The following is a 56,855-nucleotide window of genomic DNA, read 5'->3' on the forward strand; positions in this document are numbered from 1 at the left end:
TCCGTAATGGATATCATTTATATAAGTAAGGTTAGGTTTTACTTCAAGAGTATTGCCCTTAACTGAAGTAAAGGCCTCCGCACTTGCCGGCACATTTCCAGATTCGTAACCACTACCTGTAGCATTAACTGCAATGGCTGTGATCTCACCTGCAGTAGCCGTTGCTGTTGCAGTTGCGCCATTACCGCTGCCGCTAGAGATAACAACACGTGGGGCACCTGTGTAGCCAGTTCCACCTCTTACAATTGTGTAGCTAGTGATACCTCCTGTTGCATTTACATTAGCATAAGCAACAGCACCTTCACCAGAAACTAGTTCTACGCTTGGCGCAGAAGTATAACCTGATCCAGCGTTATCAATGTTAATACCTACTACACGGCCACCAGACATCACTGCTGTACCTGTAGCACCAGAGCCATTTCCTGAGAAAGTTCTACCAATAACTACAGTTGGTGCATAAGCATAATCAGAACCTTCGTTGAAAACATCAAAAGAAATAATAGAACCACCTGCAAGGAAAGACTGAGCAGAAGCTCCAGCGCCACCGTTAAAGTTAACTGTTGGTGGTGCTGTATAACCAGTACCAGTATTAGTTACCTGAACACCTAAAATAGTGCGGGTTGCAGGGTCAACTATCGCAACACCTTGTGCTCTGGTTCCATTACTAAAATCAGGAGCACTAAAAGTAACAGTTGGTGCATAAACATGGTTAGTACCTGCGAACAGAACGTTAACTTGCTCTACACTCTGACCCATTAAGGCTACCGCAGTAGCACCTGTTCCACCTCCACCACCAGCAATATCAACTGTAGGTGTTCCAGTATAGCCTTGACCTTGAGTCTGAACAAGAATTGCAACCAAACGACCATTTGCGATTGTCGCAGTAGCAGTAGCCTGAGTAGTTGTTCCTGTTGAAGCACCTGTAAAGGTAATAGTAGGAGCGCTTGTATAACCAGAGCCTTGAGAAGTTACTGCAACTGAGAATACACGGAAATTTGTTGGATCAAGTGTGGAAGATGCTGTACCAGTATTGCCCCCTGAAATAATACTCACAGTTGGAGGTGTAGTATACCCTGTACCTGCATTTGTAATAGTAAATCCTGTTACGCGTCCGTTATTAACTAGCGCTGTAGCCGTAGCACCAGTGCCACCACCACCAGTAAATTGAACCAGAGGAGTTCCGACATATCCAGAACCTCCGTCAGTCACATTAATTCTTTCAATAGCTCCTGTACTGCTAGAGATAACTGCATCAGCAAATGCCTGACTTCCAAAAGATTCAAAAGAAACAGTTGCTCCTGAGCTTGGAGGTAGAGCCGCTGGTGTTGCGTTGTCATCACCAGTAAATATTACACGGTTTGTTATTAAAGTCTGGTCATCACCATCTTGTTGATAAAGTGTTTGGTTAGCAGCAATATCAGAATACTGTAATGTTAGTGGTAATCCATCAACAGCTGTTGGGACTGTAATGGTGTAATCACCATTTGCTACAGTACCTACCGCACCTGTTTCATAGGTAGCTTGTAATACATTACCAACATAGATGAACTCGCATCCGCAACCACTAGTATATTTGTACTCGTCAATATCGGTAGTCAGGAATTTATCTGAGAAGTCTGAATCATTAGTCGCATCAATAGTTGCCGTTACGCGCGTTCCATCTGGAACAAGTTCGCGTTCGCGATTTGTTAAGTCTGTTTGAATAGTAGCGCGACCTGAAATAGTAGATGTGTTAGCACCTGTTATTGCAAATACAGGGATAATATTACCCACGAAACTTATTGTTCCTGTTCTGGTGGAGTCCTGTATATTAACAGCAGCGATGTAACTCACTTTTGTAAAGCCTGGAGCTTCAATAGTAATATTCACAGCACTTCTGAAGAAACCATTGAATACAGCAATACCGGAAGCATCGGTAGTGTCCTTCACGACTTTACCATATTGGCTAATAGTAACGATCGCACCTCCGAGAGCTGCTTTAGTTGCATCTGTTCTGCCATTTGCAAAAAATGAAGAAGTAGAACCATCAACGATAGTTACACCATAATTTACTATACCTGCGTTATTGGTAAGTCGTAATGAATCACTAACTCTTAGCGAATCTTCGATAAACTTAAGTCTGTCTTCGCGTAGTGATTGAAGTGACGGTCCGTCATCGTCATTACAAGACCACGTTGCGATAAAGATTGACGCCAGTGCTAAAGCAAATAGCAAGCGAGATACTCTATTGGTTTTCATAATTAATTGGTTGTTTAGTAAGAGTCTTTAGTTGACTTATAAATCGATCAGTTTTACACCTATGTTAAAACTGAGTGTTGATAGATACATTTTTTCTCCCCAGCGTTCGTGGGTACCCGATAAATTAAATCTGTTTGCATTATCTCCTTCGCTAAATGGATTCAAATTGTATTGATATCTAAATTCCATAGTTACCGGAAAACCAAATGCTTGTAGCTCTGCCACTACTGCTGCTTGCAATCCGTATTGCGTTCTATTAAAAATGGATGTAACGTTTGATTTTCCTTCGTAGGTCAATTTTTCGTAACCAGTTACTGTAACATTGTTATTAAAATGCTCTCTTGCATAAAGAGTATAACTAAAAAAGCCACCAATCAAAATTTTTGGCTGCAAGGGTTCCTCTGCTAAAGAAGGAAGTCCGAACTCAGCAAGTATAGGTACCTGAATGTTGTGAAAAGTAACCCTTGCCTTGCTGCGAAATAGTTCACCGGGTAAAACAAAGTAGTCTTCAAGATTGGCTGCTTGTTGGAAGTAAAGTAATTCTGCTCTTGCCTGTAGGAAGTCCGTTACTTTATACTTGGCAAATCCACCTATATTATAAGATGGTACTACATCATACTCTTTAACTCCCCTGATTGAACTGAAATTATAACCAGCTTTAGCTCCTGCTTGGATTTGAGACCATACCGGTAAATAGGTAGACACAACCAAAAATGTAATGAGAAGATAAGATTTAGGTTTCATAGGGGCCAACTTATTTAAAGATACAACGTAGATACGCAAAGTAAAGAATTTGGTTCTAGGAATTGTGTTCATTTTATGCAATCACCAACTTCACAACTCACCAACTATGCTACAATATTATAAAGATTTTTTTTATCATTGATTAAAGTTCTTATTAAATATTTTATTTATTAAAACTTGCTTCTCTTAGCAATTATCCTTATTATCTAACACCTTAATACTCTGCATGCATTGCATTCTCTAAAGTCAAAACCATTTGTTAATTTTAATTCAAATAAACAACCATGAAAAAAATACTAACCCTCGCAATTGTAGTATTGGCTTTTGGCGCTCAAGCGCAACAACAAGCTGGTGATTTATCAATACAATTTTCAGGAAACTACGTGTCTAACAAAACAACATTCAATGGAGTTGAGGACAAGTCATACTCTGGAAATGTCTACCTGAAAATAGGTAAGTTCTTTACGCAGAATATTGAAATGGGATTAAAACCCAACATTTTCTTCTTTGGAGAGCCTGTTCCTATCAGAGCAAGCGATCCCTCAAAAACCGAAAATAAGTTAAGAGCAAACGTTGGTCTTGGTTTATATGGAACTTACTCTTTTTTAACTGCAGATGCCAAGTTTATGCCTTATGGCGGTGCAGAAATTAACTATCTCCCTATTGGCGATTACTCTACTATGAACCTTGGACCATATGCAGGCATCAAGTACTTCATTACTGAAAGAATTAATCTTGACGCCAACATGAACTACTTAATTAACCTTGCTAACTCCTATCCCAGTTTCGATGATTATGTTGTGAGCCCAACTTTTCAACTTAACATCGGTATTGGTGTGATTATTGGCAAGACAGAATAATGCCTCATCAACATTATGTTAGAAAATTAGGTGTTTTTACTCATTCATTCTTTCAAGTATTTTTTCCATTATGACTAAGCTAAGGTTATCACTGGTATCGTTTCTGTTCTTCACCATTTGTATTACTGTAACTCAAGCGCAAGATATTTTTCTTACACCATTGAGTAAGTATGCTGCATCCCCTAAAACGGGTATTGATAAACTCGCCATCTCTAATGATGGTCGTTTAATAGCATGCAGCGACACCAAAGGAAACATAGTCATTTATGATACTGAGAGTAATACCATTGTACATACCCAGAAAGGGGTAGGGAAATGCTTATTGTTAAATTTTCTGACCAATAATAATTCTCTGATCGCTGTAAAAACAGATGGTGAACTAGTCGAGTATGCACTAAAAGATTTTGCTAAAACAACAAGAACCCAGCGCTTCAACGATCCCATGTTGGTTACAATTGATCCTAATCAACTTTTTATTACAAGCCTCAGTAAGAAGGGACTTATCGAAGTGTTTGATTTACGCGCGAACATGACGCAGGCACGTATTGCAACAGTGGGTGATGTAAAAAATTCCTTATTCATGGGGTTCGATCGGTTTGGTCAACAATTAGCGGTGATCAATAACATCGGTAATACTTTTAGCTGGGAGGTCATCAATCAACGATTCCTTCGCGAATTAAAATTACAAAGTGGAGAGTATGCCAACTCACGTTCTGTTATTCAATCTGCTGCCAGTAGTCGTGGTGCGGATTTTTTTGCTGTAGGTATGCAAGAAGTTTTTATACCTAAAGGTGGATTAAAAGCAGGACAACAACCTGAGCGCAGAAATGTGCTTATCAGCTACGACTGGACTACCGGACAAGAAAACAAAAGAATCTCATTGCAATATCGTATTGATGGCATGACAATGGGGCCAACATCATCCAGCATTACTTACTTCTGCGAAGACACGCGTAATATTTTTCTTGTCAACCTCGACAAAGGTGAAATAAGACAAGGCACATCGATAGATGAAAAACCCAGTAGCATATCACTTTCTGAAAACGGGAGTATTCTAGCTGTAGGCTCGGCAGCTGGAAATGTTTACTTATATGATGTAATCCGTAACAATCCTTCAGAAATTAGAATCACCAATCCTCCGGTGAATAGAAATTATGGTGAAGAAACGGTGAGAAGTACTTCTTTAACAGTAGAGGGTAAAATAGAGGGCCTTGATCGGATCAATGCATTGTTTATCAATGATCAGAAAATTTCATTGAATCCAGATGGAACTTTCTTAGCACCTGTAGAACTTAGTCCTGGTAAAAACAGAATAAGGGTTGCCGCGCAAAATTCATCATCGCAGGTGATTGAAAAAGATATTTATATTAACTGCGAACCACAGGTTACAACTAAATCGGCACACACTACGCAGAGTGCTAATTACAAAAAGAGAGTCGCACTGGTTATTGGCAATGCCGATTATAGCGCAGCTGGCAAATTGGTGAACACGGTAAATGACGCCAAGAGTATGTCTGCAACTTTAAAAGATTTAGGTTTTGAGGTAATACTCCTTGAAAACGCTACTTATGAAAAAATGAAAAATGCCGTCTATGCTTTTGGTGATAAAATTCAAGATGTAGATGTCTCCATTTTCTTTTACGCAGGGCATGGCATGGAAGTAGATGGTGTAAACTATTTGGTTCCTGTTGATGCTGACATTCAATCGCATTTAGATATTAAACAAAAGTGTGTGCCATTAACCGGTGTTTTGAACACCATGGAGTTTGCCAATGATGAAGGTTTAAACATGGTAATACTTGATGCTTGTCGTAACAACCCCTTCCCTGCAGGTAAAAGAGGTGGGGCAGGTCTTGCCCGAGTTAATGCTCCCAGTGGAACTCTAATTGCTTACTCCACAGATCCAGGCTCTGTTGCTTCTGATGGCACAGGAACCAACGGACTCTATACTGGCGAATTGCTAAAGCAACTTCAAACTTCACAGCGTATTGAAGATATTTTCATGAATACACGTAACAGTGTTGAACGACTTTCTGAAGGGAAACAAAGACCTTGGGAAGAAGCAAGATTGAAAGGCGTTTTCTATTTGAAGTGAGCACATAGCTTCTTCGACAATCCAACCACTGGATTTTAGATATGCAGGCAATAAAAATGTCTTGATATACAATTCGGAAATTAATAATCCGAATAGATACCAAGACACTTTGAAATAAAGAATATTTTTAGAATTTCAAACCAGGGAAGTAAGCTGTCTCACCCAATTCTTCTTCAATGCGAATTAATTGATTGTATTTAGCCATACGATCTGAACGTGAAGCAGAACCAGTCTTGATCTGACCAGTATTTAACGCCACTGCTAAATCTGCAATAGTGTTATCTTCTGTTTCGCCAGAGCGGTGCGACATTACGCTCTTGTAAGAATTATTCTTAGCCAAGTTTACAGCTGCTATTGTTTCAGTTAGTGAACCAATCTGATTTACTTTTACAAGAATTGAGTTAGCAACACCAGTATCTATACCTTGTTGTAAACGTTTCACGTTAGTCACAAACAAATCATCACCTACCAACTGCACCTTGCTTCCAACTTTGTCTGTTAGTTTCTTCCAGCCATCCCAATCATCTTCAGCCATACCATCTTCAATAGAAATGATAGGATATTTCTTCACCCACTTAGCCCAATACTCAACCATCTCATCAGACTTTAATTTCTTACCATCTGATTTATGGAATGTATATGTTTTTGATTTTGCATCATAGAACTCAGATACAGCAGCATCCATAGCGATGAAAATATCCACACCTGGCTTGTAACCCGCTTTCTCAATTGCTTTGATTACAATTTCAATTGCCTCTTCGTTTGATTTGATATTAGGTGCAAAACCACCTTCATCACCAACGTTTGTAGAAAGTCCTTTATCGTGTAATACTTTTTTCAATGTATGAAACACTTCAGTACCCATACGCAATGCATCAGAGAATGTATCAGCCTTAACAGGCATTACCATAAACTCCTGAAAGTCGATTGAGTTATCAGCATGGCTACCACCATTCAAGATATTCATCATTGGCACTGGTAAAGTGTTGGCACTTACACCACCAATGTATCTGTACAATGACAACCCGGACTCCATGGCTGCTGCTTTAGCAACTGCCATTGAAACACCTAAAATTGCATTCGCTCCTAACTTTGCTTTATTAGGCGTACCATCTAACTCAATCATGATCTTGTCGATCAGGTTTTGTTCGTAAGCTGGGAACCCAACAATAGCTTCAGAAATTTTTGAGTTTACATTGTTTACAGCCTTAAGCACACCTTTACCCATGTACTTCTTCTTATCACCATCACGAAGCTCTACCGCTTCATGCGTACCTGTAGAGGCACCTGATGGAACAGCCGCGCGACCAAACGCACCAGCTGATGTAGTTACTTCAACTTCAATTGTTGGATTTCCGCGACTATCTAAAATCTGGCGGGCATGTACACTTTCGATTAAACTCATATCGATGTTAAATTTAAGATTTGAAATTTAAAATTATCTCGTTACTGATTCATTAGCTCTAATCAATTCAATAAACTGATCGAACAGATAAACTGAATCATGTGGTCCTGGAGAAGCTTCAGGGTGATATTGTACGCTAAAAGCATCTTTATCTTTTCTTCGGATTCCCATGATGGTATTGTCATTTAGGTGAAGATGTGTCACCTCAACCTTTTCATTTTTTTTACTTTCTTTTTCACTTATAGCAAAACCATGATTTTGCGAAGTCATCTCCCCTAGTCCTGTAAATAGATTTTTTACCGGATGGTTTAAGCCACGATGACCATGGTGCATTTTATAAGTTGAAAGTCCGGAAGCAAGACCAAGTATCTGATGACCTAAACAAATTCCGAAAAGCTTTTTGTTGGCGTCTAGGATTTCTTTTACAGTTGTAATTGCGTAATCCATTACAGCAGGATCACCAGGGCCATTAGAAATAAAATAACCATCGGGATTCCACTTGGCCATTTCAGCAAATGAAGTTTTTGCAGGAAATACTTTGCAATAACAACCACGCTTTGACAAGTTGTTCAATATATTTCTTTTGATACCCAGATCTAGCACAGCAACCTTAACAGATGCATTTTCATCACCGAAGAAATAAGATTCCTTTGTAGACACTACTGAAGATAGTTCAAGGCCATCCATTGATGGCACGTGCTTAATGCGCTCCTTCATTTCTTCAGGCGTAAGCTCAGACGAGATCAAAGCATTCATAGCGCCTTTGCTGCGGATGTAACGCACTAACATGCGTGTATCTAAACCTGCAATGCCAACAACATTATTCTTTTCAAGATAGGTTTGCAGGCTGTCGTTTGCACCCTTACGACTGTGATCTTCAGAGAAATCATTAATTACTACGCCAGCTACCTGAGTGTGGTTTGATTCCTGATCTTCATCAATCGTTCCGTAGTTACCGATATGTGAGGCAGTAGTGACTACCACCTGCCCGAAGTAAGACGGGTCAGTATAAATCTCCTGATAGCCGGTCATACCCGTGTTGAAACAAATTTCACCACCACTAGTGCCCACCTTACCAACGGCTACACCTTCTATCAGTAAACCGTCTTCCAATAACAAATATGCTTTCTTATCAACTTTCATTTTAATACGCTTTAACAAAAATAAGTTTCTAATATTAATACTACTCTTTAATAGCGAATAAACTTCCGCACTCGTTTGAACCTGTCCAGTCCACTAGCAATTTTCTCCCAAACAACCATTTAAGGCTCCAAACCGTGAAAAACAAAAAAGGGATTGAGTCAGACTCAATCCCTTTTATATGTGTTTTGTGTTCCACTATTCCGCTTCGCCTTCAGTTTTATCAGCTTTCTTAGCCTTCTTTGGCTTTTCCTCTACAGCAGTAGCTTCAGTACCTTCTGCAGTTGTTTTAGCCTTAGTACGACCTCTTCTTGTTTTCGCCTTCTTCTCTCCACCTTCTTTAGTGTAAAGTGTGTTGAAGTCAACCAATTCCATCAAGCAAACCTCAGCATTGTCACCAATACGAGTATCGCTCAATTTGATAATCCGTGTGTATCCGCCTGGTCTGTCTGCAATTTTTGCAGCTACTTCACCAAACAATTCCTTCACAGACTCCTTGTTGCCAAGGTAAGAGAACACAGTTCTGCGTGAGTGTGTAGAATCAGTCTTTGCTTTAGTTAGCAAAGGCTCAACATATTTCTTTAAAGCTTTAGCCTTCGCTACTGTAGTAGTGATGCGCTTATTAATAATCAGGGAAGATGCCATGTTCGACAATAATGCCGCGCGGTGGCTGTGCTTTCTTCCTAAGTGGTTTATTTTCTTACCGTGTCTCATGATCGCAAAATTCTCTTAATCTTCGTCCAACTTATATTTGGAAAGGTCCATACCAAAGGTCAAACCTTTGTCTGCTACTAGTTGCTCCAATTCAGCTAATGATTTCTTACCGAAGTTTCTAAACTTCATCATGTCTGAAATCTCTAATTGAACAAGTTCGCCTAATGTTTTTACATCAGCTGCTTTCAAGCAGTTGTATGCACGTACTGAAAGATCAAGGTCATGTAAACCAGTCTTCAATAACTTGCGCATGTGAAGCATAGCTTCATCAACAACTTCCTCTTCTGCATTCTTGCCTGTTTCTTGCTCTATAGGTTTATCAGAGAATAAACGGAAATGCTGAATCAAAATATGAGCTGCTCCTTCTAATGCTTTTTCAGGATGGATAGAACCATCTGTTTGTATTTCGATTACTAGTTTTTCGTAGTCAGTCTTCTGCTCAACGCGAGTGTTCTCTACGCTGAACTTTACATTTTTCACAGGAGTGAAAATTGCATCGATAGGAATGAAACCAAAAACTTGTTCGTTAGGCTTATTTTCTTCTGCAGGCAGGTATCCTCTGCCTTTTTCAACTGTCAGTTCAATTTCGATATTGGCTGATTCGTCAATGTTACAGATAACATGCTCAGGGTTTAATACTTCAAAAGCTGAAGTAAACTTAGCGATATCGCCAGCCTTCAATTGCTTTTGTTTCTTAACACTAACCGTAATCTTAGTATCGTTGTTGTCATTGATCTTGCGGAAACGAACCATTTTCAGGTTCAAAATAATTTCAGCTACATCCTCAACTACACCTTCTACAGTAGAAAACTCGTGCAATACACCAGGAATCTTAACACCTGTTATGGCATAACCCTCTAGTGAAGAAAGCAAAATTCTTCTGAGAGCGTTACCCATTGTAACACCATATCCTTTTTCCAGAGGCTTGAAGGTAAAAGTACCGTGAAAATCATCGGCCTTTTCCATTACAACCTTCTCCGGCATTTGAAACGCAAGTATTGACATAGTCAGGTTCTTTTTCGTTAAGAATTACTTAGAGTACAATTCAACGATCAACTGTTCGTTGATATTTTCAGGTATATCAGAGCGCAAAGGAATGTGCAACAGTTTTCCGATCATTTCAGAATTGTTCCACTCTAACCAAGCGTACTTCTTAGCTGACTGAACAGACAAGCTGTTCGAAATAGTTTCTAGAGACTTAGAGCGTTCACGAACACCGATCTCATCACCAGACTTTAAGCTGAAAGAAGGGATGTTTACGATCTCTCCGTTTACAGTAACGTGCTTGTGAATAACCAGCTGACGTGCAGCTCTGCGTGTAGGTGCAATACCTAAACGGTACACAGTGTTATCAAGTCTTGCTTCCAATAACTGAAGCAATACTTCACCGGTAACACCTTTCTTACGAGAGGCTTTATCGAACATCTTTGCAAACTGACGTTCTAACAAACCGTAGATATATTTTGCTTTTTGCTTTTCAGCCAACTGCGTAGCATATTCAGAAACCTTACGTTTCTTGGTTTTGCCATGCATGCCTGGAGGATAGTTCTTCTTCTGCAACGCTTTGTTCTCGCCCATTACAGGCTCATTGAAGCGTCTTGATATTCTCACTTTTGGCCCGGTATATCTTGCCATGTTTTTATTATTTCAGATTCAAAATTTCAAATTCAAAATTTCTCTACTTACGTGTAGATTATACTCTGCGCGCCTTAGGAGGACGGCAACCGTTGTGCGGTAGTGGTGTCATGTCCTTAATCGTGGTAATTTCAATACCAGCGATCTGAATAGTACGAATCGCTGACTCGCGACCTGCACCAGGACCTTTCACAAATACTTCAACCTTGCGCAAGCCCAACTCAAAAGCTTTAGTTGCACAATCCTGAGCTGCCATCTGTGCAGCATAAGGAGTGTTTTTCTTAGAGCCTTTGAAACCCATCTTACCAGCAGATGACCATGTGATCACCTGACCTGTAGAATTGGTCATTGCTACAATAATATTGTTGAACGTAGCGCGGATGTGAGCCTGACCAACAGCCTCTACATTTACTACACGCTTTTTCGATTTATCTTTTTTCTTATCAGCAGTCGCCATTATTGAAAAGTGTTTATATCAATTAACCTTTCGTTGCCTTCTTCTTATTCGCTACCGTCTTACGCTTACCCTTACGAGTACGTGCGTTGTTCTTGGTAGTTTGTCCGCGCACAGGCAAGCCTTTACGATGACGTAAGCCACGGTAGCAACCGATGTCCATCAAACGTTTAATGCTCATCTGAACTTCTGAACGCAGCATACCTTCAACCTTGAATTGTTCAGAAATGATACCACGAATTGCGTTCGCTTCATCATCATTCCAATCCTTCGCTTTTTTGTCGTAGGTAATGCCCGCTTGTGTTAGGATGCTTTGCGCTCTTCTTCTGCCTATACCATAGATATAGGTAAGGGCTATCTCGCCACGCTTGTTATCCGGAATATCGACACCTTGTATCCTTGCCATGTCTTTATATTAATTCGTTGTTCGTTCTTAGTTGTTAGTTCACAGTTTAACCTTGTCTCTGCTTAAAACGAGGATTCTTCTTGTTGATTACATACAACTTACCTTTTCGTCTGATAATCTTGCAATCAGCGCTGCGCTTTTTAATGGATGCTTTTACTTTCATCTCTATAACAGTTACTTGTATCTAAATACAATTCTTCCTTTTGTTAAATCATAAGGAGACATTTCAAGTCTTACCTTATCACCCGGTAAAATACGTATGTAATTCATGCGCATCTTGCCAGAAATATGGGCCAATACTTCGTGCCCGTTTTCTAATTGTACCCTGAACATTGCGTTTGATAACGCTTCTGTAATGGTACCGTCTTGTTCTATTGACTTTTGCTTCGCCACTTATAGCTATAATTTTCTTCTATATACTGGTGTGTTGTCAATACATCCGTTTTTCCTTCCCAAACCGCAACCATGTGCTCAAAATGCGCAGAGGGTTTTCTATCCGATGTACGAATTGTCCAACCATCTTTCTCCTGTACCACATTACGGGTACCCATGTTAATCATCGGCTCAATTGCGAAGACCATTCCCGGTACCAACTTCACTCCTTTACCACGTTTTCCGTAGTTCGGTACTTCAGGATCTTCATGCAGTTGTTTTCCAACACCATGACCAACCAGTTCTCTTACTACTCCGTACCCAAAGCTTTCTACATAACTTTGAATTGCATAACCCACATCTCCCATTCTGTTTCCAGCTTTTGCCTGAGCAATTGCCAACCAGAGTGATTCAAGTGTTCTTTCCAACAGAAGCAACTTCTCTTGAGAAGCACCTTCCAAAGGATAAGTGTATGCAGAGTCACTGTGGAATCCTTTAAAATAGACCCCACAATCAACTGATATTACATCTCCATCTCTCAGTTCGTAACTACCCGGAAAACCGTGTACTACGACTTCGTTTACTGAAATGCAAAGAGAAGCTGGAAAACTGCCGTTGTAATTCTTAAATGATGGAATCCCACCATTATCACGAATATACTCTTCAGCAATTCTGTCGAGTTCACTGGTTTTAACACCAGCCTTCACTCGTCTAGCTACTTCACCGTGCGCTTTCCCAAGTATTTGGGCGCTTTCGCGGATGATTGCTACTTCCTCTTCAGTCTTTAAGTGAACCATTCAGCACTTAAGCTGCAGCAAATTGAGAACGTCCTTTTACTCTGCCAGACTTCATCATGCCTTCGTAATGACGCATGAGTAAGTAACTTTCTATTTGCTGAAGCGTGTCAAGCACTACGCCTACAAGAATCAGCAATGAAGTTCCTCCAAAGAACTGTGCAAAATTTTGTCCAACACCGGCTATTACTGCAAATGCAGGCATAACCGCTATAATCACCAGGAATATTGCACCTGGTAATGTGATGCGCGATAAAACGGTATCTATAAATTCAGAAGTTTGCTTACCTGGCTTAACACCTGGTACAAAACCACCGTTTCTTTTCAAATTATCAGCAATGTCGTTAGAGTTAATGGTTATCGCTGTGTAGAAAAATGTAAACAACAGGATTAACAAACCAAACACTACGTTGTATTGCCAAGAGGTAAAGTCTGAGAAAGTCGAACCGATATAAGCACCAGCTTCACTATCTCTCCAAATACCACCTACTAATGCAGGTATAAACATTAACGCTTGCGCAAAGATGATTGGCATTACACCAGCTGAGTTCAATTTCAAAGGAATGAAATCGCGTTTGCCGCCATATAATTTATTACCAACAACCTGCTTAGCATATTGAATAGGAATTCTTCGTGTTGCTTGTGTAATCAGGATCACGCCCATTACTACAGCAAACAAAGCAAGCAATTCAATTACGAATATGATACCACCACTTAAACCACGGTTATTAACCGCTTCATCAATGATAGAACCAGGGAAACGAGATACTATACCAATCATGATTAGCATAGAGATACCATTACCAATACCTTTATCTGTAATTCTCTCACCTAACCACATACAGAACATTGTTCCGCCAATCAGGATAGCAATAGCTGAGAAATAGAAGAAGAAACCAGGATTTATGATTGCTTCGTTCGGTATAGTGCCTCTGATGTAACCGTAAGATTGGAAACCAGTGATCAGTATAGTCAGCACACGAGTGATTTGATTCAAACGCTTGCGACCAGAATCACCTTCCTTCTGCATTTTTTGAAAGTAAGGAACCGCAACAGTCAATAGTTGCACAATGATAGATGCCGAAATGTATGGCATAATACCTAATGCAAAAATTGATGCACGACTAAAAGAACCACCTAAGAAGGTGTTTAACAGGGCCAAAATACCTTCTTGAGGAGCACCTGTTAATGCGGCAGGGTCAATGCCCGGCAACACAATATAAGATCCTAATCTGAAGATAATCAGAAAGCCCATTGTGTTAAGGATGCGCACGCGCAAGTCCTCAATGGAAAAAATGTTCTTTATAGTCTGAAAAAAGCGCTTCATTACTTAACAGTTGTAACAGTTCCACCTACTTTTTCGATTGCCTTAACAGCACCATCAGAGAAAGCATGAGCTTGAACATTCACTTTAGATTTTAATTCGCCACGACCCAACACCTTAACTTTATCTCTTTTGTTAACAACACCGTTGTTAATCAATACTTCTAAAGTCAAATCAGTTTTTACTTTAGCGGCCAGATCCTCTAAAACATCGAGGTTAACTGCTTTGAAAGTAATCTTATTGAGCGGAGTGAAACCGAATTTAGGAACGCGTCTTACTAAAGGCATCTGACCACCTTCGAAACCAGGCTTACGTGAGTAACCTGAACGAGATTTGGCACCTTTATGACCACGACCTGCAGTGCTACCGCCAGAGCCCTGGCCACGGCCTAGTCTCTTGTTAGTCTTGGTTGATCCTTCAGCAGGCTTTAGTGTATGTAATTTCATTACTTAACTTCTTTAACGGTGATCAAATGATTTACTTTTCTGATCATACCGGCAATCTGCGGAGTGTTCTCGTGAATTACCGTCTTGTTCATTTTACCCAAGCCTAAGGCTTGCATTGTAAGCTGCTGTGTATAAGGGCGCTTAATGATGCTGCGGGTTTGTTGTATCTGTACTTTCGCCATAACCGTGTTCGATTAGCCGTTGAAAACTTTTGATAAAGAAACGCCTCTGTTTCTCGCAATGGAGAAAGGATCACGCATGCTGGTTAAAGCTTTGAAGGTAGCCTTCACCACATTGTGCGGGTTTGAAGAACCTTTTGACTTAGCCAATACATTGTGTACACCAGCACTTTCTAATACAGCACGCATCGCACCACCGGCAATAACACCTGTACCAGGAGAAGCTGGCTTCAACAATACGAAACCACCACCGAACTTGCCTAACGACTCGTGCGGAACAGTTCCTTTAATAACAGGAACCTTTACAAGGTGCTTCTTAGCATCATCGATACCTTTAGCAATTGCATCTGTAACTTCATTTGCTTTTCCTAAACCGTAGCCTACTACACCATTTCCATCACCCACTACTACGATAGCCGCGAAGCTGAATCTGCGTCCACCTTTTACTACTTTCGCTACGCGCTGAATGGCTACGACCTTTTCTTTAAGATCGATTTCACTTGCCTTTACTGCGCTTATGTTGCTTGCCGACATATTCGTTGTTTAGAATTTTAAACCACCCTCGCGGGCTCCTTCTGCAAATGCTTTAATTTTTCCGTGATACAGGTAACCGTTACGATCGAATACGATCTCGGATACACCAGCTGCGATTGCTTTTTCAGCGATCTTCTTGCCAGCACCTTTACAGTTTTCCATACTATTGGTTGCCTTCTCGCCTAACTCACGTGTAGTTACTGCTACTAAGGTTACACCTTTTATATCATCGATCAATTGGGCAGATACTGCTGTATTGCTTCTGAACACTGATAGTCTTGGACGCTCAGTAGTTCCAGAGATCTTCTTACGAACTCCTTTCTTGATCCTGTCTCTTCTTCCTAATTTGCCTGCCATAGTTTTAGTTTTTACTAGCTATGATGCTATATTATTTAGCAGCAGCCTTACCAGCCTTTCTGCGTACATACTCACCTGTGAAGCGAACACCTTTACCTTTGTAAGGCTCAGTCTTACGCAACGACTTTAATTTTGCAGAGATCTGTCCGATCAACTGCTTATCAATACCTTCCAAAATAATGGTAGGGTTTTGACCTTTCTCTTGCATAGCCTGTACCTTAATTTCTGAAGGAACAGCTAAGAATATACTATGAGAATAACCAAGGCTAAGCTCTAATACGTTTGCTTGAGCAGTGGCTTTGTAACCCACACCAACCAATTCTAATTGTTGCTTGTAACCTTTAGATACACCCTCTACCATATTAGCGATAAGCGCACGGTACAAACCGTGTAATGCCTTATGCCTTTTCTGTTCTGTAGGACGCACTACAGTTAATTCATTATTTTCATTCTTCACCTGAAAGTCAGGGTCGATAGCCTGATGAAGTTCTCCCTTAGGGCCCTTCACGCTAACTTTGTCCTTGCCGATTGTAATCGTTACACCTGCAGGAACTGAAACTGGTTTTAAACCTATTCGTGACATGCTCGTAATCGATTAATAAACGTAACACAAAACTTCACCACCAACTTTCTGCTTGCGTGCTTCCTTGTCAGTCATTACCCCACGAGAGGTAGACACGATGGCAACACCTAAACCATTAAGCACGCGTGGCATTGAAGCTACGTCTGCATACTGGCGCAAACCTGGAGTTGAAACGCGCTCCAAATGCGAAATGGCACTCTCTTTTGTTTCAGGATTGTATTTCAAAGCTATCTTAATGATGCCTTGTACATTCTTCCCGTCCTCAAACTTGTAGTTAAGGATGTAACCCTTGTCGAACAACACCTTGGTGATCTCCTTCTTAAGGTTGCTTGCGGGTATCTCCAACACTTTGTGGTTGGCTTTGATCGCATTACGCAACCGGGTTAAATAATCTGCTATTGGGTCCGTCATTATTTCTCCAATTTTTCGCTAAAAAAGCAAGCCCGTTTAAAACCGGGCTGCAAAGATATTGAACTTTTTTTAAAATTCAAACTGTTATCTGGTTTCGAATTTAATCGACCTGGATACTCAGCAGCAATATGTGTTTTTAATTCAAAATTCAAGATTTCAGATTCAAAATAAGGAATCTCGAATCTGCTATTTTGAATTTTAGCTTACCAAGAAGCCTTGGTTACGCCAGGAATTTTTCCATCAGATGCCATCTGGCGGAACTGGTTACGGCATATACCGAACTTACCCATATATCCTTTAGGACGACCAGTAAGTTTGCAACGGTTCTTTAAACGAACCGGGCTGGCATTGCGCGGTAACTTATCTAGTGCCAGATAGTCGCCTGCTTCTTTAAGAGCCTTTCTCTTAGCGGCATAAACTGCTACTAAGTGTTCTCTTTTTGTTTGTCTTGCGATTACAGATGTTTTCGCCATACTAGTTAGTTTTAGTTGCAAACGGCATCCCGAATGCTTTTAGTAATTCAAAGCTTTCTTCATCAGATTTTGCGCTCGTAACGAACGTGATATCCATACCGCTGATTTTCGTTACTTTATCTATCGAAATTTCAGGGAAGATAATCTGCTCTTTAACACCAAGGGTGTAGTTACCGCGACCATCGAATCCTTTAGCGCTAACGCCTTTGAAATCGCGTACGCGAGGTAGAGAGATGCTCATCAAACGATCCATGAATTCGTACATACGATCACCGCGAAGGGTAACACGTACACCGATTGGTTGATCTTCACGTAACTTAAAGTTAGAGATCGCCTTCTTGGATTTGGTTGACACTGCTTTCTGACCAGCAATCGTTGTGATCTCTTCCAAGGCCACATCGATCAACTTCTTGTCGGAAACGGCTATCCCCATACCTTTGTTGATACAAATCTTTTCTACTTTAGGGACTTCCATGATTGACTTATACTGAAATTTCTCTTTCAGCGCAGTCATGATTTCCTCCTGATACTTCTGTTTTAATCTAGGCGTTGCCATTACTTAATGATTTCTCCGGTTTTCTTAGCGAAACGTTGCAAGTTACCCTCTGCATCTTTTTTACGGCCTACACGTGTAGGTTTGCCGCTGGCAGGGTCTACTAACATAAGGTTACTAATGTTGATCGTACCTTCTGTTTTCTTAATACCTCCTTCAGGCTTACCTGCAGAAGGTTTTGTGTGCTTGGTTACTATGGCAATGCCTTCAACTACAGCTCTGTTTTTAACAGCCTGAATTTCCAACACTTTACCACTTTTACCTTTGTCGTCTCCGGCAATCACTTGTACAGTGTCGCCCTTTCGGATGTTCAACTTAGGTTGTTTGTTAAATTTTCTTTCCATGACTTATAACACTTCAGGGGCCAATGAAATAATTTTCATAAACTGCTTCTCACGAAGTTCACGCGCAACAGGTCCGAAAATACGCGTTCCGCGTGGCTCGTCCTGATTGTTCAACAACACAGCTGCGTTGTCTTCGAAACGGATGTAAGAACCATCTTTACGTCTGATCTCCTTCTTTGTACGAACGATAACTGCTTTTGAAACAGTACCTTTCTTAATCTGGCTTGTTGGTGTAGCTGATTTAACAGTTACAACAATTTTATCGCCTACAGAAGCTGAACGTCTTTTAGTTCCGCCAAGAACGTGAAAACATAAAACCTCTTTTGCGCCACTATTGTCGGCAACGGTTAATCTGGATTCGGTGGTTATCATGATTACTTGGCTTTTTCTAAGATTTCAATTAATCTCCAACGCTTGTCCTTGCTCAAAGGACGAGTCTCCATGATGCGTACTGTATCACCAATACCCGCTTCATTCTTCTCATCATGAGCTTTGAACTTCGTTGTTTTGTTTACGAACTTACCGTAAATAGGGTGTTTCACCTTTCTGTCTACAGTAACTGTAATAGTCTTTTGCATTTTATTGCTAACGACCTTACCTACTTTTTCTTTTCTGAAATTCCTTTCTACTGTTTCCATAGGAATTATGCGTTGCGCTGTTTAGCGGTTAATTCTGTATTGAGACGCGCAATGAGTTGGCGGGTTTCGCGTAACTTCATTGGGTTTTCTATAGCTGACACCTGATGAGCGAATTGTAGTTTGCGGAGAGTTTCCTTCTCGCTAACAATTTTCTCGTTTAGTTCAACAACAGTCAATGCTTTGATATCTGCGTTTTTCATTACTTAGCTATTTGTGCTTCTACGTAATCTCTTCTTACTGAGAAGGCTGTCTTGATTGGAAGTTTACCTTCAGCAAGACGCATCGCTTCTTTTGCAGTGGCCATGTTAACACCACCTGCTTCAAACAGAATAGTACCTGGCTTCACTACCGCTACCCAATATTCAGGTGCACCCTTACCTTTACCCATACGAACTTCGGCTGGCTTTCTGGTAATTGGTTTATCTGGAAATATACGGATCCAAACTTGTCCTTCACGCTTCATAGCGCGTGTAACCGCGATACGAGCAGCTTCAAGCTGACGAGCTGTGATCCAGCCGCCTTCGAGCGACTTGAGGGCGAAAGAACCGAAAGCGATAGAGTGCCCACGAGTGGCAATACCCTTAACGCGTCCTTTCTGCATTTTTCTAAACTTGGTTCTTTTAGGCTGTAACATTATTCCTAAGCTTTACCTGTTCTAATTAATTTTTAGGGCCTCTTGCGCCACGGTTATCACCGCCACGACCGCCACCTCTGTTGTCGCCACTACGGCCACCGCGATTATCGCCACGACCTCTGCCGCCACGATCACCACCACGACCGCCTCTGTCGCCACCGCGATTATCTCCACCGCCCTGGCCTGCTGCTGCATTAGCTGCTGCGCCTACGTTAGGAGAAAGATCACGCTTACCGTATACTTCTCCTTTGAATACCCATACTTTGATACCAATCTTTCCGTAAACAGTTTGTGCTTCAGAAATTGCGTAATCGATATCTGCACGCAGGGTGTGCAAAGGAATTCTACCTTCTTTGTACTGTTCAGTACGCGCCATGTCAGAACCAGCCAAACGACCAGAAACTTTCACTTTGATACCTTCAGAACCAACACGCATGGCAGATGCAATTGCTTGCTTCATGGCACGCTTGTAAGAAATACGCGCTTCGATTTGCTGAGCGATTGATTCTCCTACCAATTTCGCATCCAATTCAGGACGCTTAATTTCGAAGATGTTGATTTGAACATCTTTGCCGGTAAGCTTCTTCAATTCTTCTTTGATCTTGTCAACTTCCTGACCGCCTTTACCGATAACCACACCCGGGCGAGCCGTGTGAATGGTTAAGGTGATACGCTTCAGTGTGCGCTCAATTACCACTTTAGCGATACCGCCTTTAGGTATACGAGCGTCTACGTATTTTCTAATTTTCTGATCTTCTACGAGTTTCTCTGACAAGGTATTGCCTCCGAACCAGCTGGAATCCCAACCGCGAACGACACCTAATCTAAAACCTATCGGGTTAATTTTCTGTCCCATTCTTATTTCGTTTCAGCAGATTGAACCTTGTTTTCAGATGCTAAGCTTCCTAACACTAATGTTACGTGGTTAGAGCGTTTGCGTATTCTGTAACCTCTTCCTTGCGGAGCAGGTCTCATACGCTTTAGCATACGACCACCGTCAACCCAAATCTCTTTTACAAACAGATCTGCGTCTTCGATTTTCATTTCGTGTGTATTTCCCCAGTTAGCGATAGCAGAAAGAAGGAGTTTCTCCAACTTCTCAGCACCGATTTGTGGTTGATACTTCAGGATATTCAAAGCCTGGCCTACGCGCTGTCCTTTAATAAGGTCAGTTACCAGTCTCATCTTGCGGGGTGATGAAGGCACGTTTTTAAGTTTTGCTACAACCGGACCTGTTTTAGCAGCTTCCTTCTTAGCATCACGCTTTTCGCGCTTCAATACCGATTTCTTTATCTTTTTAGTTTCTGTCGCTTCCATGACTCACTAATCTTTACGGTTACCGGAATGTCCTTTGAAAGTGCGGGTCGGAGCGAATTCGCCCAACTTGTGACCCACCATGTTTTCAGTTACATAAACCGGAATGAATTTATTTCCGTTGTGAACTGCGAATGTGTGACCAATCAAATCAGGAAGAATGGTTGATCTTCTTGACCATGTTTTGATCACTGACTTTTTACCGGACTTTTCCGCAGCCTCGACTTTCTTAGCAAGGCGGAAATCGCAATACGGTCCTTTTTTAATCGAGCGTCCCATTATTTTTTCCTTCTAGATATGATTAGACGATCAGAATACTTCTTAGGGTGACGAGTCTTCTTACCTTTTGTGTACAACCCGTTACGAGAACGAGGGTGACCACCAGAGGCACGACCTTCACCACCACCCATCGGGTGATCAACAGGGTTCATTGCAACCGGACGTGTACGAGGACGAACGCCTCTCCAACGGTTACGACCTGCTTTACCTACACTTTCGTTCATATGATCAGGATTTGAAGCTGATCCCACTGTTGCCATGCAAGTTTCTAATACGTTACGCATTTCGCCTGAAGGCATCTTCAATGCTGCATAACCATTTTCGCGTGCTAACAATTGTACGAAAGAACCTGCGCTTCTTGCTACAGCTCCACCTTTACCAGGCTTCAACTCTACGTTGAAGATGATGGTACCCAATGGAATTTTAGAAAGAGGCAGTGCATTACCTACTTCAGGTGGTACGTCTGGTCCGTTCATTACAACCTGACCAACCTTTAAACCTGCAGGAGATAAAACATAAGCTTTTTCACCATCTGCATAATGCAAAAGGGCAATACGTGCTGTACGTCCTGGATCGTATTCAATCTCTTTTACAGTAGCAGGAACGCCAAACTTATTTCTCTTTGTATCAATGATACGAAGCTTTTGCTTGTGTCCACCACCGATATAACGCATGGTCATCTGACCCTTGCTATTTCTTCCACCAGTTCTCTTACGGGTAGCCAACAACGTCTTCTCCGGCTTTGATGCAGTGATGTCATCAAAAGAAGGAGCTAGTCTGTGACGAGTACCCGGTGTAATTGGTCTTAATTTCTTCAACGCCATAGTCTATATATTATACGTTGCTGTAAAAGTCTATTACCTCACCTGCAGCCAATGTTACGATGGCTTTCTTATAATTAGGCTTGCGTCCGGCAAGTACACCCGCTTTAGTATAACGAACTTTGAATTTGCCCATTACCTTCATGGTGTTAACGCTTTTCACGTTTACTCCGTACTGCTTTTCCACAGCCTTTTTGATCTCTACCTTATTAGCATTTGTATCGACAATAAAGCCGTACTTGCCTTTTTCATTCATGGCAGAAACCTTCTCTGTTACTAATGGCTTCTTTAATACGCTCATGATTCTTTATTTAATAAGGTTACAACTTTGTTGATGGAGCTTTCCACGAAGATTACGTTGTCTGCATTCATCACATCAAAAGTATTGATCTGATCAGCAGTAGTAACTTTTGTCTTCTGGATATTGCGTCCTGACAACACTACGTTCTTCACTACTTCAGGAAGTACTACAAGAGTCTTCTTATCACCTAGTGAAAGTGCGCTTAGCATTTTTACGTATTGCTTGGTTTTAGCTTCAGCAAAGTTGAAGTCTTCAATTATAGCAATGGCGTTATCTTTTGCTTTATAAGACAGAGCTGATTTACGTGCTAAGTCTTTAACTTTCTTATTAAGCTTGAAAGAATAGTCGCGAGGTTGAGGGCCGAATACACGTCCACCACCTTTGAACTGAGGGTTTTTGATGTTACCCGCACGGGCTCCACCTGTACCTTTTTGTTTCTTTAATTTCTTAGAAGAACCTGAGATTTCGTTACGCTGCTTAGCCTTGTGAGTACCCTGACGCTGATTAGCGAGGATGCTTTTTACGTCTAAGTAAATTGCGTGATCGTTTGGCTCAATTCCAAACACTTCAGTCGATAAAGCTACTTTACGACCGGTGTTTTCTCCACTATGTTTTACAACTGAAATGTCCATTACTTCTGAAGAATTACGGTTGCATTAATATGTCCGGGAACGGAACCACTTACTACGATCAAGTTTTGCTCAGGCATGATCTTTACCACTTTAAGGTTTGTAACCTTAACGCGGTCAGTACCCATGCGACCTGCTAAACGCTTACCTTTTGGTACACGAGAAGCAAATGAAGCGTTACCCATAGATCCAGGTGCACGTAAGCGATTGTGCTGACCGTGAGTTTGACCACCCACACCAGCAAAATTATGGCGCTTTACAACACCCTGGAAACCTTTACCTTTTGATGTACCTACAGCGTCCAAAAAGTCGCCTTCAACGAATACATCTTGTACACGAATTTCCTTACCGAGTTCGACCATTCCGTCATACTCTTTTCGGAAATCACGAAACTCCACTACATCCCTCTTAGGGGTAGTGTTAGCTTTTTTGAAATGTCCTAGCAGAGGCTTGCTGGTGTTTTTTTCTTTCTTTTCACCAAAGGCAAGCTGCACAGCTCTGTATCCGTCAGTCTCAACGTTTTTCACTTGAGTTACGATACAAGGGCCGGCTTCGATAACAGTACAGGCAATATTCTCACCCTCCGCACCGAAAATGCTGGTCATACCTACTTTTCTTCCAATAATACCAGGCATGATATTTTCCTTGTTTTGTTAGTTTCTGACTCCGAAACTTTCGGAGCCTTCCCCTTTTTATGCGTTTTCAATGCGTTTTTGGCACACTGGGCTGAAAAAGGACTGCAAAGATAGGAACTAATCCCTTGTAACCAATAGTGTGCTCAAAAATTTCTGTAAATCAGCGCTTTTTGCACTTTTTAGGGTGTTGACTGATAGAAAAGCACTAACATTGTCGCCAGCTCCCATTAGATGAGAAAACAGGCTTTTTTGCGTTATAAATGGACTTTTCTGCTATTTTTAGTAGTGGCATTATTCGTTATAAATCTCTCTATCGGGAGTGTTAGTATTCCACTGAAGGAAATTGTGCGCGCACTTTTTGGAATGGAAACTGAGAACCCAATCTGGAAAAATATTGTACTTGACTTTAGACTTACTAAGGCACTGACTGCTTTATTGGCGGGGGCAGCACTTGGTTTAGGTGGTTTACAAATGCAAACTTTGTTTCGCAACCCGCTGGCAGGCCCTGATGTACTCGGCTTAAGTGCGGGCGCCAGTTTAGCAGTTTCATTTGTTTTTATGGCAGGTGCTAAAGGTTTGTCGCTCCTGCCCTCTTCCTGGAGTATTGCTATTGCCGCCTGCTTAGGTTCGGGTGTAGTATTGCTTATTGTACTGGCAATAGCATCTAAAGTAAAAGACAATACTTCTTTATTAATAGTAGGCTTAATGATTGGTGCTGCTACGGCTTCTTTAGTAAGTGTGTTACAGTTTACCAGCCGAGCGGAAGACCAACAATATTTTCTGATATGGACTTTCGGTAGTCTGGGGGGACTTGATATTACGGAGCTTAGTATCCTGGCATTAGCTTTAGTAATTGGGGTAACATTGTCTGTAATTAATATAAAGGCTTTGAATGCCTGGCAACTGGGTGATAGCTATGCGTTGAGCCTGGGCATCAAACCTGCAAAGGCCAGGTTGTTAATGATTATTACTGCGAGTTTATTGGCAGGTGCTGTTACAGCTTTTTGTGGTCCAATCGCTTTTGTCGGTTTAGCTGTTCCTCATCTGATTAAGTTGTGGATTAAAACTTCTGATCATAGAACGTTAGTACCTGCAGTTGTATTGGGGGGAGCCTCACTCCTACTATTATGTGATAGCATCGCCCAACTACCAGGTGCTCGTTTCGTACTTCCTATTAATGTGATAACAGCTTTGATTGGTGCCCCTGTTGTGATTTGGATTATTCTACGAGGAAGGAAAATTTATGTCTGAGTTAGCTTTATCATTTAACAAGTTAAGTGTAGGCTACCGACAGGGTAACACTTCCAAAGTTCTATTCGATAGTATAGACCTTACCTTAAAGGCCGGTGAATTGGTCTGCTTTATGGGGCCTAATGGAATAGGTAAATCTACTTTGTTAAAAACAATGGCAGGTTTAACGGCTCCACTCTCATCTTCCTCGACAAACATAAATTCAAAAAAGATAGCGATTGTACTTACCGATCGTGTGCATGCCATGCACATGCGCGTGCGTGAACTTATAGGTTATGGGCGTTACCCGTATTTAAACTGGCATGCACAGTTAACCACAGTTGATGAAGTTGTTATTGAGGATGCTTTGAAGTTGCTCCATCTTAAAAGCATTGCTGACAAAGATATTAATACCTTAAGTGACGGGCAGTTGCAAATGGTAATGATTGCACGTGCAATTGTACAAGACACACCAATTATCTTGTTAGACGAACCTACTGCTCATCTTGATTTAAATAATCGTGTTGAGGTAATGAACACGTTGCGCAAGCTCGCGCGACAAAGCAACAAAGCAATTTTAGTTTCTACACATGAGCTGGATCTTGCTTTGCAGACTGCTGATCTATTGTGGCTAGCTGATGATCAGAAACTACTAACGGGTATACCGGAAGATTTAGTGCTTGATGGTTCGCTTGATCGTATTTTTCAGTTTAAGGGTTTTGATTTAAAGACGGGCAAGGTTTTTCATGAAAGCTACCGAGGTGTTAAAATAAATCTTGTGGGTGAAGGTCATGAATATTTGTGGACGAAGAATGCTTTGGAACGATGTGGATATGAAGTCGGAGAAAATGGAGAATTGAAGATTGAAATTTCAAATTTCAAATTTCAAATTTCAAATGGTAAGCGTTGCGAAAGCATTCAGGAACTGCTTGAAGCCATTGATAAGCATGCGAAAAGCTAGCCCTAATGATTAAAAGATTTGAAATCCTGTGATAGAGCTTGCGAATGACAAATTCGAGAGCAGATCAAAACTGATTGCATCCTGATTGATTCTGAACACAAAAAGTTAATCATGGTATTTTTATTCTGATTATATTTCCTTTCAACTTTATTGTATGTCAACATCTTCTGCCCCAACCTCAAAGAAAGGACTTTGGTTTGTGATTACTGCTTCATCTGTGGGTACTCTCATTGAATGGTACGACTTCTATATTTTTGGAAGCCTTGCTACTATACTATCGGAACAGTTTTTCCCTAAATCAAATCCTACAACTGCAATCCTTTCAACGCTTGCTTTCTTTGCAGCAGGTTTTGTGGTGCGACCTTTCGGTGCCTTGGTGTTTGGTAGACTCGGTGATTTAATTGGGCGTAAGTATACTTTTTTAATGACGCTGGTACTGATGGGTGGCTCTACCTTTGCAATAGGTCTTGTACCCTCTTATAGTTCCATCGGGCTTTTTGCGCCTCTGCTTGTTCTAATTCTACGACTGATTCAGGGACTTGCCCTTGGTGGAGAATATGGTGGTGCCGCCACGTATGTTGCCGAGCACGCACCTCTGGGACAACGTGGTTTCTACACCAGTTTTATTCAGACTACTGCAACGCTAGGGCTATTTGTTTCGATTGGCGTAATCCTAGCTACCCGACAGTATGTGGGTGTCGAAGCTTTTGCTGACTGGGGCTGGCGTATTCCTTTTCTATTATCTGCCTTGCTTGTGGTGGTTTCTATTTTTATACGCATGCGCATGGACGAATCTCCGCTCTTTACCAAAATAAAAGCTGAAGGAAAGATTTCTAAAAATCCATTGAAAGAAAGTTTCGCTAATAAAGAGAATCTGAAATTAGTGTTGATCGCTTTATTTGGTGCCACCGCTGGGCAAGGTGTGGTTTGGTACACTGGTCAGTTTTATGCCATGACCTTTATTGAAACCACTTGTAAAGTAGACTTCGTACAAACACGTAACATCATTGCTGTGGCTTTACTGCTAGGCACACCGCTGTTTATTTACTTTGGTTGGCTTTCTGATAAAATTGGCAGAAAGATGATTATGATGCTGGGCATGTTGCTGGCGATTATTTTTTACAGACCTATTTACAAACAAATGTATGCGCTCACTGATGTTTCGCTGAAGACCGAAATTACGGATAGCAAAACCATTACTAAAAAAACAGAGTTGCTTGAGGATGCTCAGGTAGTAGTCACCACATCCATTCAGCAATATACTGATGGTAGTACACTTGAAATAAAATTAAGCGAAAGCGCTGATGCTTTACCAAAATCAGCCTGGCAATTGTCGGATCGGCAATTTTGGTTGATGGTGTTTTTTGTGTGGATACAAGTTGTATTTGTTACAATGGTGTACGGTCCGATTGCTGCATTTCTTGTCGAACTTTTTCCTACCCGCATTCGCTATACATCCATGTCACTGCCTTATCATATTGGCAATGGTGTATTTGGTGGCATGACTCCTTTTATCGCCACCAGTTTATTTATTGCAAGTAAGACTGATGCAAATCCAGGGGGTGATCCTTTTGCGGGCTTGTGGTATCCGATAGGTATTGCTGCTGTTACGCTTGTTATCGGGATGATTTTTTTAAGTAATAAAAAAGTGAAAGCCACTGAGTAAATTAAACTGTTGTAGCTTGACTCTACGCACATCTGGTGCGAATATTTGACTTTACCGTATTTTTTAAAACAATGTAAATCTTCTCTGAATTACGCATTCAGAGAATAAGCAAACATTCAATTTTACTCTAAGTAAAAATACTTACGTAGGTATAACCAATTCAATGGAATCATGTCTTTTGAGCCTTGACTTGTAATAAAAATCGGCTAACTTTCTTATACCCCAAGGCGCTGTCTACTGGTTTTATGGTATAATCAGCGATTTCATTCTTTACTCACCAAATCATTTTAAACCCTCGAAATGTATGAGAAAGTTATTGTTTGCTTGCCTTTTTGCTTTTTGTTCAACCCTTGGATTTGCCCAGCAGGAACCCTTGGTTGCAACCCCTACCGACCTCTTTGACATGAGTCTTGAAGATTTGCTTAGTTTAGATTTGGTCGACAAAAATTTTTACTTGTATGGATACATCAACTCTAATCTTCAAAAAACATTTAGTTATCCTTCACTAAACGGAATAGAAACATTGAGAAGAAATGATCCTACAGAATGGACACCCGTGCGGAATTTTCATATTTATGGCCAGGGGAATCTATCGAAGAACATTGGGTTCTTATTCAACCTGGCACATAACGATGGCTTGGTTGAGGTACGAAATGCCTGGGGGAATTTTTTAGTGAGGGATGCCTTTCAGATTAGAATTGGAAAGATGTACCGGAAGTTTGGACTGTACAATGAAAGGCTTGACCAAGTGCCTACGTTTATCGGAATTGAACCACCTGAAATGTTAGATACAGACCACCTCTTCTTGGAACGCACCACCAACTTTATGATTCATGGAAATTTCAATAATGGAAAACGTTCTATATCATATGCACTAATGACGGACAATGGTGAAGGAGGTCCTGCTCAAAAGTTATTCGCTTTGGGTTGGGACTTGCGCTACAAATCATTTACGCAGTCCATCATTGTTGGTACTTCGGGTTATTCATCAAGTATCAACGGAGAAAAAACAGTTTCTACAGTTGGCCTGGGCGCTGGACCACCACAAGGCGGTGTACTTCCCTGGATGGCCGGTGATAATTTTACCATTGTTGGTTTGTATGTTGAAAAACAACTTGGTAAATTTTTATTGCAAGCTGAATTCTATAACTCAAAGCATAATGCTGAGCGAGACCCAAACAATGTGTTGATTTTGGTTAATAATGCAAACATCAACCAAAACCAACGCGAACGTTTTTTGGGAGCTAATGCTTCTACACCTAATGGTTCACTTACTACTGCTGACGTTGTTACCACAACATCCTTTGATGTTCAAACCTGGTACTTACGGTTGGGTTACGATATTCAAACTGATGTTGGTCAGTTTGTGCCCTATGTATTTCTTGATTGGATGAGTCATCCAGAGGTTATCCAAAACAAAGAGTATGGAGGAGATGATGAAGCAGGACTGGCTGATGATGGAGAATTTCTGAAACCTTCCCTCGGTGTAGTTTACCGGCCGATTCCAAGTGTTGCTCTTAAGCTGGATGGCAGTATCCATTCTCAAAAGTTTAATGGCAAAACGGTAACCTATCCGGAAATACGATTCGATTTCTCTTTTGCCTTTAGCAATATTGGTGTAGAGAAAGCCCTGAAGTCAGACAATTAAGAAGCGATTTAAGATATCATTCAATTCTCTGCAGTGCTATTCAACCTTTGATGTTTAAGTGAGTGACGTGAACCACTGACTACATCAAAGGTTGAATTCTAAAATGTAATGAAGCCAGATGCTCCAGGACTCACTAAATTAACTCCACCCCCAATCCGGGTTTTTCAGAACAAGACATCACACCATCTTTTAAAACGAAACCTCCTTTCACTATGTCTTGTGCGAGATCAAGGCTTCCATCAAGATCGATATACTTTGTGTTTGAGCAGGCAAAGGCTGTATGCAAAGCAGCAGTTATACTTACCGCACTTTCATCATTACAACCCCAAAATAAATTTACACCAGATTGTAATGCGATGTCTGCAATTTTTAAACCCTGACTTGGACCACCACACTTCATTAATTTAATATTGAAGATACCGCATGCCAGCGGTGGCTTCACCAATTCAAGAGCATTTTTAGGGCTGATCAAAGATTCATCAGCAGCAACAATTTCTTTTATCTCGTCCGGTAAACTCTTCATTTTTGCAATGGCTTTGGCTGGTAAAGGCTGTTCTATCAATTCTATATTGAGGTGTTTTGTTTTGTTATAGAAGTCAATAGTCTGCTGCACATTATAACCCTGATTGGCGTCAATGCGAATAACAATATTATTACCAAAACGTTCGCGCAGCTTTACCATACGCTCAATGTCTTCTGCCGGATCCTTACCTAGTTTTACTTTTAATATTTTAAATCCTTTTCCGACAAACTCCTCGGCTTCCACCAAGGTAGCTTCCACGTTTTTAATGCCAATGGTGTTTGAGGTTGGCATGGACTTTATTTTTTGTCCGAAATACTGAACTAAAGGAATACCCAAGAATTTTGTGAAAGCATCATGCAGTGCAATGTCAAGCGCAGCTCTTGCTCCAGGATTTTTAGGAAAGCGTTGCCATACTTCAAAAGTGAGTTGATTTAGTTCACGAATATCCCGACCGATTAAAAAATCAAGATTGTTTTCTTGCAACGCTTCTAAAGTCTGTTTCAGGTTTTCACCCACTACATATTCGCTAGGGTTACCCGAACCTAAACCAGTAAGTCCGTTCGCCAATGTAATTTCGACAAATGCATTTTTTACTTCATCTACAGTTTTAAAAGCAATTGTGTAAGGTCTTTGGTTACCTAAGTCTACACTCCAGACTTTTATATTTTTGATTTTAGTACTCATGTTATTTGCCGGTAAATGGTTTGGTTACTTTTTTGATTCATTAATCAATTTTTCAAAGGCAGGGAGCAATGCTTCCAAGCCATCTTCCAAAGGAAGGATTGCAGGGATGTTTAATTCTTGTTCATACGATGTTGCGTATTTTCTTGCCTCCTCTGTGGCCATCTTGGCTGTATTGATAGTAATAGCTATGGTATCTGCTCCGTACATTTTAATCAAGCTCACTTCATCTTTTAAAGAAGGGAGATAAGCCGGATAAAACTCCATGTCTTTGTATTGTTTGCGTATAGGGCTATGTTGTAAAATGACAGCTTTTGCTTCTGCTGATACTATCCATTCTGAACCAGCAGGGCCGCTTGGGTTACGCAACGATGATTGTCCTTCAATAAAAATAATATCCGGTTTTTCTTCCTGATAGCACGACCATACCGCATGCTCCATTTCTCCCGAAATAAAATCGTTGAGTGTCGAGTCGAAAATAAACCCATGTTTGGCACCTTGCATCCAACCTGTTTGTCCGGTGTAAATCATTTCTGCTTTGTAGCCGGCCTTCCGCATCATCTCTACTAAGAAACGCGTGGTGGTGCGCTTACCCATAGCACAATCGGTACCCAACACCGCAATTTTGGGACATTTGACTTCCACGATTTTACCTGACCAGAAATGAAGGTCTTTGAATTTCTTGGGTTTGCGTACGTCAATGATTTCCAATCCTCTTTGTTTGGCAATAACCGCCAACTCTTCATGTTCTGATACATAATCATGCAAACCATTAACAATGCTCAAGTTAAGCTCTAAGGCCTCTTTGATCATCGCGTGCAATGTTTCAGGTATAACACCCCCCTTTGTTGCTACACCGATAATACAATACTTAATAGATTCTTTGCTTGTCTTCAAGGCATCCTCAATGGTGGCAAAAACAGGAATGTTCCTTGGCTTCTTATCCAAAATCTCGCCTGCGTCTTTACCAGGATGTTTATGATCGATAATACCCACGATATTAAAGCGGTCTGTACCTCTGATCAGTCCATGCGCTGTTTTAGCATTACTGGTATCTAGATAACCTCCGGTGATGACAATGGCATTAGCTTTTTGCATACTATCAATACTATTCTTTTAGTTTATCTGCTGATTTCGTATTCGAATTTAAAAGCACTCAAATCCGGTTGATGCTGTCTTATTCTTGACAACTCATATTCATAAATGAGATTACCTATATTTTTAAAAAAGGGCTGACCAATACTTTCATACTCATATTTACCATCATTGTAAATGCCATCTTTATTTACGTGAATGACTGCACTTAGCATAAATTCTATGTTGTTACCAAAATCAACGATGTAGGCATTATCGATTAAATAACCATAGGCATCACCTACTTTATTAAATATTCGAATGTTCTTTGGCATAGCACCATTTCCACCAAACATGAAAAACTTACAATAAGCATCGGTGTAATAATCATCTTGGTTATAGGGGGGATAGGTGGTTTCGGTTGGCAATTGAGACATGTATTGTAAAACAAATGCTCTGTCTTCCTCAGGAATGACAAACCGACTTTCTGCTGGAACCGTCTCAGGAAAGATTATTGCCTGCATCATCCGTTGTTGTTCATCCAGTGGAAAGAAATTTTTATAAGTGAAATCAAAAGGGTTCGAGACAAGCGTATCCTTCTTGATATAACCTTTACCTTTTAAAATTGAAGTGCTTGGTGCATAGGGGGTTTCATTCATCAACATAGGTTGCTCATACACTACACCATGTTTTTGAAAAAACCGAATTGCTTCGGTGTGTGCATTTTCATCTAAGGAAAGTGCTCTCTCCAACCGATGCAAAATTCTTGTATCTGTATATCCCTTTTTTCGGAGTTCTTTGTTGAAATTTTCCTGACCAATAAATTCATATAAGCGATTAAAGGCATCATTATCGCTTGCTACCAAAATCTTTTTTGCGTAATGCGCCACCGAAGCCATGCTATTTGCAGAGGTAGTGTCTTTTTGTACAGAACTTTGCCCACTGTAAACACTGTCATGCAACATAGGTGTGTATTTATCAAGATGCTGAACGTTGAGTGCTCTCAATTTTTCCAAAGCCAGTAAAACGGCTGGTAATTTAACAGTTGAGGCAGGGTAAAAGTATTGGCCAGAGTCCAAGTTAAAGTAAAAGCTTTTGAAGCTCGGTTTATTTTCCAAGTCTCGGTTTACTTGTGTGTAAATGATCTGTACTTCATAAAAATCTGAGCTGTCTAAGATTTGCTGAAACTTGTCAGGTTTGCTTTTCATTAAGTTCTCCAGCAGAATGGCATCCTCTTTTGGGGCTTTAGTACAAGCTGTTAGAAGAGTTAGCTGCAGGATTACCAAAAAGTAGTGCTTCATGCCGAAAAGATACACAGGCTGGCCTGAATTTTGACTAACTTCATAAAAATTGAATGTTATGAAGACCCTTGTATGTTTATTCCTGACCGTTGCCAGCTTTAGTTTATCCGCTCAAGACCTTATTGGGCGTTGGCAATTAATGAAACAAAGCAATTGCATGGACGAAAAGCTCGATAATCCCAATCAATCGGAAGATATGGATGAGTTGATGAGCGATTTTAATAGCATGAAAAAGCGTACCCCTGATGTAATCGAGTTTAAGGAGAAAATGAAGGGCGAACAAAGCACTTCTATATTGGGTAAACGAAAAGAGGTGAATGAAAAGAACTTTTTGTATCGCTATGACGGGGCAACACTGCATTTACTCGACAAGAAATCCCGGACTATTATTGCCAGTTATAACGTTGAGGAACTTTCTAGTGCCAAGCTTATTGTGAGTGATGTTAACCGGCCTTGCGAAGTACGTATTTTTGAAAGAATTCGCTAAAAAAGCCAGAACCAGGCATCTTGACCTGCGAATTCAATATCATTTAGTTGAGCCCCTTTTATGACCCTGCCTTTGCCGAATCGGCTATGTGCAGGCAGGCTCACCTCCAATCCTCTCCAAGAGAGAAGATGAAAGCGAAAGCTTAACTAAACGACATTGCCCACGAATTACTAATTTTGCAGGATGGTAGAGGTAAGTAAGCGCGATATTCGAAAACTAAAACTAGACGAGCTCAAGCAGTTTTTTACGGAACAGGGTGAAAAGGCTTTTCGTGCTCAACAGGTTTACGAATGGTTGTGGCATAAATCTGCCAAGGATTTCGATCAAATGACTAACCTTTCGCTACCTGTGCGCGAAATGTTAAAAACGAACTTCTCCATAAATCACATTAAAGTTGATAAGATGCAGCGCAGTGCTGATGGCACCATTAAAAACGCTGTCATGCTGCACGATGGTTTAATTGTTGAGTCGGTGCTTATCCCTACTGAGAAAAGGATCACTGCTTGCGTTTCATCGCAGGTGGGTTGTAGTCTGGCTTGTAAATTTTGTGCCACTGCCCGCTTAAAACGTATGCGCAATTTAAACCCTGATGAGATTTATGATCAGGTAGTAGCCATTAAAGAACAAGCTGAATTATTTTTTAATAGACCACTGACTAACATTGTATTTATGGGCATGGGGGAACCCTTGCTTAACTACAATAATGTGCTGGATGCCATTCATAAAATTACTGACCAGAAAGGATTGGGCATGGCCTGGAAACGGATTACGGTTTCAACTGTAGGGGTGGCCAAAATGATTCGCAAGATTGCAGACGATAAGGTGAAATTTAATCTTGCCGTATCGCTGCATTCGGCCATCAACGAAACAAGGTCGTCTATAATGCCCATCAACGACAGCACTCCTCTTGAAGAGTTGGCCGATGCGCTAAAACACTGGTATCAAAATACTAAAAGAAAGGTCACTTATGAATATGTGGTATGGAAAGGTATTAACGATAAAAAAGAAGATGCATTGGCACTTTTAAAGTTTGCCAAAATCATACCTAGTAAAGTTAATTTAATTGAGTACAATTCTATTGACGACCCCGCGTTTCAACAAGCAACACCAGAGTCGCTGCGCATGTACCAGGAAATACTGGAAGCCGAAGGCATTACTACTCGGATTCGAATAAGCAGAGGAAAGGATATTGATGCAGCCTGTGGGCAGTTGGCGAATAAATAGAAGTTCGAGGCTAGAAGCGGGGGGGGGAGTGGACGTTGGAAGCGAGAAGCTCGATAATAAAATCAACCAACTGGATTAAACTTTTTTGTGCTCAAAAGCATCTTCGTAAAAACTAAGCGTGAGATTTTTTCTTTTCCTATTACTCTTAACACTAAGCCTTAGTCTAAAGGGTCAACAAAGCTATAGGGGTATAGTTGTCGATTCGGTAAGCATGGCGGGCATGAGTGGTGTGTATGTTTCAATTAAGGGTAGCGCCAAGGCTACAGTTACTAATCAAAGTGGTTTATTCACTTTGATTGCCACACCGGTTGATACACTGATTTTTTCTTATCTCGGCTACATAACACTAGAGTTACCCTTGTTTTTGGAAGAGGACGCACTCTTTATTCGCATGCGGGAGCAAACCCGGATGTTACAGGAAATTGTTATCAAGGCAACGCGACTCTATCCAAACGAAATTCTGGATCGTACGCGGGTAGCCCCAAGAAAGATGGATAGTTATCAGGCCTTGCAATCACCTTTTACCTATTTTTCTAAAACAGAAAAGGAAAAAAGAAAGGTTTACCGTTATGTTGAGGAGAGCAATAAAACGCAAACGTATATACAGGTCATTACTGATCCTGTAGTAAAAGAAATATTTACAAAAGATTATGAGTTAAGTGAAGAAGAGTACTACGAATTGTTGGCTTCATTTAATCAGCGCTACCGAATGATACAGTACGCTACTAATCCTGAAGATATAATGGAAGCCTTGCATGCTTATTTTGATGCGATGAAATGAGTTGAAAGCTGGAGACTCGATGTTAGAGTTTAGAAGCTAGATTGCCAGGAAATCTAAAGAAGGTTACTTTTTAGAAGCATTGAAAAGTTTCTCCTTTTCATCTTTAGTGAGACTTTCATAACCGCCATCTGAAATCTTATCAAGGATAGCATCAATTTCTTCTTGTGATATCTTGCCCTTTTCTGAAGTTACTTTTACGTTCTTTTTCTGAGCGAAGGCTGCCTCCTCTTTTCTGTAGCTGACCTTTACTTTAGGTCTTGGTTGAAATAAATCTTTGACCCAATCAATCACAGCAGTAATCCATCCTCCCCAATTTACCCCTGCTTGTAATTGCTTCATGTACACGAAGCCCATTAAGGCACCACCTAAATGTGCCAGGTTACCACCAGCATTGGGCCCTACAGATCCGATGAAAGAAATTACGATATATACGAATACGATGTACTTAATTTTTACTGGCCCTAAAAACAACAAGTAGAAAGTGTAATCGGGTAAAAGCGTGGCCACCGCCACCATAATGGCAAACACAGCAGCTGAAGCTCCGACCATTCCATTAAAGTTAGATGCTTCTATAAAGTATGGAATAGTGTTAAACATGACAAGGTAAAAAATAGCACCTGCCATTCCACCCAAAACATAAAGTGCCACTAATTTATCACTGCCCAAATACTCTATGAATAGTCGACCAAACCAATACAAGGCCAACATGTTAAAGAGTATATGAAAAATATCTGTAAGGCTATGTGCAAATGAATAAGTAAAAAGTGTCCATGGTCTGGTTAAAAATTCAGAAAATTGTGGAGGTATAGTAAACTGATCATATACCACTTCAACCAAAGCATCAAAACCTGCAATACGAGAGAATACGAAAATTACACCTACAAATAGGAAGATCGCCACGTTAATAATAATCAACTGGACATGCGCATGGTTAGTGCGCTGAAAGGCGTTTTTGAATTCGTTAAAGATCACGTTACTTTTTCCTCTACCTGTTATTTCTAATTATTAAAAATCTTACTTCTAAAAATATCCCCCTCTTCCACCCTGACTACGCCAATATTGTATCATAACAAAAGCAAATACCACACCACCTAAATGGGCTAAGTGGGCTACTCCTCCACTTCTATCCAATAAAAACGACATTCCGCCCAATACAAACACCAAGTATTTTGCTTTAATAGGAATAGGCGGTATTAACAACATGATTTCCATGTTGGGGAACATCATGCCAAAACCCATCAAAACACCATATACGGCACCAGAAGCCCCTAACATATAACCGAAGGAATTGCCATCTAAAAAGAAATAGTCGATAGCAATGTTAAAAACACCTGCACCAATGCCAGTTATCAAGTAAAATAACAAAAATCGCTTTGCCCCCCAGTAATTTTCTAAAATTGGTGCTGTAAAGGCAAGCGCCAACATATTAAAAAGGATATGCATGAAACCACCATGTGCAAACATGTATGAGAACAGTTGGTAAGGGCGAAAGTTTTCAGTGCCCACATTCCATAAAGAAAGTATCTCTGTTACATGCAAAGACCTGAACATGTTTTGCAGGATAAATACAATCACGTTCAGAATAATAATGTTACGGACTACCGGTGTCAGATTCAGCATAAATATTTATTGGTTCACATTGCCATGGCAGTTTTATCAAGCTGCCGGCATAACCGTGATGTATTACTTAACTTATTGTCGTTTAAAATAATTTTCCATTTTACCAGATTCAAAAATAAAGAATGTTGGTGAACCTTCTGGTGTGTAGTTGGGTGTTTTACAGACCATCAGGGCATCAGCCAATGAACGCATTTCTTCTGCCATTAGTTTTTGTCCGGCTTTTAAAGAGGCTCTTTTTGCCAAAGCCCTGGCTAAATTTTCCTGTAAAGGAACGGAAAGCTCCGACTGGTTGATTTTAAACTGCTCTAATAAACCTTCTAATAGTTGCTTTTCCCTACCTGTAGGCAGATGGGCAGGTGTGCCGGAAATCAGTATGGTATTCTTACCAAAAACCTCCAACATAAAACCCAAGGCCCTTAATTCTTGCTCCATTTCCATCAGCAAAGCAAAATCTGCTGCACTCAATTGAATACTTTGTGGAAAAAGGCTTTGCTGGCTTTCTCCGGTTTTATTTCGCAATTGATTCAAAAACTTCTCAAAAAGCACTCTTTCGTGGGCAGCTTGTTGGTCGATAAACATCAAACCTGGCTTTACTGTTCTTACTATGTATTTGCCATGCCACTGAAAAAGAACCGACTCTTCAGGCAAAGCTTCACTTTGTTCCTCCGCTTTGTTTTCGTGCTGCATCATAGACAGCTGATCTACTGGTCGCTCAAAGGTAGGCGTGCTACTTTGTTTGCTTAGCCACTCGCCCTCTACCAGTTTTTCCCAATTTTCAAGGTTAGTACGCTGGTTAAGTGTCTGAAATCTTTCGTTGTAATACACATCTTTATCCAAATGTTGCGCAGAAAGTTTCTCAACAATATTCTGATCGTTTTGAAAGTCAAGTGAAGGTCGTAGACTGTGGGCGCCCAATGCCTGCCTTACAGAAGCTTGTACTACTCCATAGACCGCACGTTCATCGTCAAACTTTATTTCTGTTTTGGTAGGATGAACGTTTACATCAATATGCTTTGGGTCAAGTGTAAGAAACAAAACATAAAAAGGAAAACTATTTTCGGGCAGCAAACCTTCGAAGGCCATCATTACTGCATGATGCAGGTAATTACTTCTGATGAAGCGATTGTTTACAAAAAGAAACTGCTCGCCTCTTGTTTTCTTAGCAGACTCAGGCCGACCAACATAACCAGTTATTTTTACGTAGTCAGTTTCTTCTTCACAAGGTGCCAGCTGTTGTTGGAAACTTTTCCCAAATAAAGCAATAATGCGCTGACTCAACTTTCCCGCTGTTACATCAATTTCAACATCATCGGTGTTTACGTAAGTGAATGCAATGTTAGGATATGCCAATGCAAGACGCTGAAATTCATCAACGATATGCTTCACTTCTACTGAATTAGATTTCAGAAAGTTTCTGCGTGCAGGAATATTATAAAAAAGATTTTTTACACTAATACTGGTTCCCTTATCGCAGGCGGCAGGTTCTTGCTTTTTTACTTCGGAAGCTTCTACCACCAAAAGTGTACCCAGTTCTTCTTTTGCTTGACGTGTTTTAATTTCTAATTGCGACACCGCAGCAATAGAGGCGAGTGCTTCACCCCTGAAACCCATAGTGTGCAGTGTAAATAAATCTTCGGCTTTTCTGATTTTAGAAGTGGCGTGTCGCTCCAGGCTCATGCGCGCATCCGTTTCGCTCATGCCTTTGCCATTATCGATAACTTGCAGCAAAGCTTTTCCGGCATCTTTAATAATCAGCTTAATGTGCGTGGCGTCAGCATCAATGGCATTCTCAATTAATTCCTTAACCGCAGATGCTGGTCGTTGCACCACCTCACCGGCAGCAATTTGGTTAGCAATAGCATCAGGAAGTAGCTGTATAATATCCGGCATGGTCAGGGCTGGTGCTTAAAAAATCAGGATTGTTTAAAACTTCTAAATTTCAGGAATAAGTAAAAAGGCACTATTAATAAGAGTCCATAAAGCGCTACGTTACCAAATTGAAGATAGGCCCATAATTCCAGTACAATAAAAAGAGTTATTAAGGTACGTAACACTGCTGCTGAAGGTGCGCTTTTTTGAACTGATCGTTTTCTAGCCGCCTGAAATGATCCTTTTATGCGCGATTGATGACGGAGTAGATCCTCCTCAGTTTCTTTACGCAAACCTGCCTCCACTTCTTTTTGAATGCGCTCTTCGCGCTCCTTCATCTCATCTTCTCGAGGATCGTAATGCCTTGGCATAAAATTAAATCTTTTATGCTCTGGTGTTTTCGTAAATAGTCCGCTAAACTTCATCTTAATCGTATATTTATGATTTCAGGCCTAAAATACAAGCTTGTACAAAATTGACGTTAATAAAAGGTAATTCAAATCGAAAACGGGCGGATGGTAAAAAAAGTTTTATGCCTTATTCTCTTCTCAGCAATGTATGTTGCTGGTTGGGGACAAAGCAAGGAGCAATGGGTAGACAGTGTTTTTCAACAACTTAGCTTAGAAGAAAAAATTGGCCAGCTTTTTATGATAGAAGCTGACCTTAATTCGCGAGAAGCCCACCAGCGCCTCATGGATGAACTAAAGAGTCATCATTTAGGTGGCATTATCATTAGTAGTGGGTCAGCTTCTGCTGTTAAACAAAACATTGAACAATATCAAGCAGTAAGTAAAACACCTTTGTTTGTAGCATTAGATGCGGAGTGGGGTGTGGGGAAAACACTCGATAGTGCTTTTTCATTTCCCAGACCTCTTATATTAAGTGCTCTGCCCGAATCTACATTTATCAGTACCACAAAATTGCTGGCTCGTCAATTGAAATACATCGGTATTAACCTGAATATGGGCCCAAATGCACTGGTGGCGAAGTCAGGAGCAAAAGACACCTTATATTATTTCTGGGGAAATGATGCTGACCATATCAGCAGACGTCTTGAACTTTATATAAAGACCTTGAAAACAGAAAACATATTGACCGGTCTTTCTGATTTCTCTTCGCAGTGGCCACTTCGAAATGGTTCACTAGCGGTTAATGATCCTCAGCAGTCCATTTATAAAAACTTACTGGCTTCAGGTGCAGACGCAGTGTTGCCAAAGTCTCAAACTATCCCTCTTTCTTTTGAGCGCAAAGCACTGATGCAGAAGATGAAATTTGTACCCAGTGCAATAAGTAATTTACTAACGAATACGCAGGTAGAAAAATCATTTGATTATGATGGTCTGCTGATGAGTAATGTGCCAGACATTAAACTTTCTAAAGGAAAAATTCGCTGGGGCGAGCCTGAGTTGTTTGCTTTTCAGTCGGGAAACGACATACTGATCAACCCGGAAAACATTGGCTTTGCAGTTAGAAAAATTAAAAAACTTGTACGCAAGGAAAAAGTTTACACCTTACAATTAGAGAGAAGTGTTCGCAAGATTTTGGGAGCCAAGTATGACATCAGACCTGAAGTTAATCTTCCAGAAATACATCCATTCCACGAAGACCATCTTAGCCTACTAACACACAAAATTCAGCAAGCTTCCGTTTCACTCATCAGCAATAAAGACTTGTTGCTTCCCCTTAAAATCCTTGATAATAAAAAAATAGCCTCTATCTCCATTGGCATTAGTGCCAACAACACTTTTAATCAATACCTGGCACGTTACACAGAAGTAGATGAGTACTGTGCTGTACTTCCGCAAGATAGCAGTGTGTTTACGCAGCTGTCTGATTACGATGTTGTTGTTGCGGGTATCTTTCCATTTGCGGAATCGTGGTTAAAGCAAGCACTTGATCAGCTTAAAAAAATCAACCCGAAAACAAAAGTAATATTAGTGTATCTCGGCAATCCTGAATTAATACCATCAGACGAAAACTTTGATGCTGTGCTTGCTACTTATGATGCCAGTGAGGCCATGCAGGAAATTGCAGCAGAACAAATTTTTGGTGCGTTACCTATTGTAGGTCACTTCCCCATTAGCACGAAGTTTTATGCATCTGGAAGCGGCATTACTACCGAAGCACTCGGTCGTTTAGGTTATGCAAGTCCGCCAGAGGTTGAAGTAGATGAAAAGACATTGTTAAAAATAAAAGACATTGCTTACGAAGCTATTAATGCAGGTGCCACACCTGGCTGCCGTGTATTAATTGCCCGCAAAGGAAAAGTAATTTACAATAAAGCTTTTGGTTGGCTCACTTATGAAAACCAAATACCGGTAACAGAAGAAACTATTTACGACCTTGCTTCGGTAACAAAAGTTGCTGCTACTTTACAGACAACGGCTTTCTTATATGAAAAAGGACTAATCGATGTCAATAAAAAGATTTCTGTTTACCTGCCTGAATTAAAAGGAAGTAATAAAGAAGATTTTATTATCAAAGACATACTAACACACCAGGCAGGGCTTTGGCCTTACCTTCCTTTCTGGGCACAAACTATGAAGGACTCATTGTACATGCCCAATTTTTATGCACCCACAAGATCGGAGCTTTTTCCTTTTGAAGTAACTCATAATCTTTTTGCAGCACAAGCCATGAAGGACAGCCTCTGGCAATGGATTATTAAATCCAAAATAAGAGAAAAACCCGCGCGCACTCCTTACGACTATCGTTATAGCGATATGGGTTTTTACATGCTGCAACGATTGGCCGAGCGAATGCTAAACCAACCGATGGAAGATTTTTTAAATCAAAATTTATACGATCCCCTTGGTGCGAATTCATTAGGTTATCTGCCACGCCTTCATTTTAACGCCAATCGTATTGCGCCAACAGAAAAAGATAAGTTGTTTCGAAAATCTTTATTGTTGGGTTATGTTCACGATCAGGGTGCAGCTATGCACGGTGGCGTTGCAGGACACGCGGGTTTATTTGGAACCGCAATGGATCTTGCTAAGCTTGGGCAATTGTGGCTTAATAAAGGTAGTTATGCTGGCTTAGACTATTTTAAACCGGAAACCGTCTCTTTATTTACTGGAAAACAGTATGCCAATAGTCGCAGAGGTTTGGGTTGGGACAAACGAGATTTTGTAAATGAAGCGATCAGCCCTACTTCAAAATACGCCTCGCCCAATACTTTTGGTCACACTGGTTTTACGGGCACTTGCATTTGGGTAGATCCTGACCAAGATCTTATTTATATATTCTTATCGAACCGTGTACATCCGGATATGACCAACAATAAACTATTGAGTATGAATATTCGAACACGCATACACGATGTTGTTTATGAGTCCATATTTAATTTTAAGGGATCGCCTTTAAATCTTTCGCTTCAGCGAAACTAAGCAGGCACAAAAATGGTTTAACCCTCATAACTAATCCGAAACCGTGAAAAAAATCAAAATAGGTATTGTTTGCTATCCCACTTTTGGGGGTAGCGGTGTGGTGGCAACTGAATTAGGAAAAGCACTGGCACAAGAAGGTCACGAAGTTCATTTCATCACCTATTCACAACCGCAACGTCTTGATTTTTTAAACGAGAATCTTTTTTACCACGAGGTAAATTTTAGAAACTATCCTCTGTTTGAATACCCGCCTTATGAATTAGCACTCGCCAGTAAAATGGTGAGTGTAGTAAAAAATGAAAAATTAGATTTACTACACGTTCACTACGCTATTCCACATGCATCGGCTGCTTATATGGCCAAGCAGATTTTGCGTAAGCAAGGCATCTACATTCCAGTGGTTACAACACTACACGGTACAGACATAACCTTAGTTGGTAAAGATTCAAGCTACGAGCCTGTGGTTACTTTTAGCATTAATGAATCTGAAGGTGTTACTGCAGTATCGGAAGATTTGAAGAAAGAAACATTGGAACATTTTGATATCACCAATGATATCAGGGTTATTCCAAACTTTATTGATCTTGAAAAATTTAAAAAGCAAAAGAAAGATCATTTCAAAAAAGCCATTTGTCCTAATGGAGAAGCTCTGATAGTGCACACTTCTAACTTTAGAAAAGTGAAGCGCATACCTGATGTAATCAGTGTGTTCTATAATATCCACAAAGTAGTGCCCTCAAAACTTTTAATGATTGGTGATGGCCCTGAACGGAATGAAGCAGAGGAAAAATGTCGTGAATTAAAAATTTGTGATGATGTGCGTTTTCTGGGTAAGCTTGAAGCTGTTGAGGAAGTGTTATCGGTAGCAGATTTATTTTTAATGCCTTCTGAAAAAGAAAGTTTCGGTTTAGCAGCACTAGAAGCCATGGCTTGCGAGGTGCCTGTTGTTTCATCTAACACTGGCGGTATACCTGAATTAAATGTACAAGGTGTTACAGGCTTTATGAGCAATGTTGGCGATGTTGAGGACATGACAAAAAATGCCTTGATCATTTTAGACAAAAACAATCTGCCTACATTCAAAGCCAATGCTTTAAAGCGTGCTCAGGAGTTTGATATTACAAATATACTTCCACAATACGAAGCTTATTATGAAGAGGTGATGGCGAATTCGAAGGCCGAAGTTCGAAGCTAGAGGTTAGAGATTTAGCTATAAATTGACAATTGTCAACTGTCAATTGTCAATTTATGATTTTACTTAATCACCCCTAGCGCTTTACCAACTTCAGTAAAAGCCTGAATAGCCTTATCTAGATGGTGTTGGTCGTGTGCTGCAGAAATCTGAACACGAATACGTGCTTGACCTTTAGCCACCACAGGGTAGAAGAAACCAATTACGTAAATTCCCTTCTCCAGTAATTGCTCAGCAAATTTTTGTGCTAAGGGGGCTTCATATAACATAATAGGTACAATCGGATGCACGCCAGGCTTAATATCAAAACCAGCTTTGGTCATTGCCTCACGGAAGTATTTTGTATTTCTCTCAAGCTTATCGCGAAGATCTGTAGTTTCGGAAAGTATATTAAACACCTCTATGGATGCACCTACTATTGCTGGTGCCAAGGTATTTGAAAACAAATATGGCCTTGAACGCTGACGCAGCATTTCAATAATTTCTTTGCGACCAGAAGTAAAACCACCTAAGGCACCACCTAACGCTTTGCCAAGTGTACCGGTAATAATATCTACCCTGCCCATTACACCACAATGCTCAGGCACACCGCGACCAGTTTTACCTAAAAAACCTGATGAGTGACACTCATCAGTCATCACTAATGCCTCATATTTATCTGCCAGATCACAAATCTTATCTAACTGTGCGATGGTTCCGTCCATTGAGAAAGCTCCATCGGTTACCACCAGAATCTGCTTCGCTCCTGCTGCACGTGCATCTTTCAATTGTTGCTCAAGGTCATCCATGTTATTATGCTTATAGCGATAACGCATAGCCTTGCATAAACGAACGCCATCAATAATAGAAGCATGGTTGAGTTCATCAGAGATAATCGCATCTTCAGCACCAAGCAGTGGTTCGAATACCCCACCGTTGGCATCAAAAGCAGCAGCATATAAAATGGTATCTTCAGTACCTAAAAAATCAGCTATCTTCTTCTCAAGTTCTTTGTGTATGTCTTGCGTACCACATATAAAACGCACAGACGACATGCCAAAGCCATGTGTGTCAATTGCCTTTTTTGCTGCTGCTAAAATGCGTGGGTGAGATGATAAGCCCAGGTAATTGTTTGCACAAAAGTTGATCACTTCTCTTCCATCTGCAGTTTTAATATCTGCACCTTGAGGAGAGGTTATAATTCTTTCCTTTTTATATAGTCCAGCCTCACGTATGGCCGACAATTCTTTTTCTAAAACAGGTTTCAGCGTAGCGTACATATGTTCTAATTAATTTTAGGTCTCATAATAGGTTTAGGCTTGGCAGGTGTTGCGGTTGTCGTAGGCTTTGCATCTGCTAATTCCTGATTTACCTGCTCAATTTTTAAGGGAAAACGTCTGCGTATGCCATTAATCAAGAATAGCTTTTGAGCCGTGAAACTTTTAGGATGCATCTGATCAAATCCTTGTCTCCACTCATTAACAAGTTCCTTCTCAGCCTGTTCAAAAGCCATTGCATCAATCTTTTTGCCGCTTAAGTATTCTTCGAAAGTCACGATGCAAAGGTAAGTGCTAACGCATGGTAGGCAACTAATAAATTTTGGTAATTTCGCGCCACAATCTGTAGCATGAAAAAACACAAAATACTGATTATAGGGGCTGGTGGGCAGCTGGGATCAGAGCTCACGCAGGGTCTATGGGCCATTTATGGAAAAGATAACGTAATCGCCACCGATATTAAAGATCCGGGCGGCATACTGGCTCAAGGCAATTTTGAGATACTGGATGTGCTTAAACAAAAGCAACTTTTCGATTTCATAGCTAAAAATGAGATTACACAGGTTTATCACCTGGCCGCTGTACTTTCAGCTACAGGCGAGCGAAATCCGAAATTTGCCTGGCACTTAAATATGGACGGTTTGATCCATGTATTAGACGCTGCGGTTGAATACAAACTCGACAAGGTGTATTGGCCAAGCTCTATTGCTGCTTTCGGGCCAACAACACCTAAAGACAATACCCCACAGGATACCATTATGGATCCGACCACGATTTACGGTATTACCAAACAGGCTGGAGAGCGTTGGTGCGAATGGTATCATCAAAAACAAGGTGTTGATGTACGCAGTTTGCGATACCCCGGTTTAATAGGTTACAAAACCAAACCTGGTGGCGGAACAACCGATTATGCAGTAGATATTTTTATTAAAGCACTTACTGATAAAAAATTTGAGTGCTTCTTAAGTGAGAATACCTACTTACCCATGATGTACATGGACGATGCGGTAAAAGCAACTATCGATTTGATGGAAGCTCCAGCTGAAAAAGTTAAAATCCGTTCCAGCTATAATGTTTCTGCCATGAGCTTTAGTCCGGCTGAAATTGCAAAGGCTATTCAAAAACACATTCCTGATTTTGCCATTAGTTATAATCCCGACTTCAGACAAGCCATTGCAGATTCATGGCCAAAATCTTTAGATGATACTGCTGCTCGTAAAGACTGGGGTTGGCAGCATGCATTTGATTTAGAAAAAATGACGGCAGATATTCTGAAAAACTTACCTGCCTATTTATAAAAAGGCACCCATTGTAGAAATGATATGATATTCATAAAAGACAAAGGCTTCGAAATTCGAAGCCTTTGTCTTTTATGAATATGCTTTATTAGTCAATAATTAAACGAACAACCTGGTTAACAGTCTGTCCATTATATCGAACAAGGTATGTTCCTTTTGCTAATGAGTTAGGTAACTCAAATTCATTATTAAGCATAGAAACTGAATTTGAAAATATTTGGCCTCCCATTAAATCATACACCACCAACTGATCACCTTCCATTGGCGAAAAATTTATTTTGTAGCGGACTATACCAGCTTTAGAAGGATTAGGAGAAACCACAAAACTATTTTTAGTGACTACCTCTAAAAACTCAATGGGCGAATACTCAAAAGTTTCATCTAAATCGACCATTCGAAGACGATAATAATTTTTACCATTGTAAGGATCGGTGTGTTTAAATGAATACTCATTTAATTCATTGGTTGTTCCCTCCCCTTGAATTGATTCCAGTGTTGACCAAGCCTCAGCATTCATAGAATGTTCAATTTCGAAATGACTGAAGTTTAACTGAGAGGCGGTAGACCATTTCAAGTTTACACTCTCTCCAAACAAATCTGTTGTAAAAGAAGAAAGCTCCACTGGTAATGGATTACTTGGATCTGAGTTTTCAGTTATAGACCCAGGGCCTGTTAATGTTCCATTATCACAAGCTGGCTCACACTCTCTACCCCACACACCATTACCGCCAACCTCTAAGTAAGTTCCTGAACTGTTACTATCTGCTATTAATTCAGCACCAGCTTCAAAAATAACTACTGCGCCTGCAGGTAAGATTAGTTGGGCATTGGAACCGAAGTGGAGTTCTGATCCTGCTCTTAACGTAATAGTTTCAATACCTGAGTTACTAAGATCAATGACAACATTGTTAGGAATTTTTATGTTATCATTTGTGTCTATTATAATAAATCGTCCATAATCTCCACCAAAAGCTGCTGTACTTGCATCTTCATCAAAATCGTTGTTAGGGAAACCACCATTTGGTGTAAATCCGGCAGGAAATGACCATGCACCAGCAGTATCCCAATCTTCTTGAGCAGCGGCAATAGATGAAGTAGCGGTAAATTGTGCATAAGCACCTTTACTTGCCAGTAGACATACTATTAAAACAATGAGAAACTTCATTTTTAAGTACAATTTTATTATGACCGCAAAGTTAAGAATCTAAATCCTAATTCAGAATTTAAGAGTTTTACAGCTATTGATCAGTATTGCTAATACGCAAAATACGAATAAAGTAACCTCAAAGAATTCCTATTCATTACAGAACAGATTGAACGCTACTGAATTAGTATTTTGTAAGTCTGAGATGAATTTGAGCCAATATAGTTAATCAAGTATGCACCTGGTTTAAAATCTGAAAGTTGTAATTGTACTTTAGTCAAATAGATTGGAATACTTAAAAGTTCTAAACCGTAAATATTACAAATCACTATTCGGTCACCATCATTTGGCAAGAAGTTTAATTCAATTGAAATCAACTCTGATTGATTGACCGGGTTTGGATAGATAAAAATATCCGTGGGCTCATCAATTGTAATGACTAACACTTTAGAAAACTCAAACGTGCCATCCAGATCAACCATCTTGAGTCTGTAATAATTATTGCCTGCCAAAAACATAGCATTTTTAAGATTGTACTCATTTTTGCTTTGCGTAGTACCTTCGCCTTTAATTCTTGAAATCTCATTCCACGCAAAACCATCTGTTGAATGCTCAACAGAGAAATAATCAAAATTTAATTGTGAAGCAGTTGCCCATTTAAGTTCTACCGAACCATTATTCTTTAAAGTTTTGAAGAATAGTAATTCCACAGGCAAAGGACTATCGGATTGTGAAGCCACCCAGTTTGCAAAGCCAGAATTTGTATTAAGCAAATCTTGTTTGTCACCAACATTTGAATCAATTGTACTACCCCCACCTGAAGCACTTACAGTACCATTGACATATAACCCATAAGGATCTGATGAGTTGTTATTGATGATATCATCACCACCACCAATTAAGTTTACGTTTCCGTGAATATACACTTGCCCACCCTGGTTTACAGTAATTACTGTATCACCACTTGTATCATTTGTAACGTTTCCATAAACCGCAAGACGACCATTTTGGTTGATTGTAACATCTCCACTAGACTGTGAAACTAAATTTTGTTTGATAACCATGTCAGCATAACCCGGAGGAGCTGCAGCTGTACCTATTCTTAAATATTGAGAATTGATTACAGTTACCGAGCCATCAACAACTACCTTGCCCCCTGGATGAATGCGGAAATCTGAATTCAGTGTTACGTTACCCGCTATTTCCAATGTTCCGTAAACATTCACAACATTCCCTCCTCCTCCAATACCAACAACAAGATTACCACTAATTGTCAGTTTCTTCCCTGCATTAACATTCAGAGTTCCACCTGGTAAGTTATAGTTACCGGTAATGCTCATGTCATGGTTCATATTAATAGTACCCCATGACTGATTAGTTAGCGAAGGCGAAGTGCCAGACCAATTTGAGCCTGTTGTCCAGTTTCCTGAGGCACTAGATGTGAAATTCTGTGATAATACCGGAAAGGCAAGGGCTAAAAAAACAAGGAAAAGAAATACTAATCGGGAGAAAATCTTCAAATTTGGGCTCATTATAAGGTCAATTAAAAAGCAAAATTAACTCTAACTAAAATGTTAACAATCGTTAGTCACGAAGGAAATATCAGTACTATAACCATTAGCAGACCCTCCGCACTGAATGCACTGAACCAACAGGTACTTTCAGAAATAAAGGATGCGTTCGCTTCAATCAGCAAACTTCATTCCACTAGAGGGGTAGTTGTTACTGGAGAGGGTGAAAAAGCCTTTGTTGCAGGTGCCGACATAAAGGAATTATCAAGCCTGACAAAGGCAGAAGCAGTGGAATTATCGCAGAAAGGACATCAATTGTTCCAGTTTATAGCAGATTTCCCTAAACCTGTGGTGGCACTTGTAAATGGTTTTGCATTGGGTGGTGGTTGTGAGCTAGCCATGGCTTGCCATATTCGAATTGCTACTGAAAATGCCAAATTTGGACTCCCTGAAGTCAATTTGGGACTGATCCCTGGCTATGGTGGCACGCAACGTCTTACCCAATTGGTAGGTAGAGCAAAAGCGCTTGAACTTGCTATGACGGGTGATATGCTCAATGCTAAAGATGCACGAGAACTCGGGCTGGTTAACCATGTTGTTGCCAACAAACAAGAAGGTATAGAACTGGCCAATAAGATGTTAAGCAAGATTGCGCAGAAAGCACCACTAGCCATTACCGAATTAATCAAAAGTGTAAATGCCGGATTTGGTTATGAGAAGGCTGGCTATGAAGCAGAAGTGAATAGTTTTGGCCACTTGTTTACCACCAAAGATTTTATTGAAGGTACAACAGCGTTTATGGAAAAGCGCACAGCCAATTTTAAAGGAGAGTAACCGTTAAAGGTGTTGTTAGTTGATCGTTGTTGGTTATTCGCAGCAACCCTGATTATCACAAACATCAACGAACAATCCTTTACGATCAACTACCAACGAAAAACCAACAGCCATTTGAGTAAATTAAAACAACTAGCAGGCGAAACTATTCTTTACGGCCTTGGCAGCATGCTTCCGAGAGTATTGAACTTTTTATTAGTCCCGCTTCATACGATAAATATGTTTAGCAAGGCAGAGTACGGTGTTATTACCAAGCTCTTCGCTTTTGTTGCCGTTGTAAATATTGTTTACATGTTTGGTATGGAAACGGCTTTTTTCCGTTTTGCTACCAAGGCAAAGGCAGATGTAAAACGTATCTTCAACCTTACACAAACCACGGTTATCATAATTAGCGGAACTTTGTCTGCTCTTTTCATAGTATTTGCTCAAAGTATAGCTACTGCATTGGGGATTCCAGAACATCCTGAATTTATAATCTGGCTCACGGCACTCATGTTGATCGATGCTTTAGTGGCCATTCCTTTTGCACGGCTCCGACTAGAGAAAAAAGCTTTTCTTTTCGCTGCTATCAAAATTGCTAATGTGATCTTATTAATAGCACTCAACTTTTACTTTCTAAAAATTGCTTACGATCCTTCAGTAGGTGTAGGATATGTTATTCTGGCTAACCTCATAGCTAATGCCTTATTTGTTCTTCTCTTCATTAAAGTACTCATCGCCTGGCGACCTGCTTGGGACAAACAGATTACCCCACAACTATTTTCTTATGCTTATCCGGTGATGCTTACCGGTGTAGCTGGTATGATTAACGAAATGTTTTCAAGAACTATGCTTGACTGGTGGTTGCCAAAAGATTTTTATCCTGGTCAATCACAAGAGGATGCCATGGGTATATTTGGTGCTTGCTACAAATTTGCTGTGTTCATGAATTTAGGCATTCAGGCTTTTCGGTATGCTGCCGAGCCTTTCTTCTTTTCTAATGCCAGCGACAAAAACTCTCCTGCTCTTTTTGCCAAGATTAATCATTTCTTCATAATCGTTTGTTGTATTGTACTTGTTGGCATCAGCATCAACTTAGACATTCTTAAATATTTTATTGGGTCAGACTTCCAGACGGGACTCGAAATTGTTCCTGTTCTTTTGCTGGCCTATTTATTCCTCGGTGTCTACTACAACCTGAGTGTCTGGTTTAAATTAACAGACAAGACACATTATGGCACTATCATTTCCTTTATTGGGGTAGTTATAACAGTTGCCGGAAATTACTTTTTAATACCAATAGCCGGATTCATGGGCAGCAGTCTAGCAGCTTTTCTTTGTTACTTTGGTATGACAGTTTTTTGTTTTGTATGGGGGCAGCGTTATTACCCAATCCCTTACAATATCAGGGCAGCAATTGTCTACATCACCATTTCCTTTGCTTTAGTGTATATTGTTAATGCTGTACCTATTAAACATGCTGTATTGGCCCCTGTTTTTCATATATCGGTGTTAGCACTTTTCACTTACCTTATTTACAAAAAAGAAAAGGCCTATTTGATGCAAAGTGTTTAAGCACTACCAACAAGAAGGCATTCACTATTTTTTATTATTTTTGAAATTACTTTGTGTAGTATTTCGTTTAATACACACAAGTCCTTTAAAACAGCGCTAATGCTTCCATTTTCAAAACGTTTGCTTTTCATTTTACTGAGCATTTTACTCAGCTTCCCTGCTTTTACACAAAAGCGAAAGAAGGCAGACATAGATGCCATGGAGGCCAACGCTAAAGATAGGGAGGCAGAATTCTACTTTACCGAAGGCCAGAAATTCTTTATCCTTGAAGATTATGCCAAAGCACTGTTGTTTTACCAAAAAGCAGTAGCGCTGGCACCTGAAAATGCCACCATCCACTTCAAGATTGCAGATGTTTTAAACAGAGGCACCAAAGAAGAAGATCTTCAGCGCGCAGCAGCAAGTATTGAACAAGCGCTGCGTTTCGAAAAGAAAAACAAATATTTCTACCTGCTCGCTGCTAATATTTACAATGGACTTTCTCGCTTTGATAAAGCTGCCGAAGCCTATGAACAATTAATTAAGCAGGTGCCGGGCTCTGATGACTTTCTATTTGAGTTAGGTGCGACCTATCAATTTGCAAATAATCTTGATAAAGCAATAAAAGTATATGACCGTGCCGAAGTAAGTATGGGCGTAAATGAAATGTCATCTATACAGAAAGTAAGGTTATACCTTGAACTGAATAAGGTAAGTGATGCACAGCAAGAGGCAGAAAAACTTTTAGCGCTCGACCCGGCCGAAATGCGCTATCCTATGAGCCTGGCTGAATTGTTTTCACAGCAAGGTTTAAAAGACCAATCCATTGTGTTTCTGGAAAACTTCCTTAAAGATAATAAAGAAGAAACCGGACAGGCACAAATGATGCTGGCTGGTTTATATCGAGAAACAAAACGCTATGAAGAGGCCGAAAAGCTACTACTTGTTTTGTTCGACAACGATGAGATTGAGTTTGGCAGCAAGGCTTTAATTATTGCCACACTTAATGCCGAAATTAATCAGGCTAAAGGAATGGGTTCTGACACAGATGAGACACAGAACCTTGCTTTTGCACTTTACGAGAAGTTAGTTAAAACCAACACAGAAGAATCACAACTTTATATTTTGGGCGGAGATTTATACCTCACTGCAGGCGATCAACAGAAGGCAAAAGAAGCCTATCAGAAAGCCATATCGCTTGATCAGGTAAACCTTGAAGTGTGGCAAAACCTACTTTATATAGAAGCACAACAGGAACAGTTTGATGCACTTGCTACTCATGCTGAACAGGCATTAGAGTATTATCCAAATCAGGGCATGGTTCATTATTTCAGAGGTTATGCGAAATTTCGTAAAAGACAATTTAGAGATGCTGTAACATCATTAGAACAAGCCAAACGCTTATCTGAAAACAACCCAGCATTTATAAACGATTTGAATGGTTTACTGGGCGATGCCTACTATGCGCTGAAAGACTACGTTAAATCTGATAAAGCTTATGAAGAGGCATTAGCCTTTAATCCAAATAACGATGGTGTATTAAACAACTACAGTTTCTACCTGGCCATTCGTAAACAGAATTTGGAGAAAGCCGAAAAAATGGCCGAGCAACTAATCAAAAACAATCCTAACGAAGCTGCCTACCTTGATACCTATGCATGGGTGCTCTACAGTAGAGAAAAATATAAAGAAGCAAAAAAAATAATAGAGCGTGCCTTAAGTAACAATGGTAATAACGCAACGCATTTAGAGCATTATGGCGATATTCTTTTCAAACTTGGCGAAGTAGACAATGCTGTTCAGCAATGGGAAAAAGCAAAAAAACTAAACGCTAACAACGAAGTTCTCGATAAAAAAATCGCCAATCGTAAAATCTATGAATAACCTTCACGTAGTATTACTACTTACAAGTGTACTCCTTGTTGCCTCCTGCAGCAAGAAAACGGTAAGTCATATCGGCACCGGTGTTAAAAAGGAATTAAAAATTGAAAGTATTGATTTTGAATACTTTCATGGCAAAGCACGCATGATATTACGTGATGCGAATAAAGAACGTGAAGTAAAGGCTAATATTCGTGTAAGACGAGACAGTGTAATCTGGATGACTTTTTCGGTGATCGGTGTGCAGGGAGGTAAGGCACTTATCAATAAAGATTCAATCACCATTGTATCTAATATGGAAAAGGAATACTACGTTTTTGACTATGCTGAATTATCTAAAAGATTTAATTTCCCAATTAATTACGATGTTATCCAGGCAAGTTTATTAGGGAACCCCATTATTAACCCAAGCACTGAAGATCAAGTCGAGGAGCTGTCATCAATGTACCTACTAAAGCAAAAGGCTGGCACTGTTGATGTCGTAAATTTTGTAAATGGTGCATCACTCAAAATTGAGAAAATAGAATTGAAAGAATCAAACTCAAACAACACACTGAATATTAATTATTCTAACTTTCAACCTGTCGGTAATAAATTATTTCCTTATAATGGCACCATCTCACTGTTCTATAAAGCTATGTCTGGCCTTTTGAACACAACTATTATTTTTGAATACAATAAAGCTGAGGTAGGCGACCGTGAACTAAGGTTTCCGTTTAACATCCCCAAGAAGTATGACCGCAGGTAAGTACACATTTCTCTTACTGCTTTTAATACTCAGTTTTTCTGCTGCTGCACAAAAAACTAAAAACCAGTTACAAGCTGAAAAGCAAAAAAATCTCAAGAAAATTAAAGAGGTAGAGAAAATACTTTCTGAAACCAATACGCAAAAGAAGAATACACTAGGCGAATTATCTGCTTTAAATCAGCGCATTAGTGCGCAAGAAAATCTTATCAAGTCGATCAAGGCAGAAACAGAATTACTTAATAAAGAAATAGGAGAAGACAACGGTATTATTGCCGCATTAGAAGAAGACCTGAAGCATATGCGTAAAGAATATGCTGCCATGCTCTTTGCTGCACAAAAAGCTAACAACAGTGCAACGCGACTCACCTTTTTATTTTCCGCTTCATCATTCGACCAGTTGGTGATGCGTATGCGTTATATGAAACAATATTCGCAGTTAAGAAAACTTCAGGCAGATCAAATCATTAAAACACAAGACCAACTCGCTTCGCAAGTAAAAACTACAGAAGCCAAGCGAAATGAGAAGAATGCATTACTTAACGAAGAACTTGCCGAAAACCAACAACTAACCGACCTAAAGAGCAGACAAAAGACCTTGGTGAAAAATCTGGAGCGTCAGGAAAAGAAACTGCGATCAGATTTGACAGAAACAAAAAAAGCTGTCGCCAAACTGGATAAACTTATTGAGGATATTATTAGAGAAGAGATTGAAAAAGCAGCCAGAGAGGAAAGAGAAGCCAAGGCACGCGCTGCCAAAAACAAAACAGTTGCCACACCGGATGCCTCTATCGCCTTATCTGCTTCTTTTGAAGAGAATAAAAGTAAATTCTCCTGGCCAACCGAAGGTTTTGTATCAGATCCATTTGGGACGCATATGCACCCGATTTTGAAAGGAATAGTTGTGAAGAATGAAGGCATTAACATTCAGACAAAAAAAGATGAAAAAGTAAAATGCATTTTTAACGGAACAGTAAGTAGAGTAGCTTTCATTCAAGGTATAGGAACAATCGTGATAATAAAGCACGGTGGCTATTTTACTGTTTACTCCGGTTTAAATGAGGTTCAAGTTAAAACTGGAGAATCCATGAAAACTGACCAGCAAATTGGTACTGTAGGCATTAATAAAGATGGCGTACCAGAATTAAGGTTCCAGATCATAAAAAGTTTCACACCTGTAGATCCCCAAACTTGGCTAAGAAACTAGTCCTCAGCCCATTTAAACAAGCTTTCGTCAATCTTTCACCTTATCTTAACCCTTTACAGATAAGCCCTTGGCTTTATTGCTTTTTACCTATCTTTGTAATCTAAAATTATCAATCATGGAAGCTATCCTATTATTCGGAATTGGTGGTACTGAGGCGCTTTTGATTTTTGGCGTGGTGCTGCTTCTGTTTGGCGCAAAGAAAATACCTGAATTTGCAAAAGGACTTGGTAAGGGTATCCGCGAATTTAAAGATGCTGTTGGTGGTGTGGAAGACGATATTAAAGACGCAGGAAGAGATGCAAAACGTAACATCGATTCTACCCGCGAAGCTGGTCGTATCGATATGAAAGACTAATCGCAATTATTTACAGCATTGAAAAAGTATGCTTGCTTTCGCGCCATGCAAGAAGATCTCCTGCATGGCGCGATTTCTTGTACAGCCATTGTACAATACTTCCTTTCTAATATTCAGGCGCAACAACACCTTAATGTTTTTTTAAGCGTGTACGACAAAGAAGCGCTTACACAAGCCATCGTTGTCGATCAAAAAATCAAAAACGGCAAAGCCGGTAAGTTGGCCGGCCTGATTGTCGGCATTAAAGATGTGCTGGCCTATAAAGATCACCCGCTGCAGGCCGCCAGTAAAATGTTGAATGGCTTTTACTCACAATATACTGCAACCGCAGTTCAGCGCTTATTAGATGAGGATGCTATAATCATCGGCAGACAAAATTGTGATGAGTTTGCGATGGGTTCTTCCAATGAAAACTCCGCTTTTGGCTCTGTTTTAAATGCTATTGACAACAACCGGGTACCAGGAGGCTCATCGGGAGGTTCGGCTGTAGCCGTTATGGCCGATATGTGTCATGTCTCACTGGGCTCTGACACTGGTGGCTCAGTACGACAACCTGCTGCTTTTTGTGGTGTGCTGGGCCTGAAACCCACTTATTCCAGAATTTCAAGGCACGGATTGGTCGCCTTTGGTTCTTCTTTCGACTGTATAGGTATTTTCGGAAACCACGTGGACGATGTTGCGCTGGTTTTAGAACAGATAGCCGGTGCTGATGAATTTGATAGCACTGTTTCTCAAAATGTTGTTTCCAGCTATTCCAATCAACTGACTGAAACTCAAAAATTCAGTATAGCATACATCCCAGAAACTATTGAAAATCCAGCCCTGCAGCCTGAAATCAAAGCTACTATTGAAAAAAAGCTAGGCCAATTGAAAGAAGCAGGCCATCAGGTCGAGCCAGTCAACTTTCCCTTAATGGATTATTGTCTGCCAACGTACTACATATTGGCTACCGCTGAAGCCAGTGCAAATTTATCGCGCTACGATGGCGTACGTTACGGCCACAGAAGTGCAGATGCGGGTGATCTGACCCAGCTATACAAACAATCCAGGACTGAATGCTTTGGTGGAGAAGTAAAACGCAGAATATTGCTGGGTACTTATATTCTCAGTGCTAGTTATTACGACACGTATTATGCTAAAGCACAGAAAGTGAGACGCCTTATTCGTGAGCAAACCAAGGCTTTATTTCAAAAATATGATATCCTGATAATGCCAACTACCCCTACCACGGCATTTCCTTTAGGAAAAAACACAGATGACCCTATGGCCATGTACTTAGCAGATATTTACAGCGTTCATGCTAACGTAGCAGGCATTCCCGGGATATCCGTACCTTGCGGTGTGGATCATCAGGGTTTACCAATAGGCCTACAGTTATTGGCTGATGATTTTGAGGAAGGCAAACTATTGGCCTTTGCAGATTTTTTAATGAAATTGAAGGGAGATGTGTAAGATTTTTAGCTGTTTAATTTTTCTATTAGCAATAACATCTGTAAAAGCGCAGGTATTGCCCGATTCTGTTATTGTTGCCGACTCTCTCGAAATTGTAGAAGCGGAATCTGATATCTTATATAAAGAGGATTCAGTGCAAATCAATTATTACTCCTTACCCGCCAACTGGGAGTATATACCTGGAGATGACGATCCACTCGTTATTGCCGATCGCTTAGCCTGCATACAGAATAAAATACCACTTCGCTACAACGAAAAAATACATGGCTTCATTAATTACTTTACTGTGAAAGATCGGGAGTATACCCGCATGATTATTCAGCGGATGGATTTATACTTTCCACTTTTTGAAAAATATTTAGCTGAATACAACTTGCCTGATGAATTAAAATACCTGGCCATTATTGAATCTGGATTAAACCCCAGAGCCATCTCACGTGCCCGTGCTGTTGGTCTGTGGCAATTCATGTCAGCCACTGGTCGCTACTTTGGTTTGCACATCGACTGGTACATTGATGAAAGAATGGATCCGGAAAAATCTACCAAAGCTGCATGCCAATACTTAAAACAATTGTACGGCATGTTTGGCGACTGGGAACTGGCACTCGCGGCTTATAACAGTGGCCCCGGCAATGTAAAGCGTGCCATTCGTAAGGCTGGATACAAAAAAAGCTTTTGGGA

Annotated in this window: 64 protein-coding genes (2 of these 64 running past the window's edge); 20 read left to right on the top strand and 44 right to left on the bottom strand. The window is 40.3% G+C overall.

Going from position 1 to position 56,855, the window contains the following annotated elements; genetic code table 11:
- Together SanaruYs_RS18945 and SanaruYs_RS18950 are read right to left on the bottom strand one after the other, a co-directional pair.
- Positions 1–2,238, bottom strand: the 5' portion of a protein-coding gene (locus SanaruYs_RS18945; protein ID WP_127124189.1) for an autotransporter outer membrane beta-barrel domain-containing protein. Its footprint begins 27 nt before the window's first position; 2,238 of the gene's 2,265 nt are visible here — the first part of the coding sequence; it begins with the start codon at positions 2,236–2,238; its stop codon lies off the left edge, out of view.
- A 36-nt stretch (positions 2,239–2,274) separates the two neighbouring features.
- Positions 2,275–2,982 (bottom strand): porin family protein, encoded by a 708-nt coding sequence (locus SanaruYs_RS18950; RefSeq protein ID WP_160118726.1) that lies wholly within the window; start codon positions 2,980–2,982, stop codon positions 2,275–2,277.
- A gap of 284 nt (positions 2,983–3,266) precedes the next feature.
- Here SanaruYs_RS18950 and SanaruYs_RS18955 point away from each other — a divergent pair, with 284 nt between their 5' ends.
- A complete protein-coding gene (locus SanaruYs_RS18955) occupies positions 3,267–3,842 on the top strand; it encodes an outer membrane beta-barrel protein (RefSeq protein ID WP_127124191.1) in 576 nt (191 codons plus the stop codon).
- A 70-nt stretch (positions 3,843–3,912) separates the two neighbouring features.
- Positions 3,913–5,937, top strand: coding sequence for a caspase family protein (locus SanaruYs_RS18960; RefSeq protein WP_127124192.1), 2,025 nt, complete (start codon positions 3,913–3,915; stop codon positions 5,935–5,937).
- 127 nt (positions 5,938–6,064) lie between these two features.
- Here the strand turns inward: SanaruYs_RS18960 and eno are convergent, their stop codons facing one another.
- The 31 genes from eno to rplC form a co-directional block, all read right to left on the bottom strand.
- Entirely contained in the window at positions 6,065–7,342 is a 1,278-nt protein-coding gene (gene eno / locus SanaruYs_RS18965; RefSeq protein WP_127124193.1) for a phosphopyruvate hydratase, read from the bottom strand.
- A 33-nt stretch (positions 7,343–7,375) separates the two neighbouring features.
- On the bottom strand, positions 7,376–8,485 hold the full coding sequence (gene carA, locus SanaruYs_RS18970; RefSeq protein WP_127124194.1) for a glutamine-hydrolyzing carbamoyl-phosphate synthase small subunit: 1,110 nt from the start codon (positions 8,483–8,485) through the stop codon (positions 7,376–7,378).
- A gap of 195 nt (positions 8,486–8,680) precedes the next feature.
- On the bottom strand, positions 8,681–9,196 hold the full coding sequence (gene rplQ, locus SanaruYs_RS18975; RefSeq protein ID WP_127124195.1) for a 50S ribosomal protein L17: 516 nt from the start codon (positions 9,194–9,196) through the stop codon (positions 8,681–8,683).
- A 15-nt stretch (positions 9,197–9,211) separates the two neighbouring features.
- Complete coding sequence (locus SanaruYs_RS18980) at positions 9,212–10,201, bottom strand: DNA-directed RNA polymerase subunit alpha (protein ID WP_127124196.1); 990 nt, start codon at positions 10,199–10,201, stop codon at positions 9,212–9,214.
- Between the two features lie 24 nt (positions 10,202–10,225).
- A complete protein-coding gene (gene rpsD, locus SanaruYs_RS18985) occupies positions 10,226–10,831 on the bottom strand; it encodes a 30S ribosomal protein S4 (protein ID WP_127124197.1) in 606 nt (201 codons plus the stop codon).
- A 58-nt stretch (positions 10,832–10,889) separates the two neighbouring features.
- Entirely contained in the window at positions 10,890–11,288 is a 399-nt protein-coding gene (gene rpsK / locus SanaruYs_RS18990; RefSeq protein WP_127124198.1) for a 30S ribosomal protein S11, read from the bottom strand.
- A gap of 22 nt (positions 11,289–11,310) precedes the next feature.
- The gene (gene rpsM, locus SanaruYs_RS18995) at positions 11,311–11,691 is read right to left on the bottom strand and encodes a 30S ribosomal protein S13 (protein WP_127124199.1); all 381 of its coding nucleotides are present in this window, start codon (positions 11,689–11,691) and stop codon (positions 11,311–11,313) included.
- Between the two features lie 46 nt (positions 11,692–11,737).
- The gene (gene ykgO / locus SanaruYs_RS19000) at positions 11,738–11,854 is read right to left on the bottom strand and encodes a type B 50S ribosomal protein L36 (protein WP_073141609.1); all 117 of its coding nucleotides are present in this window, start codon (positions 11,852–11,854) and stop codon (positions 11,738–11,740) included.
- Positions 11,855–11,865: 11 nt separating this feature from the next.
- On the bottom strand, positions 11,866–12,084 hold the full coding sequence (infA, locus tag SanaruYs_RS19005; protein WP_127124200.1) for a translation initiation factor IF-1: 219 nt from the start codon (positions 12,082–12,084) through the stop codon (positions 11,866–11,868).
- Positions 12,063–12,860, bottom strand: coding sequence for a type I methionyl aminopeptidase (gene map / locus SanaruYs_RS19010; RefSeq protein WP_127124201.1), 798 nt, complete (start codon positions 12,858–12,860; stop codon positions 12,063–12,065). Before map ends, infA begins: the two co-directional genes overlap by 22 nt.
- 7 nt (positions 12,861–12,867) lie before the next feature.
- Positions 12,868–14,184 (bottom strand): preprotein translocase subunit SecY, encoded by a 1,317-nt coding sequence (gene secY, locus SanaruYs_RS19015; protein ID WP_127124202.1) that lies wholly within the window; start codon positions 14,182–14,184, stop codon positions 12,868–12,870.
- The gene (gene rplO / locus SanaruYs_RS19020; RefSeq protein ID WP_127124203.1) at positions 14,184–14,627 is read right to left on the bottom strand and encodes a 50S ribosomal protein L15; all 444 of its coding nucleotides are present in this window, start codon (positions 14,625–14,627) and stop codon (positions 14,184–14,186) included. Before rplO ends, secY begins: the two co-directional genes overlap by 1 nt.
- Positions 14,627–14,809, bottom strand: a complete 183-nt coding sequence (gene rpmD / locus SanaruYs_RS19025) for a 50S ribosomal protein L30 (protein WP_127124204.1) — start codon at positions 14,807–14,809, stop codon at positions 14,627–14,629. Before rpmD ends, rplO begins: the two co-directional genes overlap by 1 nt.
- A 12-nt stretch (positions 14,810–14,821) precedes the next feature.
- Complete coding sequence (rpsE, locus tag SanaruYs_RS19030; protein WP_127124205.1) at positions 14,822–15,340, bottom strand: 30S ribosomal protein S5; 519 nt, start codon at positions 15,338–15,340, stop codon at positions 14,822–14,824.
- Between the two features lie 9 nt (positions 15,341–15,349).
- The gene (gene rplR / locus SanaruYs_RS19035; protein ID WP_127124206.1) at positions 15,350–15,697 is read right to left on the bottom strand and encodes a 50S ribosomal protein L18; all 348 of its coding nucleotides are present in this window, start codon (positions 15,695–15,697) and stop codon (positions 15,350–15,352) included.
- A gap of 31 nt (positions 15,698–15,728) precedes the next feature.
- Positions 15,729–16,280, bottom strand: coding sequence for a 50S ribosomal protein L6 (gene rplF / locus SanaruYs_RS19040; protein ID WP_127124207.1), 552 nt, complete (start codon positions 16,278–16,280; stop codon positions 15,729–15,731).
- A 12-nt stretch (positions 16,281–16,292) separates the two neighbouring features.
- Positions 16,293–16,691, bottom strand: a complete 399-nt coding sequence (gene rpsH, locus SanaruYs_RS19045; RefSeq protein ID WP_127124208.1) for a 30S ribosomal protein S8 — start codon at positions 16,689–16,691, stop codon at positions 16,293–16,295.
- A gap of 203 nt (positions 16,692–16,894) precedes the next feature.
- A complete protein-coding gene (rpsN, locus tag SanaruYs_RS19050) occupies positions 16,895–17,164 on the bottom strand; it encodes a 30S ribosomal protein S14 (RefSeq protein WP_127124209.1) in 270 nt (89 codons plus the stop codon).
- Position 17,165: 1 nt separating this feature from the next.
- On the bottom strand, positions 17,166–17,720 hold the full coding sequence (rplE, locus tag SanaruYs_RS19055; RefSeq protein WP_127124210.1) for a 50S ribosomal protein L5: 555 nt from the start codon (positions 17,718–17,720) through the stop codon (positions 17,166–17,168).
- Entirely contained in the window at positions 17,720–18,061 is a 342-nt protein-coding gene (gene rplX, locus SanaruYs_RS19060; protein WP_127124211.1) for a 50S ribosomal protein L24, read from the bottom strand. Before rplX ends, rplE begins: the two co-directional genes overlap by 1 nt.
- Positions 18,062–18,064: 3 nt before the next feature.
- A complete protein-coding gene (gene rplN / locus SanaruYs_RS19065; RefSeq protein WP_127124212.1) occupies positions 18,065–18,433 on the bottom strand; it encodes a 50S ribosomal protein L14 in 369 nt (122 codons plus the stop codon).
- A gap of 2 nt (positions 18,434–18,435) precedes the next feature.
- Positions 18,436–18,699, bottom strand: a complete 264-nt coding sequence (rpsQ, locus tag SanaruYs_RS19070; protein WP_127124213.1) for a 30S ribosomal protein S17 — start codon at positions 18,697–18,699, stop codon at positions 18,436–18,438.
- A 5-nt stretch (positions 18,700–18,704) separates the two neighbouring features.
- On the bottom strand, positions 18,705–18,899 hold the full coding sequence (gene rpmC, locus SanaruYs_RS19075; RefSeq protein WP_127124214.1) for a 50S ribosomal protein L29: 195 nt from the start codon (positions 18,897–18,899) through the stop codon (positions 18,705–18,707).
- Positions 18,899–19,333 carry a 50S ribosomal protein L16 gene (rplP, locus tag SanaruYs_RS19080; RefSeq protein ID WP_127124215.1) on the bottom strand — a complete coding sequence of 145 codons (435 nt, stop codon included), beginning with the start codon at positions 19,331–19,333 and terminating at the stop codon, positions 18,899–18,901. Before rplP ends, rpmC begins: the two co-directional genes overlap by 1 nt.
- Before the next feature lie 25 nt (positions 19,334–19,358).
- The gene (gene rpsC, locus SanaruYs_RS19085) at positions 19,359–20,189 is read right to left on the bottom strand and encodes a 30S ribosomal protein S3 (protein WP_127124216.1); all 831 of its coding nucleotides are present in this window, start codon (positions 20,187–20,189) and stop codon (positions 19,359–19,361) included.
- 2 nt (positions 20,190–20,191) lie between these two features.
- Positions 20,192–20,650: a 50S ribosomal protein L22 gene (gene rplV, locus SanaruYs_RS19090; protein ID WP_127124217.1), complete on the bottom strand. Its 459-nt coding sequence runs from the start codon at positions 20,648–20,650 to the stop codon at positions 20,192–20,194.
- Between the two features lie 6 nt (positions 20,651–20,656).
- Positions 20,657–20,926: a 30S ribosomal protein S19 gene (rpsS, locus tag SanaruYs_RS19095; protein WP_127124218.1), complete on the bottom strand. Its 270-nt coding sequence runs from the start codon at positions 20,924–20,926 to the stop codon at positions 20,657–20,659.
- Positions 20,926–21,750, bottom strand: coding sequence for a 50S ribosomal protein L2 (rplB, locus tag SanaruYs_RS19100; protein WP_127124219.1), 825 nt, complete (start codon positions 21,748–21,750; stop codon positions 20,926–20,928). Before rplB ends, rpsS begins: the two co-directional genes overlap by 1 nt.
- A 10-nt stretch (positions 21,751–21,760) precedes the next feature.
- Entirely contained in the window at positions 21,761–22,048 is a 288-nt protein-coding gene (rplW, locus tag SanaruYs_RS19105; RefSeq protein WP_127124220.1) for a 50S ribosomal protein L23, read from the bottom strand.
- Entirely contained in the window at positions 22,045–22,680 is a 636-nt protein-coding gene (rplD, locus tag SanaruYs_RS19110; protein WP_127124221.1) for a 50S ribosomal protein L4, read from the bottom strand. Before rplD ends, rplW begins: the two co-directional genes overlap by 4 nt.
- Complete coding sequence (rplC, locus tag SanaruYs_RS19115; RefSeq protein ID WP_127124222.1) at positions 22,680–23,312, bottom strand: 50S ribosomal protein L3; 633 nt, start codon at positions 23,310–23,312, stop codon at positions 22,680–22,682. Before rplC ends, rplD begins: the two co-directional genes overlap by 1 nt.
- Before the next feature lie 231 nt (positions 23,313–23,543).
- Here rplC and SanaruYs_RS19120 point away from each other — a divergent pair, with 231 nt between their 5' ends.
- The 4 genes from SanaruYs_RS19120 to SanaruYs_RS19135 all read left to right on the top strand — a co-directional run bounded on the left by SanaruYs_RS19120 (position 23,544) and on the right by SanaruYs_RS19135 (position 28,817).
- Complete coding sequence (locus tag SanaruYs_RS19120; RefSeq protein ID WP_127124223.1) at positions 23,544–24,563, top strand: iron chelate uptake ABC transporter family permease subunit; 1,020 nt, start codon at positions 23,544–23,546, stop codon at positions 24,561–24,563.
- Positions 24,556–25,503, top strand: coding sequence for an ABC transporter ATP-binding protein (locus tag SanaruYs_RS19125; RefSeq protein WP_127124224.1), 948 nt, complete (start codon positions 24,556–24,558; stop codon positions 25,501–25,503). The genes SanaruYs_RS19120 and SanaruYs_RS19125 overlap by 8 nt, the downstream gene beginning before the upstream one ends.
- Before the next feature lie 154 nt (positions 25,504–25,657).
- Complete coding sequence (locus SanaruYs_RS19130; RefSeq protein ID WP_127124225.1) at positions 25,658–27,169, top strand: MFS transporter; 1,512 nt, start codon at positions 25,658–25,660, stop codon at positions 27,167–27,169.
- 304 nt (positions 27,170–27,473) lie between these two features.
- On the top strand, positions 27,474–28,817 hold the full coding sequence (locus tag SanaruYs_RS19135) for a putative porin (RefSeq protein WP_127124226.1): 1,344 nt from the start codon (positions 27,474–27,476) through the stop codon (positions 28,815–28,817).
- Between the two features lie 133 nt (positions 28,818–28,950).
- Here the strand turns inward: SanaruYs_RS19135 and SanaruYs_RS19140 are convergent, their stop codons facing one another.
- From SanaruYs_RS19140 to SanaruYs_RS19150, 3 genes are read right to left on the bottom strand one after another with little or no spacing between them, the layout of a single operon-like run.
- Positions 28,951–30,024, bottom strand: coding sequence for a mandelate racemase/muconate lactonizing enzyme family protein (locus SanaruYs_RS19140; protein ID WP_127124227.1), 1,074 nt, complete (start codon positions 30,022–30,024; stop codon positions 28,951–28,953).
- A 24-nt stretch (positions 30,025–30,048) separates the two neighbouring features.
- Complete coding sequence (locus SanaruYs_RS19145) at positions 30,049–31,119, bottom strand: N-acetyltransferase DgcN family protein (RefSeq protein WP_127124228.1); 1,071 nt, start codon at positions 31,117–31,119, stop codon at positions 30,049–30,051.
- Between the two features lie 23 nt (positions 31,120–31,142).
- Entirely contained in the window at positions 31,143–32,396 is a 1,254-nt protein-coding gene (locus tag SanaruYs_RS19150) for a serine hydrolase (protein ID WP_127124229.1), read from the bottom strand.
- Between the two features lie 58 nt (positions 32,397–32,454).
- Here SanaruYs_RS19150 and SanaruYs_RS19155 point away from each other — a divergent pair, with 58 nt between their 5' ends.
- The 3 genes from SanaruYs_RS19155 (at position 32,455) to SanaruYs_RS19165 (ending at position 34,888) form a co-directional block, all read left to right on the top strand.
- On the top strand, positions 32,455–32,883 hold the full coding sequence (locus tag SanaruYs_RS19155) for a hypothetical protein (RefSeq protein WP_127124230.1): 429 nt from the start codon (positions 32,455–32,457) through the stop codon (positions 32,881–32,883).
- 183 nt (positions 32,884–33,066) lie between these two features.
- A complete protein-coding gene (gene rlmN / locus SanaruYs_RS19160; RefSeq protein WP_127124231.1) occupies positions 33,067–34,107 on the top strand; it encodes a dual-specificity RNA methyltransferase RlmN in 1,041 nt (346 codons plus the stop codon).
- Between the two features lie 118 nt (positions 34,108–34,225).
- Complete coding sequence (locus tag SanaruYs_RS19165; RefSeq protein ID WP_127124232.1) at positions 34,226–34,888, top strand: carboxypeptidase-like regulatory domain-containing protein; 663 nt, start codon at positions 34,226–34,228, stop codon at positions 34,886–34,888.
- A 63-nt stretch (positions 34,889–34,951) separates the two neighbouring features.
- Here SanaruYs_RS19165 and SanaruYs_RS19170 read toward each other — a convergent pair whose 3' ends face one another.
- The 4 genes from SanaruYs_RS19170 to SanaruYs_RS19185 all read right to left on the bottom strand — a co-directional run bounded on the left by SanaruYs_RS19170 (position 34,952) and on the right by SanaruYs_RS19185 (position 38,802).
- Positions 34,952–35,788, bottom strand: coding sequence for a rhomboid family protein (locus SanaruYs_RS19170; RefSeq protein WP_306307943.1), 837 nt, complete (start codon positions 35,786–35,788; stop codon positions 34,952–34,954).
- A 120-nt stretch (positions 35,789–35,908) separates the two neighbouring features.
- Positions 35,909–36,508 (bottom strand): rhomboid family intramembrane serine protease, encoded by a 600-nt coding sequence (locus tag SanaruYs_RS19175; RefSeq protein ID WP_127124234.1) that lies wholly within the window; start codon positions 36,506–36,508, stop codon positions 35,909–35,911.
- Between the two features lie 72 nt (positions 36,509–36,580).
- Complete coding sequence (gene mutL, locus SanaruYs_RS19180; RefSeq protein WP_127124235.1) at positions 36,581–38,398, bottom strand: DNA mismatch repair endonuclease MutL; 1,818 nt, start codon at positions 38,396–38,398, stop codon at positions 36,581–36,583.
- Between the two features lie 23 nt (positions 38,399–38,421).
- Positions 38,422–38,802, bottom strand: a complete 381-nt coding sequence (locus SanaruYs_RS19185; RefSeq protein WP_127124236.1) for a hypothetical protein — start codon at positions 38,800–38,802, stop codon at positions 38,422–38,424.
- A 90-nt stretch (positions 38,803–38,892) separates the two neighbouring features.
- Between SanaruYs_RS19185 and SanaruYs_RS19190 the strand changes: the two genes are divergently transcribed.
- Together SanaruYs_RS19190 and bshA are read left to right on the top strand one after the other, a co-directional pair.
- The gene (locus SanaruYs_RS19190; RefSeq protein WP_127124237.1) at positions 38,893–41,766 is read left to right on the top strand and encodes a serine hydrolase; all 2,874 of its coding nucleotides are present in this window, start codon (positions 38,893–38,895) and stop codon (positions 41,764–41,766) included.
- A 52-nt stretch (positions 41,767–41,818) separates the two neighbouring features.
- The gene (bshA, locus tag SanaruYs_RS19195) at positions 41,819–42,961 is read left to right on the top strand and encodes an N-acetyl-alpha-D-glucosaminyl L-malate synthase BshA (RefSeq protein WP_127124308.1); all 1,143 of its coding nucleotides are present in this window, start codon (positions 41,819–41,821) and stop codon (positions 42,959–42,961) included.
- Between the two features lie 59 nt (positions 42,962–43,020).
- Here bshA and kbl read toward each other — a convergent pair whose 3' ends face one another.
- Both kbl and SanaruYs_RS19205 read right to left on the bottom strand, forming a co-directional pair.
- The gene (kbl, locus tag SanaruYs_RS19200) at positions 43,021–44,217 is read right to left on the bottom strand and encodes a glycine C-acetyltransferase (RefSeq protein WP_127124238.1); all 1,197 of its coding nucleotides are present in this window, start codon (positions 44,215–44,217) and stop codon (positions 43,021–43,023) included.
- Positions 44,218–44,222: 5 nt separating this feature from the next.
- Complete coding sequence (locus SanaruYs_RS19205; RefSeq protein WP_127124239.1) at positions 44,223–44,492, bottom strand: hypothetical protein; 270 nt, start codon at positions 44,490–44,492, stop codon at positions 44,223–44,225.
- Positions 44,493–44,564: 72 nt separating this feature from the next.
- On the opposite strand from SanaruYs_RS19205, the gene SanaruYs_RS19210 reads away from it, so the two are divergent.
- Positions 44,565–45,512: an NAD-dependent epimerase/dehydratase family protein gene (locus tag SanaruYs_RS19210; RefSeq protein ID WP_127124240.1), complete on the top strand. Its 948-nt coding sequence runs from the start codon at positions 44,565–44,567 to the stop codon at positions 45,510–45,512.
- A gap of 88 nt (positions 45,513–45,600) precedes the next feature.
- On the opposite strand, the gene SanaruYs_RS19215 is transcribed toward SanaruYs_RS19210, so the two are convergent.
- A complete protein-coding gene (locus SanaruYs_RS19215; RefSeq protein ID WP_127124241.1) occupies positions 45,601–46,677 on the bottom strand; it encodes a T9SS type A sorting domain-containing protein in 1,077 nt (358 codons plus the stop codon).
- A gap of 155 nt (positions 46,678–46,832) precedes the next feature.
- Positions 46,833–48,188, bottom strand: a complete 1,356-nt coding sequence (locus SanaruYs_RS19220) for a T9SS type A sorting domain-containing protein (RefSeq protein WP_127124242.1) — start codon at positions 48,186–48,188, stop codon at positions 46,833–46,835.
- Positions 48,189–48,227: 39 nt separating this feature from the next.
- Between SanaruYs_RS19220 and SanaruYs_RS19225 the strand changes: the two genes are divergently transcribed.
- The 8 genes from SanaruYs_RS19225 to SanaruYs_RS19260 all read left to right on the top strand — a co-directional run.
- On the top strand, positions 48,228–49,001 hold the full coding sequence (locus tag SanaruYs_RS19225; protein ID WP_127124243.1) for an enoyl-CoA hydratase/isomerase family protein: 774 nt from the start codon (positions 48,228–48,230) through the stop codon (positions 48,999–49,001).
- Positions 49,002–49,115: 114 nt separating this feature from the next.
- On the top strand, positions 49,116–50,555 hold the full coding sequence (locus SanaruYs_RS19230) for a lipopolysaccharide biosynthesis protein (RefSeq protein WP_127124244.1): 1,440 nt from the start codon (positions 49,116–49,118) through the stop codon (positions 50,553–50,555).
- Positions 50,556–50,654: 99 nt separating this feature from the next.
- A complete protein-coding gene (locus tag SanaruYs_RS19235) occupies positions 50,655–52,418 on the top strand; it encodes a tetratricopeptide repeat protein (protein ID WP_127124245.1) in 1,764 nt (587 codons plus the stop codon).
- The gene (gene lolB1, locus SanaruYs_RS19240; RefSeq protein WP_127124246.1) at positions 52,411–53,163 is read left to right on the top strand and encodes a lipoprotein insertase outer membrane protein LolB1; all 753 of its coding nucleotides are present in this window, start codon (positions 52,411–52,413) and stop codon (positions 53,161–53,163) included. Before SanaruYs_RS19235 ends, lolB1 begins: the two co-directional genes overlap by 8 nt.
- On the top strand, positions 53,150–54,367 hold the full coding sequence (locus SanaruYs_RS19245; protein ID WP_127124247.1) for a murein hydrolase activator EnvC family protein: 1,218 nt from the start codon (positions 53,150–53,152) through the stop codon (positions 54,365–54,367). The genes lolB1 and SanaruYs_RS19245 overlap by 14 nt, the downstream gene beginning before the upstream one ends.
- Positions 54,368–54,482: 115 nt before the next feature.
- Positions 54,483–54,722, top strand: coding sequence for a Sec-independent protein translocase subunit TatA/TatB (locus tag SanaruYs_RS19250; RefSeq protein ID WP_127124248.1), 240 nt, complete (start codon positions 54,483–54,485; stop codon positions 54,720–54,722).
- Between the two features lie 45 nt (positions 54,723–54,767).
- Positions 54,768–56,174, top strand: a complete 1,407-nt coding sequence (gatA, locus tag SanaruYs_RS19255) for an Asp-tRNA(Asn)/Glu-tRNA(Gln) amidotransferase subunit GatA (protein WP_127124249.1) — start codon at positions 54,768–54,770, stop codon at positions 56,172–56,174.
- Positions 56,167–56,855, top strand: partial view of a lytic transglycosylase domain-containing protein gene (locus SanaruYs_RS19260; protein WP_127124250.1) — the start only. It continues 757 nt past the right edge of the window; 689 of the gene's 1,446 nt are visible here — the first part of the coding sequence; the start codon lies at positions 56,167–56,169; the stop codon falls past the right edge of the window. Before gatA ends, SanaruYs_RS19260 begins: the two co-directional genes overlap by 8 nt.

This window comes from Chryseotalea sanaruensis (genome assembly GCF_003990915.1).
Classification (GTDB): domain Bacteria; phylum Bacteroidota; class Bacteroidia; order Cytophagales; family Cyclobacteriaceae; genus Chryseotalea; species Chryseotalea sanaruensis.

Bases quoted from the DNA above. Each gene is read 5' to 3' on its own strand.
- SanaruYs_RS19215 (WP_127124241.1), bottom strand. From the start codon at position 46,677: ATGAAGTTTCTCATTGTTTTAATAGTATGTCTACTGGCAAGTAAAGGT.
- SanaruYs_RS19125 (WP_127124224.1), top strand. From the start codon at position 24,556: ATGTCTGAGTTAGCTTTATCATTTAACAAGTTAAGTGTAGGCTACCGA.
- rpsC (WP_127124216.1), bottom strand. From the start codon at position 20,189: ATGGGACAGAAAATTAACCCGATAGGTTTTAGATTAGGTGTCGTTCGC.
- SanaruYs_RS19155 (WP_127124230.1), top strand. From the start codon at position 32,455: ATGAAGACCCTTGTATGTTTATTCCTGACCGTTGCCAGCTTTAGTTTA.
- SanaruYs_RS19120 (WP_127124223.1), top strand. From the start codon at position 23,544: ATGAGAAAACAGGCTTTTTTGCGTTATAAATGGACTTTTCTGCTATTT.
- SanaruYs_RS19225 (WP_127124243.1), top strand. From the start codon at position 48,228: ATGTTAACAATCGTTAGTCACGAAGGAAATATCAGTACTATAACCATT.
- map (WP_127124201.1), bottom strand. From the start codon at position 12,860: ATGGTTCACTTAAAGACTGAAGAGGAAGTAGCAATCATCCGCGAAAGC.
- rpsS (WP_127124218.1), bottom strand. From the start codon at position 20,926: ATGGGACGCTCGATTAAAAAAGGACCGTATTGCGATTTCCGCCTTGCT.
- SanaruYs_RS19235 (WP_127124245.1), top strand. From the start codon at position 50,655: ATGCTTCCATTTTCAAAACGTTTGCTTTTCATTTTACTGAGCATTTTA.
- SanaruYs_RS19220 (WP_127124242.1), bottom strand. From the start codon at position 48,188: ATGAGCCCAAATTTGAAGATTTTCTCCCGATTAGTATTTCTTTTCCTT.
- SanaruYs_RS18955 (WP_127124191.1), top strand. From the start codon at position 3,267: ATGAAAAAAATACTAACCCTCGCAATTGTAGTATTGGCTTTTGGCGCT.
- rpsK (WP_127124198.1), bottom strand. From the start codon at position 11,288: ATGGCGACTGCTGATAAGAAAAAAGATAAATCGAAAAAGCGTGTAGTA.
- SanaruYs_RS19245 (WP_127124247.1), top strand. From the start codon at position 53,150: ATGACCGCAGGTAAGTACACATTTCTCTTACTGCTTTTAATACTCAGT.
- carA (WP_127124194.1), bottom strand. From the start codon at position 8,485: ATGAAAGTTGATAAGAAAGCATATTTGTTATTGGAAGACGGTTTACTG.
- rplC (WP_127124222.1), bottom strand. From the start codon at position 23,312: ATGCCTGGTATTATTGGAAGAAAAGTAGGTATGACCAGCATTTTCGGT.
- SanaruYs_RS19190 (WP_127124237.1), top strand. From the start codon at position 38,893: ATGGTAAAAAAAGTTTTATGCCTTATTCTCTTCTCAGCAATGTATGTT.
- rlmN (WP_127124231.1), top strand. From the start codon at position 33,067: ATGGTAGAGGTAAGTAAGCGCGATATTCGAAAACTAAAACTAGACGAG.
- SanaruYs_RS19210 (WP_127124240.1), top strand. From the start codon at position 44,565: ATGAAAAAACACAAAATACTGATTATAGGGGCTGGTGGGCAGCTGGGA.
- lolB1 (WP_127124246.1), top strand. From the start codon at position 52,411: ATGAATAACCTTCACGTAGTATTACTACTTACAAGTGTACTCCTTGTT.
- SanaruYs_RS19145 (WP_127124228.1), bottom strand. From the start codon at position 31,119: ATGCAAAAAGCTAATGCCATTGTCATCACCGGAGGTTATCTAGATACC.
- rplP (WP_127124215.1), bottom strand. From the start codon at position 19,333: ATGTTACAGCCTAAAAGAACCAAGTTTAGAAAAATGCAGAAAGGACGC.
- rplO (WP_127124203.1), bottom strand. From the start codon at position 14,627: ATGAAATTACATACACTAAAGCCTGCTGAAGGATCAACCAAGACTAAC.
- rplV (WP_127124217.1), bottom strand. From the start codon at position 20,650: ATGGAAGCGACAGAAACTAAAAAGATAAAGAAATCGGTATTGAAGCGC.
- SanaruYs_RS19175 (WP_127124234.1), bottom strand. From the start codon at position 36,508: ATGCTGAATCTGACACCGGTAGTCCGTAACATTATTATTCTGAACGTG.
- SanaruYs_RS19140 (WP_127124227.1), bottom strand. From the start codon at position 30,024: ATGAGTACTAAAATCAAAAATATAAAAGTCTGGAGTGTAGACTTAGGT.
- rpsH (WP_127124208.1), bottom strand. From the start codon at position 16,691: ATGACGGACCCAATAGCAGATTATTTAACCCGGTTGCGTAATGCGATC.
- SanaruYs_RS19130 (WP_127124225.1), top strand. From the start codon at position 25,658: ATGTCAACATCTTCTGCCCCAACCTCAAAGAAAGGACTTTGGTTTGTG.
- kbl (WP_127124238.1), bottom strand. From the start codon at position 44,217: ATGTACGCTACGCTGAAACCTGTTTTAGAAAAAGAATTGTCGGCCATA.
- SanaruYs_RS18950 (WP_160118726.1), bottom strand. From the start codon at position 2,982: ATGAAACCTAAATCTTATCTTCTCATTACATTTTTGGTTGTGTCTACC.
- rplQ (WP_127124195.1), bottom strand. From the start codon at position 9,196: ATGAGACACGGTAAGAAAATAAACCACTTAGGAAGAAAGCACAGCCAC.
- rplE (WP_127124210.1), bottom strand. From the start codon at position 17,720: ATGGCAACGCCTAGATTAAAACAGAAGTATCAGGAGGAAATCATGACT.
- SanaruYs_RS19185 (WP_127124236.1), bottom strand. From the start codon at position 38,802: ATGAAGTTTAGCGGACTATTTACGAAAACACCAGAGCATAAAAGATTT.
- secY (WP_127124202.1), bottom strand. From the start codon at position 14,184: ATGAAGCGCTTTTTTCAGACTATAAAGAACATTTTTTCCATTGAGGAC.
- rplF (WP_127124207.1), bottom strand. From the start codon at position 16,280: ATGTCACGAATAGGTTTAAAACCAGTTTCAGTTCCTGCAGGTGTAACG.
- SanaruYs_RS18960 (WP_127124192.1), top strand. From the start codon at position 3,913: ATGACTAAGCTAAGGTTATCACTGGTATCGTTTCTGTTCTTCACCATT.
- SanaruYs_RS18980 (WP_127124196.1), bottom strand. From the start codon at position 10,201: ATGTCAATACTTGCGTTTCAAATGCCGGAGAAGGTTGTAATGGAAAAG.
- rplW (WP_127124220.1), bottom strand. From the start codon at position 22,048: ATGAGCGTATTAAAGAAGCCATTAGTAACAGAGAAGGTTTCTGCCATG.
- SanaruYs_RS19135 (WP_127124226.1), top strand. From the start codon at position 27,474: ATGAGAAAGTTATTGTTTGCTTGCCTTTTTGCTTTTTGTTCAACCCTT.
- rpsE (WP_127124205.1), bottom strand. From the start codon at position 15,340: ATGTCGGCAAGCAACATAAGCGCAGTAAAGGCAAGTGAAATCGATCTT.
- rplD (WP_127124221.1), bottom strand. From the start codon at position 22,680: ATGGACATTTCAGTTGTAAAACATAGTGGAGAAAACACCGGTCGTAAA.
- rplB (WP_127124219.1), bottom strand. From the start codon at position 21,750: ATGGCGTTGAAGAAATTAAGACCAATTACACCGGGTACTCGTCACAGA.
- rplR (WP_127124206.1), bottom strand. From the start codon at position 15,697: ATGGCAGGCAAATTAGGAAGAAGAGACAGGATCAAGAAAGGAGTTCGT.
- rpsD (WP_127124197.1), bottom strand. From the start codon at position 10,831: ATGGCAAGATATACCGGGCCAAAAGTGAGAATATCAAGACGCTTCAAT.
- SanaruYs_RS19250 (WP_127124248.1), top strand. From the start codon at position 54,483: ATGGAAGCTATCCTATTATTCGGAATTGGTGGTACTGAGGCGCTTTTG.
- rplX (WP_127124211.1), bottom strand. From the start codon at position 18,061: ATGGAAAGAAAATTTAACAAACAACCTAAGTTGAACATCCGAAAGGGC.
- eno (WP_127124193.1), bottom strand. From the start codon at position 7,342: ATGAGTTTAATCGAAAGTGTACATGCCCGCCAGATTTTAGATAGTCGC.
- gatA (WP_127124249.1), top strand. From the start codon at position 54,768: ATGCAAGAAGATCTCCTGCATGGCGCGATTTCTTGTACAGCCATTGTA.
- rpmC (WP_127124214.1), bottom strand. From the start codon at position 18,899: ATGAAAAACGCAGATATCAAAGCATTGACTGTTGTTGAACTAAACGAG.
- ykgO (WP_073141609.1), bottom strand. From the start codon at position 11,854: ATGAAAGTAAAAGCATCCATTAAAAAGCGCAGCGCTGATTGCAAGATT.
- SanaruYs_RS19150 (WP_127124229.1), bottom strand. From the start codon at position 32,396: ATGAAGCACTACTTTTTGGTAATCCTGCAGCTAACTCTTCTAACAGCT.
- rplN (WP_127124212.1), bottom strand. From the start codon at position 18,433: ATGATAACCACCGAATCCAGATTAACCGTTGCCGACAATAGTGGCGCA.
- rpsM (WP_127124199.1), bottom strand. From the start codon at position 11,691: ATGGCAAGGATACAAGGTGTCGATATTCCGGATAACAAGCGTGGCGAG.
- rpsN (WP_127124209.1), bottom strand. From the start codon at position 17,164: ATGGCGAAAACATCTGTAATCGCAAGACAAACAAAAAGAGAACACTTA.
- mutL (WP_127124235.1), bottom strand. From the start codon at position 38,398: ATGCCGGATATTATACAGCTACTTCCTGATGCTATTGCTAACCAAATT.
- rpmD (WP_127124204.1), bottom strand. From the start codon at position 14,809: ATGGCGAAAGTACAGATACAACAAACCCGCAGCATCATTAAGCGCCCT.
- rpsQ (WP_127124213.1), bottom strand. From the start codon at position 18,699: ATGGAAACAGTAGAAAGGAATTTCAGAAAAGAAAAAGTAGGTAAGGTC.